Below are 57671 nucleotides of genomic sequence, written 5' to 3'. Positions count from 1 at the left end.
ACATGCTTCCAATATACTGTCATAATGAAGACGCTGCTCATTTTCAACAAATGACTTTAGAAAACGTTAGTGAGGGGATACCCTATAATGAAGAACCTAAGTTGACGATTGGACCGTTTGATATCGAACATCTGAAGACTCTTCACCCTGTTCCTTGTTACGCTTTCAGAATTACGGAAAGATCCACCGGTAAAGTACTCGTGTTTACTGCGGATTCAGGATTTATTGAAGACTTTATACCATTCTGTGAATCGGCCGATTATCTTTTAGCAGATAGTAACTTCTATAAAGGTATGGAGAATCACACGGTCCACATGACTGCAAAAGAATGCGGACAGATCGCATCAAAAGCTGGTGTATCGAACCTGATACTTACTCATCTGCCACAAACTGGAAATTGGAGCGATCTGGTTCAGCAGGCGCAAGAAGAGTCTCCGGATACTATAGTCCAGCTCGCTGAAAAAGATAGACACTATAATATTTAAGCATTATAGTGGTAAGTAAAGAATAAAGTTTAAAAGATTTCAGTAATATTCGGTAAATAAGCGGTACTCAACTAAATCGCCACATACCCGAAAATACGTTCGGATTTTTTGTCGAATAGTCGTCCTAAATAAATTATTTTTCTATGGATATTTTTAAATTATCAAAGAAATTATCAAAGATCAAAAGTGGACAAGAGGGTCGACAATTTCGAATTTTTTTCCTCCATGGGGGAGAAGCCTCTAACACACGAAGAAAACAACCAAGGAAGATAAGTAAAATTCTTATCTTCAAACTTATTATGCGAGGAGAACTGTATATGTATTATGTAAAGAACCAGAGAAATGGAAAAGAAATTCACGATCCAAGAATCAACCTGGCAATTGAATATTACCTATTGAATGAAGTAGAGCTTGATGAGCCGATTCTGCTATTCTATATTAATGATAATTCGATTATTGTCGGGAGAAACCAGAACACATATGAAGAAGTAAACACGACATATGTAGACGAAAACAATGTGACAGTCGTTCGTCGCTTCTCTGGCGGAGGAGCTGTCTATCATGATATGGGTGTACTGAACTTTTGTTTTCTGACTAAAGATGATGGGAACTCCTTCAGAGACTTCAAGAAATTTACTTCTCCAGTCATTGATGCGCTTCATCAGATGGGGGTAGAAGGGGCAGAACTTCGTGGGAGAAATGATCTGGTCATTGATGGTAAAAAATTCTCAGGCAATGCCATGTATGCTAAAAACAACCGCTTAACTGCTCACGGCACATTAATGTTTGATTCTGAAATCGAAGCAGTCGTCAAGGCTCTTAAACCTAAAAAACATAAACTGGAATCTAAAGGGATTAAATCCATCAGAAGCAGAGTAACGAACATCAAACCTTATCTGGATGATTCTTATCAGTTTATGAATGCAAAAGACTTCAGAGACAAGCTGCTGCTTTATATTTTTGATACTGATAAGTCTGAAGACATTAAAGAGTATGTTCTGACAGATGAGGATTGGGTCAAGATAGAAGCGTTCGCTGAACAGTATACAGCAAATTGGGAATGGAATTACGGAAAATCTCCAGCCTTTGATATGGAAAGAAGTGAACGTCTGTCTGTAGGAACAGTAGAAGTTAAAATGAATGTAAGAAAAGGAAAAATAGAGGATATTCGTATTTTCGGTGATTTCTTTGGTATGGGCGAAATAGAAGATGTTGAAAAAGACTTGCGAGGTGTTCCTTATACCCGAGAAGCCATTACTCATGCATTAAAGGATATCGACACTCAAAGCTATTTTGGAAATGTAGATATTGAAGAACTTGTTGATCTTTTATACTAAGACCAGTTCTCTAGGTAAAGCTCCAGCTCAGTTTTAATACTGGGTTGGAGCTTTTTGTGTCTTAACGACACTGTAAATTATAAACATTATAATCTGAGTTCGCAGATATTCATATATCAAATTCTTTTAAACCTCTATATATCAACTTTTTTAAGAACTTTGTATAATAAAACGAAGAAATAAGTCAAAAAATTGACAAATAGGGTTTACAACTGTTCACAATTACTCTATAGTATTAAGTGTAGAAGATGACAATCATCTAAAAGAAACATTAGACATGAAGGGAGAAATACATAATGGTCACATTATTTACAACACCAAGTTGCACATCATGCAGAAAAGCAAAGGCATGGCTTGAGGAGTACGACATCCCTTACTACGAGAAGAATATGGCTCACGAACCTTTAAAAATTGAAGAGATAAAAGCAATTATGAGACTGACAGAAGATGGAACGGAAGATATTATTTCCACTCGTTCCAAAGCATTTAAAGAACTGGATATTGATCTTGATGAATTATCTTTAAAAGAACTGTTCGAAGTCATTCAGGAGAATCCGACATTGATTAGAAGACCGATCATCATTGATGACCGAAGACTTCAGATTGGGTACAATGAAGATGAAATCCGTCAATTTGTTCCTCGAGAAGTAAGAGCAATGGAACTTGAAAAGGCTCAGAAACTTGTAGCTCTATCTCAAGTATAAGAACAGCATATTAACGACTAAAAAAGAATCGACAGTGGGTCGGTTCTTTTTGACCTTATGAGAACAAAAAAGTACAATGTAATCGTCATAGCTTGTATTTGCAGGCCAGCTTTTGTATAATAATCTAAGTGCAGTCGATCTGGACTGTTTTTGTATACAAAAGAATGATTTATCATCCCAGATGGAGGACCTGTTCTCCACAGAATTGCGAGGTGCGGGATAATGGAAATTGAACATATCAATGAAGATACTATACGAGTGGTTATCGAAAATACAGATTTAGAAGAACGTGGGATTACATTCCTGGACCTGTTAGGAAATCAGAAGCAAATCGAAAAATTCTTCTACAGTATATTGGAAGAAGTTGATATTGATGAGGAATTCCAGGAATCAGAAGCAGTTACATTCCAAGTCATGCCGAACAACAATGGTCTTGAACTATTCATCAGTAAGGGAGCTAATTTCAAGGAAGAGATGAACCAGCTCACTGGACTGGGTGATGCAGCGTTTGACAGTCATCCCGACGAGAGTGATCATGAACTTACAGACGAAGTGGAAGAGTACAGTCTGGATGATAATGAGACTAAAGAGGCAATTGTTGTGTTGAACAATTTCGAACAGATGATACAGTTAGCCCAATCTTTTCATATGGAAAGCGGTGCATCAAACTTGTTCACGTACAAAGGACAGTATTATCTCCACTTAATTTTCTTTATTGAAGAAATGAATGAAAAAACGAGTGAAGAGGAGCTGGCCGTAGCTCTGGAGTATGGAGAGAAGAGTACGATATCCTCAGATGTACTCAATGAATATGCTGATCAGATAATGAAGACAAACGCCCTGGAAATGACCAGATACTATTTTAATTAAGATGAAAGACCACAGAGATTATTTACTTTGTGGTCTTTTTTGATGAGTATTTGAATAAAAGGACAATAGTATATATAAGAATTAAGAATTAAATTCCAGGAGGTAAATATATGCTTATAGCCAGAAATTCATCTGCACAGCTGCTTATGGCTTCTAAAGCTGATAAAAGAGGATATTATATTTGTCCAGGTTGTGAGAGTCCAGTCATTCTAAAAAAAGGAACAAGGATGACTGCTCACTTTGCCCATGTAAATAAAAATAGCTGTTCATCTTTTTCAGAAGGAGAGACTGAGGAACATCTGAAAGGGAAAACTTCGCTGTACGAAGCTTTTAAACAAGAGAACGTCAAAGTAGAAATAGAAGCTCAGCTTCCTGATATAAATCAGAGACCAGATGTGCTGGTATGTTATAAGGGAGAGGAATATGCAATCGAGTTTCAGTGTAGCCCAATAACAGTATCAGACATAGTCAGGAGGACTCGGGGGTATCATAACTCAGGAAGAAAAGTCATATGGATTGCAGGAAATAAACTGACGAATACTCACAGGCTGACCTCTCTGCAGCGTGCCATGATCTTTGACATTAAGCCTGGAGTGTTTGGTTTTTTCAATTATGATGTAAGTGACGGGCAGGTTCGCTGCTACAGAAAGTTAGACCCGCCTGTCTATGAAACAGTACCTTCTGTACTGTCAGTTTTAACGAAATATGAATCGACTACCTGGTGTTCAAAAATTTCACCTGGAAACGTTAATAATATAAAAGACAAAGCTCTGGCTTACCTTAACTGGAAAAGACAAATCAGAGATAAAAGACATCGGGCATTCTTTCAGCTTATATATGAAAGTCAGACCAGTCTAGAATTATTACCTTTAGTTATATTCACTCGACTCGAAACAGACTGGCTGATCAGTACTCCTGCAGTGGAATGGAAGTTGAGGATCTACCAGCTGGTGAGGAGCAAGTCCAGTTTTACTGTCATTACAGAACGTCACTTGAGAGAGACAGTTGAAAGATGGATCGAAACGCGTCTAATCGTCTATTTCTCAGTCCCTAACATCCTTTCAGATACAGTCATGTTACCAATTTTATCTTTTCTCGATCAGATGACAGAAAGTGGATTGCTCGTTAAGATTCAAAAAAACAAATGGCGACAACGGAGCTGATGAATTAAAGGAATTTAAGATCGGAAGTTATGACAAACTTGCATAAATTGATTATTCTAATCAAATATAAATTATGTTATCATTAAATTATTCTTAAATTATCAGGAGGGAAATGCATGTCAGAGGTCAAATCACTACCTTTAAGAGAAGAAGTACCTAAGGAATTAACATGGGATCTGTCAGTAATATTTGAAAATGATGAGAAATGGGAAGAGGATTTTAAGTCAACTCAGGAAAAGATAGGTGAGATAAAAGAACTGCAGGGGACTCTCGAAGATGGAGCTGTACCATTTCTTGATGCTCTCCAGTCCATGCTTGACTTATCAAGAAAAGTCAGTTCTATCTATGTATATGCTCATTTGAAAAACGATCAGGATACTGCCAACAGCAAGTATCAGGCTATGAATGACAAGGCCAGGTACCTGATTGCGCAGACTCAAGAAGCATCATCCTGGTTCGAACCTGAAGTCATTGAACTGTCTGAAGAGACGCTTGACGGCTATTTCGAAGAAGAAGTGAAACTGAAAGTGTATAAGCATTATGTTGATCAGATGACTGCTAACAAAGCGCACGTTCTATCTTCTGAAATGGAAGCGTTACTTGCAGGTGCAAGTGAGGTGCTGAACTCATCTACACAGACATTCAGTGTGCTGAACAATGCAGATCTTCAGTTTCCAAAGGTTACAAACGATCAGGGAGAAGATGTTCAGCTGTCTCATGGTATGTTTGGAGAATTGATGGAAAGTACCGATCGACATGTCAGAAAAGAAGCATTTGAGAAAATGTACAGTGTCTATTCAAGCTTCAAGAATACTTTCGCCAGCACTTTGGCATCTACAGTCAAGCATCATAACTATCAGGCGAAGGTTCACAATTATTCTTCCGCAAGAGAGAACGCTCTGTCGAACAACCATATTCCTGAAGCTGTTCATGATACACTGATCGATGTAGTAAATGACCATCTTCCACTGCTTCACAGATATATGGCGCTTCGCAAGAAGGTGCTTAAACTGGATGACCTTCACATGTATGATCTCTATACGCCTATAACTGGTGAAGCAAGCCTGAAATATAACTACGATGAAGCGAAAGACAAAACATATGAAGGGCTGGAAGTTCTGGGCGCAGAGTATAAAGGTGTCCTTGACAAAGCCTTTAATGACAGCTGGATAGATGTAGTCGAGAATAAAGGGAAACGAAGCGGTGCGTATTCATCTGGAGCTTATGATACGAATCCGTACATCCTTTTAAACTGGCATGATTCTCTGAACCATTTATATACACTGGTTCATGAGTTGGGTCACAGTGCGCACAGTTACTTTACGCGGAATAATCAGCCTCATGTATATGGGAACTACTCAATTTTTCTTGCGGAGATTGCATCTACCACAAATGAGAACTTGCTGACGGATCATCTGTTGAAAACGACAGAAGACCCTAAAGCTCGAGCTTATGTACTCAGCCATTACCTTGACGGGTTTAAAGGGACGGTCTTCCGTCAGACTCAGTTTGCAGAATTTGAACATTTCATGCATGAAGAAGCTTCTAAAGGAGTTCCTCTGACAGCAGATTTTCTTAGCGAGAACTACCGTGCAATCAACAGCAAATATTATGGCGAAGCTGTTGAAAAAGATGACGAAATACAGTATGAATGGGCACGTATCCCACATTTCTACTACAATTATTACGTATACCAGTATTCAACTGGTTTCTGTGCGGCAACTGCATTAGCGGACAAACTGCTCAACAATGAAGAGGGCGCTCTCGATAAATATCTGACTTATCTTAAAGCCGGCAGTTCAGACTTCCCGATAGAGGTAATGAAAAAAGCTGGAGTAGATATGACTGATAGTGACTATCTGTTAAGAGCCATGAAAGTATTCGAAGACAGACTAAATGAACTGGAAAAAGCTCTTGAAGCAATAGAAGGATAAAGCAGGAGCATAAGAATATAGACTAATGATTTGAACAGACTGAGCTTAAAAGCACAAGACTGCAGGAAACGACCTGAAATCTCTTCAATCAGTAAAAAGGACCTCCTTTACGAAAAGGGGGTCCTTTGTGTATGTGCTCCCGGCATGGGCGACAACTTGGTGGTGAAAGTCCACTACAGACTTGGCAGTAGGAACTGTTAGCGAAAGTCAAGGGTGTCCGCCGTGAGGCGGAATCTGAAGGAAGATGGACGCAAATGCTTGCACTGACGAACAGAAACTTCATACTAAGGCTTGATAGAACGGATAAGCTTGCATAACAAAGTGAAGTCCGATACTGTCCGAATTCTATTGAGTAAATGAAGCAGTGACATGAGCAGAAGGTTGTCGTTCTTACCCGGGGAGGTCTCGTCAGCGCTTAGTAGTAACAACGAATGGCGAGAAGTCAGCCGAGGTCGTAGTAGGGAAAATGTACCGAAGGACCGAACGATATTAATACTTAAACAGATAGGAGGTTAGGCGTTATGACGAATGCAGAAAACAACCGAACGGTTGGCAGACTACAAAAAGATAAGCTGGAAGCGAAAGGATATGTAGGTGCGCAAAGTAATCGCCTAGGTGAACATAAAGACAAGTATGGTGAGTCTCTTATGAGTCTCGTTGTAAGCAAGAAAAATTTACTGGTGGCAGCCAAGAAAGTAAGACAAAATAAAGGTGCCCCAGGTGTAGACGGAATGACTGTACAAGAAGTAGAAGCTCACATTGAAAAATTTTACCCTCATATTAGAAGGAAACTACTTGATGGGAGCTACAAACCCCAATCCGTTAAACGGGTAGACATACCTAAAGCTAATGGAGGAAAAAGAGAGTTGGGCATCCCGGTCGCACGTGACCGAGTGGTACAACAAGCGATTAAGCAGATTATTGAACCGATAATTGACCCAAATTTCTCCCCCCACAGCCATGGTTTCCGAAAAGGAAAAAGCAATCATTCTGCTCTAAAACAAAGCGTCAAATATTATGAAGAAGGGTATCCTGTTGTGGTAGATTGTGATTTGAAACGGTGTTTTGACACCCTCAATCATGACAAGCTCATGTACTACTTAGAGCAATATATACAGGACAAACTTATTCTGAGAATTATCCGCAAGTTCTTACGGAGTGGTGTAACAGACCTGTCTGGCGAATTCGTAGAAAGTGAAACAGGCGCACCTCAAGGTGGCGTTATCTCGCCCCTTCTCTGTAATGTTTACTTGCATGAACTGGATAAAGAAATGGAGAAACGCGGGCACCGCTTTGTTCGTTTTGCGGATGACTTTGTCATCTTTGTTAAATCGAAACGAGCGGGTGAACGGGTCTTAAACAGTATCACCCGCTTCATAGAAAAAGACTTAAAACTAACGGTCAACCAAGACAAAAGCGAAGTGGGGTCACCCTTTCGTTTAAAGTTCTTGGGTTGTCTGATGATGAAAGTGAATGGGGTCTGTCGATTCAGACCTACCAAAGCCGCCAAGAAGAAATTCATAGGCAAATTAAGACGCTTAACCAAACGAAACCGTCCAGGAACTTTCAAAGAGATTTCTAAGGACATCAATGAAGTCACTCGAGGGTGGATTAATTACTTTGGTTTAGGGTTTATTAAGACGTTCGTCCGCGAGGTCGAACAATGGCTACATCACAGAATCAGACAACTTGTTCTTAAGCGATGGAAAAAGATACGAACCAAGATTAACAGATTAGAACGTTTAGGTCTAGATATAGATAGTGCTAAACGTATTGGTTTTTCACGCAAGAAATATTGGCGATTATCCAAAACGCCCGAGGTTCATCGGGCACTTACAACGAAAAGACTCTACCAGTGGGGTTTAGTTTCACTAAACCAACTGGCAGAGTCTGCTTACTTAAGATATTGAACCGCCGTATACGGAACCGTACGTACGGTGGTGTGAGAGGACGGTAAATAAATTAATTATTTACCTCCTACTCGATTTATCAACTTTCAGAAATTAAACGGTCTGATAAAGAGAAAGATGAGTCACTGCCTGGTCGTTTTTTTCTGCCTGGTCATTGCACAAGCCGTGAAGTAGCTGTTTCGTTATAGAAGAATCGATACGGTAACCAGAAGTAGTATCTTTAGGCGAATACACTACACAAGAAGGAGATTCAGTCACTCCCATTTCAAGCGCGAGTTTCTGGTCTTTATTGAATGCTGTTCTTGAAAGCTCCGATTCCAGATCTTCTTCAAACATCTCGATATCCAAATTCAATGCTTCAGCAATTTGTAGCATCAGCTCTCTTGTTACGGCACTACCATCTTTGATGACAGACTGCTGTAGTTTCATAAAGAATTTTCTACCTTTTTTTCTGCCCTGCATTGAAGCGGCCTGAAATGCCAGGCTGGCATTGTAGGAATCAGTATAGAGCTGATTTCGATTGGAAAGAGAAGAGTCATAATTTCCCTTTACCAGATTACCGATAGAGCGGATATTTAGAATGGGAACAAAACGTACTTTAACTTTTTCGTCTCGTTCAGCAGAGAAAGCTTCAACAAGTTTTTCGGATTCATAGCACGTCCTTCCTAATGGATTAACGAACAAGAATACTTCAATAATATTGTTTAAAAACATAATTAACACTCACCTAGTTTATAGTTTAGTTTATCAGTTGAAATTCTTCGATTAATTATCTTGAGCTAAAATTTAATAGCTCATTACAATATATAGACTAACAAACAAACTAGTTTATTAATAATAATCTGCATGAATTTTGACTGAAAATCTAAATGAATGTAACAAATCCGTCACAAATGATTTAATACCGTTTTTTTCGGGCGTTAAAGGCACGTGATATTTTATTTTCCGTTTTCCTTTTAGGAATGTCATAATGCTCAAGTATAGACTTGAACATCTTCATCCCGGCTTCTTCTGAATCGGCTTCCACTTCAAGTTCATAGTCTACTTGTCCACTGTATGTACTTTTATCCAGTACAACAAGTGTATCATCCCTCATTGTCTCAAGCCGTGCTGTGTGCAGCTCTGCCAGTTTTATGACGAAACGATTAAGAATAGGTTCTTCAACTTCGAGTATTTCGATGACTGGTTCTGGTATCTGAAAAGCTCCTTGAATCGTCATCAGATGAGCATCGTCGAGTGACAGAGGAAGGTTAAGTTCTTTGTGATGCCCCTCGAAGGGGGTCTTGAGTGTCAGTTCGGCGTCGTCTTCCTTAAGCCTTATTCTAAGTGCACAGCCTCTGTTCTTCAGATCCAATGACGGCGTGTCGAAATAAACATTACGTTGAGAGAACTCTGTAAACTTATCCTGCCTGAAATCAGTGTAAAGCTGTTCGTATTCCTGTCTGGTTAATATGTTTTTAAATTCTATTTCCAGTTCCTGTTCCATTGTGTATTTCCTTTCCGATAAAGATCAGTCAATTATTTTATTCAAAAAGATTATGGTACAATAGTAACAAGAAACTACACTAAAAAAAAGCAAAGAAGGTAGAGGATATGGATAGAGATTGGGAACTTTTCCTGCTTCCTTACAATCAAACAGTAGATGAACTGAAAGTAAAGCTTCGCGGACTGAGAAACATGTACCTGCTGAAAAAAGAACATGGGCCTATCGAATTCGTTACGGGCAGGGTGAAACCGATCAACAGTATCCTGATAAAATCAAGGACGCGTAAAATATCTCTGGACAAACTTGAAACAGATATGGAAGATCTGGCTGGGATAAGGATTATGTGTCCATTTGTAGAAGATATTTATGATGTAGTTGAGATGCTAAAAAGTAGAAATGATTTAAATGTGGTATACGAAAAAGACTATGTAACCCACAAGAAAGAAAGTGGGTACCGTTCTTATCACCTTATCTGCGAGTACCCTGTTCAACTGATCGACGAGGTGAAAGTGGTACTGGTTGAGATACAGATCAGAACGCTGGCAATGAATTTCTGGGCATCTATCGAGCATTCTCTGAATTATAAATACGCTGGTGAGTACCCTACAGAAATAAACGATCGCCTGCAGAAGGCTGCAGAGTCCGCTTTTCAGCTGGACGAGGAGATGTCCACGATACGAGACGAAATTAAGGACATACAGGCAAGTTATCGATTTAAAAAAGACTGAGTAAAAGGGATGGTTGAACAGTGAGGATAGCGGTGGTCCACAATTATACGGAAGAATCATTAAAAGTGAGTACCAGACTAAAAAAATTATTGACAGATTCTTCTTTTACTATAGGGAAACAGAATCCGCAAATTGTTATTTCGGTAGGGGGTGATGGTACCTTGTTGTCAGCCTTCCACAGATATGCCCATATGCTGGATCAGGTCAGATTCATAGGTGTACATACTGGCCATCTGGGCTTTTATACGGATTGGCGGGAGTATAACATTGAAGCACTTGTGGAGAGTCTGGAAAACGATACAGGTGAATTCATTCAGTATCCCTTGCTGGATGTTGAAGTTGTCTACAAGAATAAAAACGAAACTAAACATTTCCTGGCCTTAAATGAATCGACGATTAAAAGAGTGGATGGGACATTGGTCTGCGATGTATACATCAAGGAAGAACATTTTGAACGGTTCAGAGGAGATGGCCTATGTATTTCCACCCCGACCGGTTCGACTGGGTACAATAAGTCTGTGGGGGGAGCGGTGCTGCATCCCAGACTTGAAGCACTGCAGTTAACAGAAATGGCATCACTGAATAATCGTGTATTCCGTACACTTAGTTCTCCATTGATCATAGCACCTGACGAGTGGATCAAAATCAGGCCGATCGATACAGATAATTTCACTTTAACTATAGATCAGCTGGTTTCCAATGAAGGAAATGTCGATTATCTGAGGTTCCGTATAGCCAGTGAACGCATACGCTTTGCCCAGTATCAGCATACCCATTTCTGGGACAGAGTAGAAGACGCTTTTTTAGGAGCAAAGAAAAATAATGGAAATTAAGTGGAGAGTTGAAGAAAATGAAGAGGAAAATGTGCTGCTGAAGACGTTTTTGAAAAAGCGGCAGATATCCAAACGAGTCTTGACGAAAGTGAAGTACCGGGGGGGAAGTCTCAAAGTAAACGGACACCATGTAAGAGTCCGTGAAGAGTTAAGTCATGGAGATGTTGTATCCATGACGATTCCCCAGGAAATGGGGAGTGTAAACCTGTCTTCTTCCAGTACATCTGTAGATGTGCTGTATGAAGATGACCATTATCTCTTTATCAACAAACCCAGTGGGGTCGCTTCAGTGCCTTCATCCGTTCATCCTGTAAATACAATTGCCAACCGTGTCAAAGGTTACATCGAGCAGAACGATTATTACCATCAGACGGTGCATATTGTCAGCCGGCTCGACCGGGACACATCGGGTGTCATGATCTTTGCCAAACATACTCTAGCTCACTCGTTCATGGATCGTCTCTTGAAGGAGAAAGAAATCTATAAAGAATATGTCGCATATGTAAAAGGAAACCTGCAGAAAGACCATGGCTTTATCGATCAGCCGATCGGTAGAGAAGAAGGGTCTATCATCAAAAGATGCGTGGATAAGGCCGGAAAACCTTCCGTGACAGAATATTGGACAACTGACAGGTTCCTGGAAGCAACCAGAGTGAAAGTTCAGCTGCACACGGGTCGGACACACCAGATCAGAGTCCATTTTGCGCATTTGAATCACGCGTTACTGGGAGATACCCTCTACGGAGATGAAGAGACCCGTATAATTGACAGACAAGCTCTCCATTGCTCTTGTATCAGGTTTACTCATCCCTTTACTCACCAAAAAGTCATCGTTCAGGCTGAACTTCCAGAAGATATGACCAACCTTGAACATAAATTAAAAGATAGACTGGATGTTTAAATCTGGTCTATCCTCTTTTGCATGAAGTGATGAGGGATACCAGCATCCAGAAAGCCATCTCCTTCAACTGTATAATCAGCTTTTTCATAGAACGGGGTGGCATGATCCTGTGAATCCAGAATAAGCCTTGATCCGTTAAGTTCCTTTACAGCAAACCGCTCAATCTCCTGGAGGAGTTTCAGTCCTAGTCCTGTACCTCGATAGTCTTTTAGAACAGCTACCCGCTGGATTTTAATATCCCCGTTGTCTTTCTTAAGTAGTCTTGCCGTGCAGGCAGGCTTATCTTGAACATATCCCACCAAGTGAAGGGTCTGATCTTCCAGGTCGTCGATTTCGAGTGATTCATCGACATTCTGTTCTTCAACGAATACTGTTTTCCTTATTGCAAGAGCATCTGCATATGTCGTGCTTAAAAGATCGGTTGTTTTCCTGAATTCCATCCGTGATCATCTCCTTTAAAATTACTATCAACTATATCAATTCTTAATAATTTCGTCAATCTAACTTAAAAACTCCCCTTTCAATATAAAGTTGGGTAACATATAATAAAAGAGAAAGTTTAAATGAAAGAGGAGAAGACTGTGATAGATTGGAAAAAGTCCAAGTTAATGTTCTGGACGATATGGTTACTGGCTGTATCAGTACTCATTTTCGTTCTTCAGCAGATCGATTTTATTTTGAATCCTCTGGTCGGCATCTTGACGGCATTATTCATGCCTTTATTGATTGCAGGATTTTTATATTACCTGCTCAACCCGCTCGTCAAGCTCCTGGAACGGATCAAGGTTAAACGTGTCTTCGGCATTACGATTGTCATGATTCTTCTGTTAGGCTTAATGGTCCTTACAGTTCTGCTCGGTATACCGATGCTGATTGATCAGGCGACGAACCTAGTGTCAGGCATACTTGTCTTTATCAGTGAACTCGAGACCTATTCACTGAGACTTGCTGAGGAACCGTGGATGCAGCAGGTGGACATTCAGGCGGCCTTAAATAACCTGGAATTATGGCTGAGAGATATCAGCTCCCAGTTTCTGTCCGGTTTTGTGGCCAGTGTCGGTGGAGCAATTCAGATGTTTACAGAAATTGCATTTATATCCATTACTGTTCCAGTGATTTTGTTCTATATGCTTTATGATGGGGAAAAATTTCTACCATTTGCTGTAAATCTGACTCCAGTAAAATTCAAGGAAAATGTGAAAGAGATGATTATCCAGACAGATGCTACGATATCTAGTTATATCTCTGGGAAGGGAATGGCATCATTTCTTGTAGGGCTGCTGCTGTTCATACTTTACTCTATCGTTCGCATGCCTTCAGCTTTTCTGCTGTCAGTATTCGCTGCGATCACTAATTTCATCCCATTCGTCGGGCCCTTCATTGGTGCAGGTCCTGCGGTGATTGTTGGACTGATTGAATCACCCGGCAGGGCTGTTCTTGCTGCAGTTTTCGTTCTTATAGTCCAGCAGCTGGACAGCAACCTGTTTACCCCATTGCTGGTCGGAAACTCCTTGTCCATTCACCCCCTTACTGTCATCTTGGTCCTGCTGGCATCAGCTAATATTGCTGGTCTGCTAGGTATGCTTATCGGGGTTCCGTTATTTGCAATCATCAAAACTATTGCGATATACACAATAAGAATGGTCAAGCAGCACAAACTGGCTAAGATGCCAATAGAAAAATAATACTAATAGATTGAGGAAGTTTAAGCGTGATAAATGAAAAAGAATTAAAAAAAGAAGTAAGTAGAAGACGGACATTTGCCATTATTTCTCACCCGGATGCGGGGAAAACAACTATAACTGAACAGCTGCTCATGTTTGGGGGAGCGATCCGTCAAGCCGGAACCGTAAAAGCCAAGAAAAGTGGGAAGTTCGCAAAATCTGACTGGATGGAAATCGAGAAGCAGAGAGGGATCTCTGTAACAAGTTCTGTCATGCAGTTTGAATATCAGAATAAACGCATCAATATCCTCGACACTCCTGGACACGAAGACTTCTCGGAAGACACATACCGCACTTTGATGGCTGTGGATGCTGCTGTCATGGTCGTTGACAGTGCAAAAGGAATTGAGGAACAGACTAAGAAACTGTTTAAGGTCTGTCGTATGCGAGGGATTCCAATTTTTACATTTATGAATAAACTTGATAGAGATGGAAGGGAACCTCTTGAGCTCATAGAAGAACTTGAGGAAGTACTTGAAATCGATGCCTATCCAATGAACTGGCCGATCGGCTCAGGTAAGACTCTTCTGGGTTTATACGATCTTTATCATAACCGGATCGAAGCCTTCAGACCAGAAGAACTGAACAACGGTGAACGGCTCATCTCTTTGAATGAAGAAGGTGAAATCGAAGGTGAGCATGCACTGAAAAATGAAAGCTTGTATCATCAAGTACTTGAAGAGGCTCTTCTCCTGAAAGAAGCTGGAAATGATTTTTCAAGAGAAGCAATCAGCCAAGGAGAACTGACTCCAGTTTTCTTCGGCTCAGCTTTGACGAACTTTGGCGTACAGACTTTTCTTGAAACATTTCTGGATTTTGCTCCGGAACCTGGTGAACAGGAAACAGAAGAAGATGAGATCGTAGAACCGGAGGATACTGAATTTTCAGGATTCGTATTTAAAATACAGGCTAATATGGATCCTAAACACCGTGACCGTATCGCATTTTTACGTATCTGTTCAGGTAAGTTTGAACGGGGTATAGATGTTACACTATCCAGAGAAGATAAGAAAATTCGTCTATCAAACTCAACTCAGTTCATGGCTGAAAGCAGAGAAACAGTCTCTGAAGCCGTGGCAGGGGATATTATCGGACTTTATGACACGGGTAATTTTCAAATTGGAGATACAATCTATTCTGGTAAAAACAAAGTGACCTTTAAAGAGCTGCCACAGTTTACCCCTGAATTATTCATGAAAGTCGAACCGAAAAATGTAATGAAACAAAAATCCTTCCACAAAGGTATCAACCAGCTGGTTCAGGAAGGGGCAATTCAGCTGTACAAATCATTCCATACTGAGACTTATATTATTGGAGCAGTGGGACAGCTGCAATTTGAGGTTTTCCTGCATCGTATGAGAAATGAATATAACTCAGAAGTGATTATGACTTCAATCGGAAATCGCATAGCGAGATGGATAGACCGTGAACAGCTCGACGAGAATATGGGATCCAGCAGAAACATGCTGGTAAGAGACAGATTTGATAACCCGCTCTTCCTTTTCGAAAACGAATTTGCCATGAGATGGTTCAGTGACAAGTATCCAGATGTAACGCTGACTTCCTTACTATAAGAAAAAAAAAGCCACCCAGTTCGGGTGGCTTTTTTCAATTTACTCAGTGTTGTCTGATTCTTCAGAATCATTTTCGGAAGGGGATGGTTGTGTGCTGTTTTCTCTACGGATCTGAATATTACCTTCGTCATCTACCGTTGCGATGATGTGACCAGGTTCTGGATGGTTCAGATAAAATTCTGCAATTTTATCCTCGATTTGCTCTTCGATCACACGACGTAACGGTCGTGCACCCATTTTAGGGTCATATCCAAGATCGACTAGTTTCTCTTTTGCAGACTGGTCTATAGTGAGTGTGATGTCATGCTGGCGAATAGCCTCATTGACATCTTCCAGCATCAACTCGATAATATCCAGAAGATTTTCTTTGGATAGTGGATGGAACTCGACGATGCCGTCGAATCGGTTAAGAAATTCAGGTTTAAAGTAGTCTCCCAGGTGGTTCAGGATCGAATGCTGATCGCCGTTCATCTGGGCCCCGAACCCAACGCTTGATTCGACATTTGTCGTACCAGCATTACTGGTCATGATGATAATTGTTTCTTTAAAGTTAACTGTACGTCCTTGAGCATCAGTCAGTCGCCCATCGTCAAGAATCTGCAGGAACATGTTAAGCACATCTGGGTGTGCTTTTTCGACTTCATCCACGAGGATAAGGCTGTAAGGGTTTCTTCTGACTTTTTCCGTCAGCTGACCCGCTTCTTCATAACCGACATAACCAGGAGGAGAGCCGATCAATTTGGATGTGCTGTGTTTTTCCATATACTCACTCATGTCTAAACGGATATAGGAATCTTTACTTCCAAACAGTTCAAGAGCCAGTGATTTGGCCAGTTCAGTCTTACCGACACCTGTAGGACCAACAAACATAAAGGAGCCGATCGGACGGTTTTTCTTTCTCAAGCCGATGCGATTTCTTCTGATAGCTTTTGCTACTTTTGTAACAGCTTCATCCTGTCCAACAACATGTTTTTTAAGAGATTGTTCTAGATCTTTCAGCTGTTTCTGTTCTTTCTCTTTCAGCTCACCAACTGGAATGCCAGTTTTGATTTCAATGATGTTGATGATGTCCTGTTCTGTTACCTCAGGCAGATCAGATTCTGGCATCTGCTGATTGATCATATCTTTGTATTTAGCGGACTGATCCCGATAATAAGCTGCCTTCTCGTAATCTTCCTGCTCAAGAGCTTCCTGCTTGAGCTTCTCAGCTTCCTTGATCTTTTCTTCCAGTGAAGCAGGATCAACTGTTTGTATCGTCAAATTTTTCTTGGATCCTGATTCATCGAGTAAGTCAATAGCTTTGTCCGGAAGGAATCGATCTTGTATATAGCGATGTGATAGCTCGACCGCGGCTTTGATCGCTTTGTCTGTATATCTTACGTGATGGTAATCTTCATATTGCTTCTGAATACCTTTCAGAATAGTCAGAGTTTCATCTAAAGACGGCTCATTGACTCGAACTGGCTGGAGACGACGCTCAAGGGCCGGATCCTTCTCGATTTTGCGGTATTCATTCATTGTCGTTGCACCAATCATCTGAAGTTCGCCTCTGGCTAGTGCAGGTTTCAGTATATTTCCAGCATCCATACTGCTTCCGTCAGCTGAACCAGCACCGACAATCTCATGTACCTCATCAATGAAGAGAATGATATTATCATTTTCCTTCAGTTCGTTCATCAATTGCTGCATACGCTCTTCAAATTGACCTCTGATCCCCGTTCCTTGAACGAGAGAGACGACATCTAAACGGATAACCTCTTTATCTTGAAGTTTCTGAGGGATATCGCCTTCAGTGATCTTCAGAGCTAGTCCTTCGACGATAGCTGTTTTACCTACTCCAGCTTCTCCAGTCAGTACCGGGTTGTTTTTTGTACGTCTATTTAAAATTTCGATGACGCGTTCGATTTCCCTGTCGCGACCGATGACTGGATCGATTTTCCCTTCTCTTGCCATCTGTGTTAAATTGACGCCATACTCACTGAGAAGACCGCCTCGGCCCCCATTGCTAGGAGGCTGGTTATTTCCTCTGAAATGCTGTGGTTCAGAAGGAGGAGTCTGACCTTGATTCTGAGGGCCCATTCCTCTTGAAAGAGCTTTGAAAAAATCATCAAATTGATTGAAACCAAACGGATCACCCTGATTACCCTGGTTCATGCGCCCTTGCTGCTCCTGCTGTTTGATTTCCCTATAACATTTCTGACAAATATCGATTTCTCGTTTCTGACCATTGATACTTGTAGTTAAGTGTATTGTTGCGTTACGTTCCATACAACGTTGACATATCATATTCAAGACCTTCCTTTCCTAGATGATAATCTCATTATACTAATATTATAGTGGATAAAAGTCAGTTGATATGCTTACTAGAAGCACTATCTTCTTGACCATTACTGACCTTTCTATAATTAATTATACTCTGACCATTACTGACTTTCAAGTGATAAATGAGATTTAGTAAAAAATAGTTGTAGGTATAGGAAAAAAATGGTAATCTGTAATGGAAGAAAGGGTAGTATGATAAGCTTGGAACATGTTGGTGCAGCGACCGAATGTTCATGAAGCGCTCTCATAATGCTCATTTCTACCATACTATCTACTATTAAAGGAGAATTCATAATGGAAAAAAGAGAATACAACGTAACTGCAGAAACAGGGATTCACGCTAGACCAGCAACTTTACTGGTTCAGGCAGCGAGCAAATACAACTCAGATATCACTTTAGAATATAAAGGAAAATCTGTTAATCTGAAATCAATCATGGGCGTTATGTCTCTAGGTGTTGGTAAAGGTGCTGACGTTTCTATTACTGCTGAAGGTGCAGACGAAAAAGAAGCGATCGAAGGAATCGATCAGACAATCAAGAATGAGGGAATGGCTGAATAATGACCTCACAAGTATCTGGAATTGCAGCGAGCGATGGAATTGCTCAAGCTAAAGCCTACTTACTTATCGAGCCTGATTTAACTGTTGAAAAAACAAGTGTTACTGACACGGGTGCCGAAAAAGACCGTCTGACTAAAGCAATCGATGAGTCTAAAGAGCAGCTGGGCAAGATCCGCAGCATAGCCGCTGAAGCTTTAGGTGAAGAAGAAGCACAAGTCTTTGATGCTCACGTCATGGTATTGTCTGATCCTGATCTGATTGATCAGACACATGCTGTAATCGATAACGACAAAGTCAATGCAGATTTTGCTTTCAAACAAGTGACGGATACATTCATCGCTATGTTTGAAGGCATGGAAGACAATGCTTATATGCAGGAACGTGCAGCAGATATCAAAGATGTTAGAAAACGAGTACTAGCTCGTTTGCTGAACGTGACTCTGCCTTCTCCAGCTACTATAGATGAAGAAGTCATAATCATTGCTGAAGATCTTACACCTAGTGATACTGCCCAGTTAAATAAGAAGTATGTAAAAGCCTTTGTAACTGATATCGGAGGTAGAACTTCTCACTCAGCAATCATGGCCCGTTCTCTTGAGATTCCTGCCATTGTGGGAACAAAGAACATTACAGAACTCGTTAAAGAAGATGATTATTTAATTGTTGACGGAATGGAAGGAGAAGTAATAATCAATCCTTCCGAGGAAGATATTTCTTCTTTCGACAAAAAAGCTGAAGAGTTTGCTCAGCTGAAAGCAGATTGGGATCGTCTTAAAGATGAGCCTAGTCTGACCAAAGATGGAAAGCACGTAGAATTGGCTGCCAATATCGGGACACCCAAAGATCTTGAAGGGGTGAACAATAATGGTGGGGAAGCGATCGGACTTTATCGTACCGAATTCCTTTATATGGATTCTGCTGAACTACCATCTGAAGATGAGCAATACGATGCTTACAAAAAAGTTCTGGAAGGTATGGGCGATAAGCCCGTCGTTGTCAGAACAATGGATATCGGCGGAGATAAAGAATTGCCGTATCTTGAATTGCCTGTAGAAATGAACCCGTTCCTAGGTTACCGTGCAATTCGTGTGAGTCTGGACCAGGATAGTGTATTCCGTACGCAATTGAGAGCCTTGTTAAGAGCTTCAGTTCACGGCACACTTCGCATCATGTTCCCTATGATTGCGACTTTACCTGAGTTTAGAGCTGCGAAAGCCATTTTGGAAGAAGAAAAAGCTAAATTGATTGAAGAAGGTACTGAGGTATCTGATTCGATTGAAGTGGGAATCATGATCGAAATTCCGGCAGCAGCAGTGCTGGCTGATCAGTTTGCTAAAGAAGTAGACTTTTTCAGTATCGGAACGAACGACCTGATCCAATACACTATGGCAGCAGACCGTATGAATGAACGCGTCTCTTATTTATACCAGCCATATAATCCATCGATCCTTCGCCTAATTAAAGGTGTAATCGATGCTGCGCACAGTGAAGGCAAATGGGCCGGAATGTGTGGAGAAATGGCAGGAGATCAGATCGCTGTACCACTACTTGTGGGACTCGGACTGGATGAGTTTTCAATGAGTGCGACGAGTATTCTGAAAATTAGAAGCCTATTGAGAAAGCTTGATACAGCTGAAATGAAAGAACTAGCTGATAAAGCTCTGACAGAATGCACCACTTCTGAAGAAGTGATGGCATTGGTCGATCAATACGTATCATAATCGATAAACAGACTGGGCCTTAACCTGACCCAGTCTGTTTTGGTATACATAAAAGAGGAGGCTACTTGATGAAAAAGATAGGGTTTATCGGTACAGGAGTCATGGGACAGTCGATCGTGAAACATTTACTTAATGCAGGGTATGATGTCGCCGTCTACAATCGTACAAAATCAAAAGCTGAGAATCTGATCAGACTTGGAGCAAGCTGGAAGGATACACCAGCCGAGGTGGCGCGTGAGTCAGAGCTGATTTTTACTATGGTAGGGTACCCTCGTGATGTAGAAGAGGTCTATTATGGGAATGATGGAATCTTTCAGACGGATTTCAGCAACAGAATGGCAGTCGATTTGACAACCAGTACGCCTTCTTTAGCAGAAAAAATATACAGCTCTGCTGTGAAGGCTGGTGGGCAGGCGCTGGATGCTCCGGTGTCCGGCGGAGACCTGGGCGCAAGGAATGGCACGCTGACCATCATGATTGGTGGGGAGTCAGAAGTGTTTGAGTCTTGCAGGCCAGTTCTTGAACTCTTTTCGAAATCACTTGAACATCATGGACCGGCGGGTAGCGGTCAGCATACCAAAATGGCTAATCAGATTATGGTAGCAGGCACGATGACTGGGATGACTGAAATGCTGGCCTATGCAGAAAAAGCCGAACTTGATTTGGATAAGGTAGTTAAAACTCTTAGTGGGGGCGCGGCAGCCAACTGGTCACTTGAGAACTATGCGCCAAGAATTATTAAGGAAGACTATACCCCAGGCTTTTTCGTCAAGCATTTTATCAAAGACCTCAATATTGCACTTCAGGAAGCTGATAAAATGAAGCTTAAGTTACCAGCCACAGCTAAAGCAAAAGCGTTATACGATCAGCTTGCAGAGAATGGATATGAAGATGAGGGTACCCAGGCCCTGATCAGGCTCTGGTGGGGATAGGACAGATTATATGCTTAGTCTGATAAGTACAAAAAGAGGAGTCATCCTGAAGATAACCTCAGTATGACTCCTCTTTTTATGTGTTAAGTGAATCTACCGTGTGATTAGCTATTACTGTTTTAAAAGCCTGAAGGTTATCTGAAACGGGATGTGTTCCAGTAGTGCTGCTTACTTATTTTCCATGTACCTGGCAATACGGTCCATAGCTGTCTGGATATTGTCAAGACTGGCTGCATAACTTAGTCTGACATATCCTTCTCCTGCATCCCCGAATGCACTTCCTGGAATAATCGCTACTTTAGTTTCCTTCGCCAGATCGTAGCAGAAGTCATAACTGTTCTGTCTAAGTCTTTCCGGCACTTTAGCAAATACATAAAAGGCTCCAGTAGGTTCAGCAATTTCAAAACCGAGAGCAGACAGGCTTTCTATCACAACATCCCGGCGTTTAAGGTACTGGTCTCGCATAGGCAGGGCATCATCTTTTCCTACAGTAAGGGCTTCTATGCCAGCAAACTGTGTGATGCTAGATGCACTGGTTACGAGGGACTGATGAGTTTTTACTATCTGTTCAGCCAGGTACTCAGGTGCAAAAATGAGTCCAAGTCTCCACCCAGTCATAGCATGGGATTTTGACAGGCCGTTAATGACGATCGTCTGTTCACGTAAGTGCTCTCCCAGAGAAACAAAGGGTGCGTCATAGACTATTTCGCTGTAAATTTCATCACTGATGGCAATGACTTCCGGGAAACGACCGAACAGGTCAGCGATTTTCAATACCGTCTCTTTGTCCCAAGTGGTCCCGGTAGGGTTATTGGGGTAGTTGAAAATAACGGCTTTCAGTGAATCTCTATGTTCTTCCATGGTTTTTTCTAATATATCAGGATCGATAATAAATCCGGTATCAGATGTGTCGATGAATATAGGTTCCGCTTTAGCGTATCTGACCAGAGATTCATAAAGAGTGAAAAACGGAGATGGAATAATTACCTTGTCTCCTGGGTTAAGGAGAGTCAGAAGGCTGGCAGCGAGTGCCTCTGTTGCACCAACTGTTGCGATAATCTCTGAGTCTGGGTTATAATCCAGACGGTACTTTTCATTAACAAAAGCCGCAGCAGCTTCTCGTAGGAGATGGTATCCAGCAGTTTGCGTGTAAAAAGAGAAATCTTCATCGATTGCCCGCTTCGCTGCTTCCTTTACATGTGAAGGGGTAGGGAAGTCAGGTTGCCCCAGGGTCAGTCGAATCAGTTCGCCGAATTCAGAGACTTGTTCATCGAACTGTCTGATCTGTGATATTTCAGCTTTTAATACTTCCTGATTGAAAAGTGAATTGGTCATAATTATCATCCTTTTTTTTACTTATTAGTTTATCATACAGTTTTAATAAACAGAATTGAAGAGAGATTTTTAAATAGTTGAGGGAGGACTTCGGGGAATTTAGTAAAACCTGAGACAATTACTGTAATTTACAACAAATTCTGGTAAAATAGATGAGTGAAGAAGAATAGAAGTAGGAAGGGGAAAGTCTATGAAACCATCCCAACTGATACCAATTATCCGTCGCTTGGATGCGATGCGTGAAGATCAGTCTGACGAGGTGCAGGTAAGACGTTTCGAAAGAGACGGCAAGGAGCAGTGTATCGTTAGATATGACAGCAAATCCAATATGTTCGAGCTTGAAGACCGTACAAGCCAGCAGACCTATGAGTTTGATAATATTGATTATGTTGCTGTCGAAATACTCGAACTTGTTCAACCTACAACGTCTACAGAAGACTAAGAAGTGCACAAAAGGAAGTGCTTTGTGTGCTTCCTTTTTTTTAGATTGAACCCCTTTGTAAAAAAAGATAGTACAGAATAGGAGGAAGTTGATGCTTAATAGTTTTAAGCCAACTTGGATGGTCGAAACGATCTATCAGATCACCCCTGAACAGTTAAAAAATGCGGGGATAAAAGCCGTTCTAACCGATCTGGACAATACGCTCATTGCCTGGAACAATCCTGAGGCAACGGAAGAAACGATTGGATGGATTAAACTGATGAAGGAAAATGATATTGAGGTCATCATCCTGTCTAATAATACACGAAAAAGAGTGGGAAAAGTGGCTGGTATCCTTGATCTTGAATTTGTTCCAAATGCCCTCAAACCTTTCCAGCGGGGGTTTAAAAAAGCCCTTAAGGAATTTAAACTGGATAAAAGTGAAGTAATGATGGTGGGAGATCAGATCATTACCGATATAAAAGGAGCCAATCATGCAGGTATCAGAAGTGTTCTCGTGAAACCTATTCTTGACTCCGATGCCTGGAATACCCGACTGAACCGGTTCGTGGAATTGAAAATCATGAATTATCTGATTGAGAAAGACCCGGATATGAAATGGAGAGGAAGTTTACATGACAGAAATAGAACAAAATGACTCGCTTCATTGTATAGGCTGTGGAGCAGAACTCCAGGATAAAGATGAATCAAAATCCGGTTTCGCACCAACTAAGACTCTAGAAAAAGCAGCACAAGATGAAGCTGTCTATTGTAAGCGATGTTTTCGACTGAGACATTACAACGAGGTTCAGGATGTAGAGTTGACAGACGATGATTTTCTTAATATGCTTCATGAATTAAGCCAAAAAGATGCGCTTATCGTTAACTTGGTGGACATTTTTGACTTTAATGGAAGTATTATATCGGGCATACAAAGATTTGCTGGACAAAATCCATTGATGATTGTAGGAAATAAAGTCGATCTCCTGCCAAAGTCCTTGAAGCACTCTAAAATGAGACAGTGGATAACTGAACAGGCCCACCTGGTCGGAATCAGACCGGATAGCGTCCATCTGATCAGTGCACTCAGTAAAGAGCATGTTATGGACCTGATGGGACATATCGAAAAAGCAAGAAAAGGAAAAGATGTCTACATCGTAGGAACCACTAATGTCGGAAAATCCACGCTAGTAAATCAGATCATCAATCTGGCAACAGATGAATCAGATGTCGTGACGACTTCATATTTTCCAGGTACTACACTTGGTAAAATTGAAATCCCTCTCGATGACGAACGGATGCTGGTCGATACCCCTGGAGTGATCCAGCCTGGTCAGCTGTCGTATTATCTATCAGCGAAAGACATCAAGGAAATCACACCAAGAAAAGAAATTAAGCCGAAAAGTTATCAACTGAATGAAAATCAGACGCTCTTCATTGCCGGTCTGGCACGCTTTGATTATATTTCCGGTAATAAGAAGCAGCCATTTGTCAGTTACTTTGCTAACGACTTGTATATACACAGAACGAAAACTGAAAAAGCTGATGAGCTATACTCCAGCCAGAAAGGGGAACTGCTAACTCCCCCTTCAAAGGATAGTAGGATAACCGGTATGAAGCGATACGAGTTCGTCACCTCTGCGCCTTCTGATATTGTATTCTCTGGCTTAGGCTGGATTTCCATCGATCAAGCAGATACAAAGATTGCGGCATGGGCCCCTGAGGGTGTTGACGTACTGATCAGAAAGCAATTAATTTAGAAAGAAGGACAATGATGAAATTAACAGGCAAGCAGAAACGCTTCTTGAGAGCAGAAGCACATGATATGTCACCCCTGTTTCAGATTGGAAAAAACGGGCTGACTGTTGAAATGATAAGAGAATTTGAAGATTCTCTAGAAAATAAAGAACTGATGAAAGTCCAGCTGCTGCAGAATACTGACTGGACCACCAAAGAGGCAAAAGAGCTAATCGAAGAAGAATCAGATATTACTGTCGTTCAGACGATAGGGAGAGTTTTAGTGCTGTACAAGCGGGCAGAAGAAGAAAAATATCAGCACTTCTCTTCCAGACTACCAAGATCAAATTAAAGGCAGGTGTAAACAAGTGAGTCATAACGTTTCCAAAATCATTGAACCCGAAGTGCTCACTGAACTATTACAGTCAATTCCTGATAAAAAAATCGGCATACTTGGAGGGACTTTTAATCCTCCTCATCTAGGGCATCTGATCATAGCAGAACATGTGAGGGATCAGCTTGACCTGGATACTATCCTGTTCATGCCATCATATGAACCTCCTCATAAGCAGTCGAAACAGACAATCGATCATGTACACAGAGTAAACATGCTTGAACGTTCACTGTCAGACAATGACCAGTTTGACATCGATTTAAGTGAAATAGAAAGAAAAGGCAAGAGTTACACTTATGATACGATGAGACTACTTAAAGAGAAGCATCCGGATACAGAATTCTACTTTATCATAGGAGCAGATATGGTCGAAGATCTGCCAAACTGGCATAAAATAGATGAACTTATTCAGCTCGTTCAGTTTGTTGCCGTGAACCGCCCCAACTATCAGACCGAGTCCGCGTACCCTGTGATCATGGTGGACGTGCCTGATGTGGATATCAGCTCGAGTATGATCCGCCAGAAGGTGAGAGACGGGTGTTCGATCAAGTATCTAGTCACGGCTGAAACCGAGAAGTATATCGAAAGCGAAGGACTATATAAAGATGAAAACTAACAAACCGATTTATTCTCAGAACTACCTTGATCTTTCAAGAGCCGAACTTATCGAACTGATGGAAAAAACGCTCAGTAAAAGACGGTTCAAGCACGTCTTGAGAGTTGAAAAAACAGCATTGAAACTAGCCGATATTTATAATGCTGACAAGGAGAAAGTCAGTATAGCGGCGCTGGCTCATGACTATGCTAAAGAAAAACCGGATGAAGAAATGCGTGATCTGATAATTAGTGAAAATCTGGATCTGGAAATGCTTCAGTTTGGAAGTAATATCTGGCACGGGCCGGTTGGAGCTGTTCTGATGAAAAATGAGTATCATTTAGATGATGAAGAGATACTGGATGCAATAAAATACCATACGATCGGTTCACCACGAATGGATATCGTGGCGCAGATCATCTATATCGCAGATTTCATCGAACCTAACCGGTCTTTCAATGGTGTGGAAGAAGCGCGTCAGCTTTCAAAGACCGACCTTGAGTCGACGATAGCTTACATTTCCAGGTACACATTGAAAAATCTGATTAAACGCAAGGCAAAAATATATCCGAAGGCAATCGAAACCTACAATGCCTGGGGCGTAAAAAATAAGGAGGAGCAAGATGACCCGTTCGTCTATTGAACTATTAGAGTATGTAGTAAAATCAGCTGATGATAAATTGGCTCAGGAAATACTGGCATTGGATATGAAAGAAGTATCACTTCTAGCAGACTATTTTGTAATCATGCACGCCAACAACAATCGTCAGCTTGATGCAATTGCCCAAAGTATACTGGAGGCGGCTGAAAAGAATCAGCAGCCTGTTAAACGAGTGGAAGGTAAGGACCAGGGGAAATGGATCCTGATTGACTTAGGAGATGTAATCATACATCTATTTAATGAAGAAGAGCGAGAGTTTTACAAACTGGAGAGACTTTGGTCTGATGCTGAGCGGGTCGACGTCAGCGGCTGGCTGAGCTAATGAGCTACAACTGGTTTGCTAAAGTATACGATCAGCTCATGGACGATAGTCTGTATGGCAAGTGGCTGGAGTATACTAAAAAACATGTATCAGAGAATCGGACAATGCTTGAGCTGGGCTGTGGAACAGGAATCCTGGGTATTATGCTCAAAGAGTCGGGTTATGACCTGACAGGTCTTGATCTGTCTGAAGAGATGCTAAGCCTGGCTTACGACAGGCAGACTGAAAGCAAAGTCTTTTTCCCTCTTCTTCAAGGGGACATGAAAGAACTCTCAGAGCTCCCTCAGTATGATAGTGTCATCTGCTACAGTGATGCACTGTGTTATATGGAAGATGAAGCATCTCTCGCTAAGGTTTTTAAAGAAGTCTACTCGGTTCTTTCTGATGAAGGGGTCTTTTTATTCGATGTACATTCTCTTCATAAAATGGAGCTCTTTCAGGAATTTTCCTTCCATGCAGAAGTTGATGATATCGTCTTTTTATGGGACAGTTACGAAGGGGAGCATGAAGGGTCAGTCGATCATCATTTGACATTTTTTGTAGAAACAGATGAAGGCCGATATGAGCGATTTGAAGAAGTCCATTCAGAACGTACCTATCCTGTTGAAGTATATATACAGCTGCTGAAGAAAGCAGGATTTAGAACAGTCGACCTAACAGCTGATTTTACTGATACGGTCGAATCAGATAGTGAACGATGGTTTTTCGAAGTCAGAAAGTAAGGTGACAGGATGAGAGTGTGTGGGATCGTTGCTGAATATAATCCGTTTCATAACGGACACCAGTATCATCTTGAAGAGACTAGAAAAAAATTAAAAGCTGATATTATTATTGTTGTAATGAGTGGTAATTTCCTTCAGAGAGGGGAACCGGCAATCGTTGACAAATGGTCAAGAGCCCGAGCTGCACTGATGAATGGAGCAGATATCGTTGTGGAACTGCCGACTGACTTTAGTGTTCAGCCGGCTGATTTTTTTGCTGAAGGGGCTGTATCGGTCCTTAACTGTCTGGGTTGTGATCTGATCAGTTTTGGAAGTGAGAGTGGGAATAGTCAGGCTTTTGGAGAAGCTGCGGACCTGTATCTAGAAAATGAGGCTGAACTGGACGACTTGTTCAGACAGGCGCATCAGCAGAAACAGACGTATGCCCAGAATTTCAGTGATGTGATCAACACTTATTTCAGTCAGTTTCCACTTGATCTCACTCAACCAAACAACATGCTTGGTTTTGCGTATGCTAAAGAAATAAGAAGGAATGGATACGACATGTCCATCCAAACTGTTCCCAGAAAAAACAGCCACTATCATGATGATGAACTTGACAGTTCATTCAGTATAGCCAGTGCAACAGCTATTAGAAGAACGCTGCTTGAGAAGCGAGAAGCCTTTACGGCTGTCGAAACATTTGTACCGGCCGAAATGTATGATGTGCTGAAAAATCACCCACTTATATCATGGGAAAATCTGTTTCGTCTGCTTGACTACAGATTATCAGCGATAAGCACTGAAGACCTTAGTCAGATCTATCTGATGGAGAAGGGACTGGAGTACCGCTTGAAAGAGAAAATCAGCGATGCAGTATCAATGAAGGAGTTTATCGAATCTGTTAAGACTAGGCAGTTGACCTGGGTGTCCCTGCAGCGTATCTGCTGTCATATATTATTGAACAATACTAAACAGGCTATAAACATGGCAGAAAAGAGAATTGAAGCTGTGCGTCTTCTTGGATTTACAGAAGCAGGTCGAGGTTATATTGGCAAGCACAAAAATGAATGGTCGATCAAATTGGTTTCCAATCTTAATAAAAGAACAGCACCCAATTTTGAGCAGGACATCAAGGCTGGACATATTTATCGTCTAGCTGATAAAGAGCAGATAAATCATCAAGATTTTTATACGAAACCAATTAATTTTATTGACAATAATGGACTAAAATAGTATAATTATTTTTGTTGTCCAAGTACAAGGTCTACCCTCTAGGTTCTCAGCAGTGACTGCTTTTTATCCTAGCAGAACTAACCGACAAACACTGAGGTGAAGTCATTGAAAACTAAATGGGCATTAAACGAATTAAAAAGATATCAGTACCAGCCATTAAAACTGGATGGGACAGTCGATTTCTCAGAATCACTGAAAAATAGAGATAATGAAATCCTTTATGCTGAGCCAATACAGATTAGAGGGACACTGGAAAATGAAAAAAATGAAGTTTATTATGTGGATCTCGTACTCGATACGGTTCTCACAATGCCTTCGTCACGTTCACTGGAACCCGTCAAGGTTCAGTTGACTATCCCATTTTCTGAAATTTATCTGCCGGCACTATCATCTGTATCACTGGAATCATTTACAGAGGATGAACTGGTCGAGGAATTATCTGAAGACATTCTTGATTTGCAGAAACCGATCGAAGATACTATTTTAACTAATAAACCTACTCAGGTTTTTACCGAGGACGAGCGTCAATCTGGCATGATGCCCAGTGGAAAAGACTGGCATGTTATTGATGAGGAAGACCATAACGATCATCCAGGATTGGCTGATGATGGTGAGGGTGATCCCCGATTTGCCGCATTGAAAGATCTGTTCAAAGAGGACAATGAGTAGTATTTGAATCAGGAATCGAATCCTTTTAAGGAGGTGTGTTGGAAAATGGCAGTACCTAAAAGAAGAACATCTACTAGCAGAAAAGCAAAAAGACGTACTCATATCAAATTGGACCTTCCAAACATGAGTGATTGTCCAAACTGTGGTGAAGTGAAGCGTAACCACCATGTATGCCCATCTTGCGGATTTTACGCAGGTAAAGAGGTAGTAAGCAAAGAAAGTTAATCGTAGCATACACGATCGACTCAATATAGAGTTTAGAAAAAAGCGTTTATGGGTTAACTCATGAACGCTTTTTCTGATAGTTAATCGTATGAATGGATAGGAAGTGGACATCATTGATGGTTCAGTCGATTTGATTATAATTATATTTTATATTTTGCCAATCATTATCCTGCTGTTTTCAAAAAAGATAAACCGCCAGTTCAGGTTGGTAAATATTCCCGTCAAAGTAGTGGATCTGCTAATCCCTTACATGCTGATTTTATTATTTTTTTTAGGGAAGCTTTACTTTGAAATCAATTTCATTCCGTACATTATTATTGTCCTGTCTCTAACGGGGATTATCATCGCCACATTCAGAACGTTCGTTAAAGAAGAACTGAACATTTACTTTTTCTTCAGGATCTGGTGGAGATATGTGTTCCTAATTCTTCTTACTGGGTATATTGCAATAGGCATCTTCATTACTTATCTGGCCATTATTTAAGTATCAACTTAGAGAATAGCTCAAAGCATCCGAGAGTATGACGGCAGTCATATTTTCCGGATGCTTTTTTTTTTTGCCAGTTTTATTTTACAATTGTGTTTTATTTGTATAATGATGTGGTAGAAAGTGGGGGATTGTGGTAGACTTAGCCTTATAAGTGGGGAGAGGGGGCAGTGAAATGTTATTAGGCGAATATAAGCATAATATTGATGCAAAAGGTCGGCTGATCATCCCATCCAAGTTCCGTGAGGATCTGGGAGAGCGTTTCATTGTGACCCGTGGCCTGGATGGCTGCCTTTTTGGCTATCCCATGCAGGAATGGACCTTGCTGGAAAATAAATTAAAGCAACTTCCCCTGGCAAAGAAAGAATCAAGAACCTTCACACGGTTTCTTTATTCAGCTGCAACTGAATGTTCACTGGATAAGCAAGGACGTATCAACCTTCCGAGTCCGCTGATCAATCATGCAGTACTGGAAAAGACCTGCTATATCATTGGTGTATCAGAAAGGATTGAAATCTGGAGTGAAGAGAAGTGGGAAGCATTTTCTCAAGATGCTGACCAGTCTTTTGAAGAAATAGCGGAAGAAATGATCGACTTTGGCTTTTAGTAACGGAGGATATACATGACACTATTTGAACATGAAACAGTTTTACTTAATGAAACCGTTGAGGGTCTGAATATACGTCCAGACGGTGTCTACGTTGACTGTACACTAGGCGGAGCCGGACACTCGTCGCTTATACTTCAGAAACTTGATGAGAGAGGACATTTATACTCTTTTGATCAGGATATTACGGCAATTAATAATGCAGCAGAATTGTTAAAAGAAGAGGTGGATAAGGGGAAAATCACGTTTGTCCACACTAACTTCAGAAATATTGCATCAGCATTGAATGGACTTGGGGTCCAGAAAGTTGACGGTATCATGTATGACCTGGGTGTTTCGTCACCTCAACTGGACATCACTGAACGGGGATTCAGTTATCACAAAGATGCACGCCTTGATATGCGAATGGATCAGTCACAGGACTTAAATGCTCATGATATTGTCAATAATTGGGAGTACAACGACTTAGTCAGAATATTTTTTAGATACGGGGAAGAAAAATTCTCTAAACAGATCGCAAGACTGATTGAATCTACAAGAAAAGACAGACCCATCAATACAACCCAGGAGCTGGTTGAGCTGATTAAAGAAGCGATTCCGGCGCCGGCAAGAAGAAAAGGCGGGCATCCTGCCAAACGAATCTTTCAGGCCCTCAGGATAGCTGTCAATGATGAACTGGGCGCACTTGAAGACTCGCTCGAAGCAGCAATCGATCTATTAAATATTAACGGACGGATCAGCGTCATCACATTCCATTCGCTGGAAGATCGCATTGTCAAGCAGATGTTCAAGAGTTACTCCAAGCTACCGGACCTACCTAGAGGACTTCCGGTCATTCCTGATCACGAGCAGCCGGTACTTAAGCTGATCAACAGGAAGCCGATTATTCCTGGAGATGAGGAACTGGCTGAGAATAACCGGTCTCGAAGTGCAAAACTAAGAATCGCAGAAAAACAGAGAAACAGCTGAACAGATAAAACGGTATATTGAAGAAAGGAGTATTGATCACATGATGAATGATAACTTAGCAAGACAGTATGAAATGAACCAACAGCCCCTGCATCAGCCTGGCATCAATCAGGAACCGGAGAAGGTAAGAGAACCCAGTCCGAAGACGAAAGGACTGACGCGGCTTGAATCTGCAGTCATCAGCTTTTTTGGTGTCATACTATTCGGTTTGGCAGTTGTACATATTGCATTATCTATGCAGGTATCTATGATCAATCGTTCGATTCAGGATATCGAGTCTCAGGCAGTCGTTACTCAGATTGAAAACGAAAACTTTGAACAGAAAGTGCAGGAATTGTCCAGATATGACAGAGTTTATTCCATCGCCATAGAAAATGGACTGGAAATGAACGAAGAACAGATCAGGAATGTATTCAGATGAAACAGTTGAAAAAAAAGGTTAACGAGACCAACCCTTTCCACAATAGAAAAATGATCGCAATATTTATGTATGTGATCTGTTTTGTTCTCTTTGCTTCGCTTTTTCTGAGATTTACCTGGATCATGGTCAGAGGAGAAGTAAACGGGGAAGATCTTCGTCTTAATGTAGAAAAATTATATACCCGAAATAATGTGCTTCAGGCCCGCCGCGGGACAATATTCGACAGAAACGGTAATCCGATCGCAACAGATGCAACGACCTACAAGATGGTAGCTATTCTTACTGATGAATGGTCATCACCTAGCAGACCCCAGCATATTGAAGAACCTCGAGCTGTTGCAGAAATTATTGCTACTCATCTGTCACTGAATGAGGATGACATTTATGCCCGACTGACTCAAGACAGTATGCAGGTAGAGTTCGGAAATGCTGGAAGCAATCTGACTTTCGAAACTATGAGTGCGATTAGAGACGATCTGTCGGAAAATGAACTGACCGGTATAACATTTGATGAAAGCAGAAGCCGGTTTTATCCCAATGGCACATTTGCTTCACATACAATCGGACTGGCTCAAGTGACAGATGAAAGTGATGATCAGCTTCATGGAGTCATGGGCCTGGAAAAACAGTATGATGACCATTTAAGTGGTGAAAATGGATGGATAAAATTTCAGCGTGATTTCTTTGGTTATGTAATTCCAGATCAGGAAATCGAAGAAGTGGATCCGATAAACGGCAAAGATCTTACACTTACAATAGACCGGCGTATGCAGATTTTTCTTGAAAGTATTGTTGAAGAAGTAGATCAGGAACACAAACCGGAATACATCACGGCTAATCTGATGAATGCTAAAACTGGAGAAATACTGGCTACAACTCAACGTCCAACTTTTAATGCCACTACAAAAGAAGGAATCGATCAATCCTGGCAGAATCTTCTGGTTGAATATACATTTGAGCCCGGATCAACTTTAAAAGCAATGACTCTGGCTGCTTCTATTCAGGAAGGTACCTTCAGACCATATGAATACTTCCGCTCGGGACAGATTCAGGCCGGCGGAGGAACGATTCGTGATGTCAGACGCGAAGGATGGGGAACAATTACCCACCTGGAAGGACTGGCTCGTTCCAGCAACGTATCATTCGTTCATCAGGTTGAAGAGATGGGGCATGATATATGGAAGAGCTATCTGGATGCCTTCGGCTTCGGTACTAGAACAGGTATAAACTTGCCTAATGAGTCGAACGGAAGTAATCCATACGAGTCACCATTACAGAAAATCAATACTGCTTTCGGTCAGGGGATTGCAGTGACTCCTGTTCAGATGCTGAGAGCCTTTTCTGCTCTTACTAACGGTGGGACAATGGTAGAACCTCACATTGTATCAGAACAGACAGAGGGCTCAGAAAAACAGCCGGTCATTTCTCCTGAAACAGCTGCTCAGACATTGGAGTACCTTAAAGAAACAGTTTACAGCGAGTATGGAACTGCTAGAGGGTACCAGATCGATGGTTTTGAAATAGCAGCTAAGACTGGAACTGCTCAGATTGCAGATCCGGAAACTGGCGGATATCTGAGCGGGCCAAATAATAAGGTATTTTCAGTAGTCGGAATGGCGCCAGCTGATGATCCGGAATTGATTCTGTATGTGACTGTGCAGCAGCCTGAACTGAATACGATCTCTCACGGCAGTCAAGCTGTCCAGAAAATATTCAACCCGGTGATGAAGAGGGCACTTAAATACTATTCTGCCGGTGACGATATGCAAAGTGAAAATAGTTATGCAAATGACATGCCTGACTTTGTTGAAAAACCAGCTCAGGATGCCATAGCGTATCTGGAGGAAAATGGTGATGCGTACAGCCTGATCGGCTCTGGAGAACGAGTTGTTCAGCAGTTTCCAAGACAGGATATGCAGGTAGATGAAACTCAACGAGTTTTGCTTCTGACAAATGGTGCAATGACCTTACCGGACCTTACCGGCTGGTCAAGAAATGATTTGTACAGACTGGCAGAACTCACCGGGATAGCACTCACGGTAGAAGGTGAAGGTTTTGTGACGTCACAGAACATGTCTGCCGGGTCATTTATTGAAACTGGAACTGAAATAGTGGTACAATTAGCTTCGAATCAAGAATGACATAGGAGTGGACAAGAAAAGTGGATAGTGTGTATTTGGTAATGACGTTGGTAGTCAGTGGATTGATAGCTGCTTCCCTGATGCCGACTGTAATTAGTTATTTCAAAAAAAAGCAGCTGGGGCAGACAACCAGAGAAGAAGGCCCTTCCTGGCATGAATCAAAGTCGGGCACACCGACAATGGGAGGTCTCTCGATTCTTATCTCTGTGGTTCTTTCCTCGTTAATTTTTTCATTCTTGGTGGGTGGGCAGTTCTGGCTAACAGCCTTACTTGTATTCATCTTTATCGTATTTGCATTGATCGGCTTTATAGATGATTATATTAAAGTCGTCATGAAAAGAAATCTTGGACTTACCAGTCTCCAGAAGCTTATCGCTCAAATTTCAGGTGCAGTTCTTTTCTATTTCGGGGTCAGCAGTCTGATTTCTATCCAGACGATCAGTTTACCTTTTAATGTAAGTCTATCGATTGGATGGCTGTATATTTTCTTCGTCTTGTTCTGGCTGGTCGGGTTTTCGAATGCGACTAATCTGACAGATGGAATTGATGGTCTGCTTGCAACGACAGGAATGATTGCTTACGGAGCATATACTGTAATTGCTGTCTGGCAGGGACAGTGGGAAGTAGCCGTCTTTACTGCAGCGGTTGTGGGTGCGCTTATAGGATTCTTTATTTTTAATAAAAAACCGGCAAAAGTGTTTATGGGAGACGTCGGCTCACTCGCATTAGGTGCAGGACTTGCAGGTGCATCCATCATTCTTGATCAGGAATGGACGCTGCTGCTCATAGGGCTTGTATTTGTCATTGAAACAGCAAGTGTAATGCTGCAAGTTGGATCGTTTAAGCTAAGAGGAAAACGAATCTTTAAAATGAGTCCGATTCATCATCACTTTGAGATGAGCGGATGGGGCGAATGGAAAATAGTTATCGTTTCTTCTATTATCACACTGATCACTAGTATACTGGCATTGATCAGTATATAAACAACCGGAACTGGTAGTAGTTATTTACTTCCAGTTTTTTTCATAGCTGATTAAAAAAAAGATCGAAGACTGAATTTTAGTTTAAGGAGAATAGCCATGAGCAATCAAACGGAGTACAAAAATAGGAAGGTGCTGATTTTAGGGTTGGCTGTCAGCGGGTACAGTGCGGCAAAAGTTCTTAAAGAACTTGGAGCGGAAGTTACTGTCAATGATTACAAAGATATCGACAGCAGTGATGAAGCCAAGGAACTCAGATCATTAGGAATAACGGTGGTATCAGGAGGGCATCCGTTGTCTTTACTTGATCAACCGATAGATCTGCTCGTAAAAAATCCGGGGATTCCTTATTCCAATAATCTACTGAAAGAAGCTGAGAAAAGAGACATTCCGATTATTACTGATGTGGAAGTAGCTTATACTATATCACCATCTTCCTTAGTAGCGATTACAGGAACAAACGGAAAAACTACAACCACCAAGATGATCGAGTCCTTACTGGTAGCTGAACCAGGTGAAGGTCATATCTATTCTGTTGGAAATATCGGAACCCCTTCAACTACTGTCGCCTTGCATTCCAATCCTGAGGACACGCTTGTTATGGAAGTATCAAGTTTTCAGCTCATGGGAACAAAGACATTCCGTCCGAATATCGCTGTTATTACCAACCTTCATTCTGCTCATCTGGATTATCATGGGTCCAGGGAAGAATATGTAGAAGCAAAGATGGCTATAACCAAAAATCAGAAAGCTGAAGATTATCTTATCTATAATCATGACCAGCTTGAACTGACAAATCTTGTGTTATCAGCTAGTGAAGCCCAGCTGATTCCTTTTTCCCGCAAGTCTCTATTAGATAAAGGGGTCTATCTTGATGGTGGGGTCATTTACTTCAATAATGAGAAAATCATGGATAGTTCCAGCATCGTCCTACCTGGTAAGCATAATCTGGAAAATGCACTGGCAGCTATAGCTGTTGCCAAATTGCACAATGTCACTAATCAGACAATAGAGAAAGTATTCAGTCATTTCCATGGTGTGCCACATCGTATGCAATTTGTAGATGATATTCGTGAAAGACGGTTTTATAATGATTCTAAAGCGACGAATTCTCTAGCAACGATCAATGCTCTGGAAGGCTTCCAGCAAAAAGTCATCCTGCTTGCCGGCGGGATGGACCGTGAAGATGATCTGGAAAATCTTATTCCTTCTTTTAGAAATCATGTCAAAGCACTGTTTACTTTTGGAGAAACAAAAAATAAATTGCTGGAAGTAGGAAAAAAAGCTGGTATAAGCGAACAGGCTGCTTTCGAGACATTGTCCGAGGCAGTATACAAAGCATTTGAAATCAGTGAAAAATACGATGTCATCTTACTGTCCCCATCATGTGCAAGCTGGGATGCTTATGCTAACTTTGAAGCAAGGGGCCAGGATTATATTGATACGATCAGAAACATAAAATCAATGATGAAAAAGGAGAGTAAGCACCCAAGTGAGTGCATAATTTATGAAAATATTAGTAACTGGTGGAGGTACCGGAGGCCATATCTATCCGGCTCTTGCGCTGATCAAACGGATGAAAGCGATGAATGACGACATCGAATTTTTGTATGTCGGCACAGAGAGAGGATTGGAAAGTACAATTGTCCCGAATTATTCCATCCCGTTCAAGGCATTAAAGGTAGAAGGATTCAAGAGGAAGCTTAATTTTGAAGGTATAAAATATAATCTGAAAACTATCGGATATTTTATACAGTCCATAAGAAAATCTAAAAAAATAATTGATGAATTTTCCCCTGATGCAGTCATCGGAACCGGAGGGTATGTCAGTGCTCCCGTTTGCTATGCAGCAGCTAAAAAGGGAATCCCGACAGTGATCCATGAGCAGAACAGCGTTGCCGGAATCACAAATAAGTTTCTGGCCCGTTATGTATCGGCTATAGCAATCTGCTTCAAGGATGCAGAAAATCAGTTTAAGGGACAAGAAAACAAGATTGTATTTACAGGAAATCCAAGAGCTCAGGAAGTCGCAGATATTCAAGCGAACGATAGCTTGAAGACATTTGGACTGAATCCCAAACAACCAACTGTCCTTATTTTTGGTGGAAGCAGAGGAGCAGCAGCGATTAATAAAACAGTGATCGATCATTGTCATGCGTTCGTCGAAGCTGATTATCAGGTTCTGTTTGTGACAGGTAGAGAGCACTATGAAGACTTGTCTGAAGAATGGAAAAGTAGCTGTGGACTTGAAGATGAACAGTCCAAAGTCAGCATAGTCCCTTACATTGAAGACTTGCCCAGCGTCTTCGCATCGGTTTCACTAGTTGTCTCTAGAAGCGGAGCAACTACCCTGGCAGAACTGACAGCTCTTGGAGTACCAAGTGTACTGATCCCAAGTCCTAATGTGACAGAAGATCATCAGACGAAGAATGCCAGAAGTCTGTCGGAAGCAGGAGCAGCAGAGCTTATTCTTGAAGATGAACTGAACAGCAGTAAATTTATAGAAACAGTGAATCGCCTTATGTCGGATGAAGGTATGAGAAATGATATGGCAGCTAAAGCTAAACAGCTCGGAGTGCCTGATGCATCTGACAAGATTATTCATCTGTTGATGACACTAATGAATGGTTAAGAGTTTTAGGAGAAGTGACTATGTCAAAAAAAGAGGGACTAGAGGAAACTGCCGGTAATAGTCAGGTTGGAACAGCTTCTTCAAGTCATACAGAAAGCAGAAGAAGACTCTACTGGAAATGGTCTGGCTTGATGCTGGTCTTTACACTGGCCATATTTGTTTCACTTTATACAATCAGTTCATACAGCAATGTGAAAGATGTATCAGTGGAAGGGACCAGTGAGGTATATGATCAGGAAGTATTCAATAACAGTTCGATCACTATAGGGGATTCTGTTCTAGGTACGTATTTTGGAAGAGAAGATATCGAAACAAGGATAACAGAAGCAATTCCTCAGGTTTCCGATGCTGAACTTAAGTTGACTGGACTGCAGTCTGTAACGATAACGATCAGCGAATACGAAACAGTTGCGTTTCTTCAGACGGATGATGATTACCAGAAAATACTTGAGAATGGTGTCATTCTGGATGAAACATTACCTAGAATCACATCCAGCCAGCCCATACTGCTGAATTTTTCACAAGGAGAAGCGCTCGAGCGCATGCTTTCAATTTATGAAGAAGTGGATGACCAGGTTCAGTCATTGATATCTGAAATAGAACACGTGGAAGCTGATCACAACCCGATGCTTGTACGGGCATTTATGAACGATGGAAATGAGGTGCTTGCCTCGATCCCGACCTTTGCAGAACGGATGAACTATTATCTCCAGATGAGAGAAACAGTAGATGGAAATGGTGTTTTCGATCTGGAAGCCGGTGCTTATTTCATCCCTTATGACTCAGAGGAATACGAGTCCTATGAAAATGATGATGAAAATGAAGAGGATATGGATCAGGGCGGTGAGTAGTCTGCTCTTATAAATATCTAAGAAGTCTCATCCTGGAGGTGAGGCTTTTTTAATTACTAATTTTGAAAATCGAAGCATCTGTACTGTTACAGAAAAGTAATTCAAATATACTGATAAATCAATAAATAGGCTTCAATATACAGGTAAGTTTATGGTAGAATAATATGTATCAATAGTTAAAATCAAAACAGCGTGTTTGAATTTAATTATTGAAGAATGGGAGGTTTCAATAAAGTGAAGGATGGAATTTATTCAAGTTTAGATATTGGAACCACTTCAATAAAAGTCATTGTTTCTGAAGTGTTGAATGGCAAAATGAATGTTATTGGAGTTGGCAGTGAAAAATCTAATGGAATCAACAAAGGATTAATAATTGATATTGACGAAACAGCACTGTCTATTACAAAAGCAGTCAAACAGGCAGAAGAAAAATCTGGTATACAGATCGGCTCACTCATTGTAGGGGTACCTGCCACTAATATTGAAATCAATCCTTTTCACGTGACCGTTTCAAATGAAAATGCTTCACAGGAGATTAACGATTCATTACTCAAAAAAATTATAGAGCAAGTCAGAACTAAGAAAACACCGTCCGATAAGACACTTCTCTCGATTATGGTAGAAGAGTTTTTAGTCGATGGGTTCGACGGGATAAAAGATCCTAGAAAAATGGTTGGAGATCAAGTTGAACTTTACGGCACACTTCTGGCGACATCAAAAACAGTTCTGCATAACATTAAAAAAAGCGTCAATAATGCAGGATACAGGATCAGCGATCTGATTTTTCAGCCTGAAGCGATGGCTGGACTGATCATGTCAGAAGATGAGCGACGTTTCGGCACCATTCAGATTGATCTTGGGGGAGGGCAGACTTCCGCTTCTGCTGTTCATGACGAACAGGTGAAATATGCCACAATCGTTCAGGAGGGTGGAGAAAACATCACAAAAGATATCTCAGTTGTTCTGAATACGTCATTGAAGAATGCTGAGAAGCTTAAAAGAGAAGTTGGCTATGCGTATAGTGAACTGACTGATGAAAGAGACCAAACCCTTTCAATAGATGTTGTTGGACAAGAAGGGACAGTAGATGTAAAGGAATCATACATCGCTGAAATAATTGAGGCCAGACTGGCTCAGATTTTTGAAAAAATTAAATTTGAACTGGATGATATAGGTGCATTTGATCTTCCGGGTGGAATCATTCTAACAGGTGGTACAGCTGCCATACCTGGAGTGAAAGAACTGGCGGAAGACATTTTTGAAGTGAATATCAAAACGTACATACCCGATTTCATGGGCGTTCGTTACCCTTCTTTCTCAAATGCCATTGCACTTGTTTACACTAAAGCACATATGGATGAGCTGACCAAGCTTCTCAATACCATTGTCTTGAACAATGAGTATATACAGACGGAAGATCAGCCAGCTGAAAAACTGCCATCTGTCTCCAGCAAGCAGTCTAAAGTCAGCAGTGACCACAATAATGCTTCTAGCGATTCATTTATTGATAAAATAAAATCAATCTTTTCGAGTTTTTTTGATTAAATTGGATAAGGTTATACAGGAGGAAAAAGAATGGAATTAGGATTTGATTCAGCAATCTCAAACGGAGCAGTCATTAAAGTAATCGGTGTGGGTGGAGCTGGAGGAAACGCTGTTAACCGTATGATCGAAGACGATGTACAAGGCGTGGAATTTATTGTTGCAAATACTGACCTGCAGGCACTGGATATGATGAGTGCAGAAACTAAAATTCAATTAGGACCTAAGCTGACTAGAGGACTTGGAGCAGGAGCCAACCCCGAAGTAGGAAGAAAATCTGCTGAGGAAAGTGAAGAAGCTATTGCCGATGCTCTACAGGGAGCTGATATGGTTTTCGTCACTGCAGGAATGGGTGGCGGAACTGGAACTGGTGCTGCGGGAATCGTGGCACGTATTGCTAAAGAACAAGGCGCACTGACAGTCGGTGTCATTACTCGACCATTCACTTTTGAAGGACCGAAGAAAGGCCGATTCGCAGCCGAGGGTATTGCATCAATGCGTGAACATGTGGATACACTAGTAACGATCTCAAATAACCGTTTGCTTGAAATCGTAGATAAGAAGACCCCGATGATGGAAGCTTTCAGAGAGGCTGACAACGTTTTGAGACAAGGGGTACAGGGTATTTCAGATCTGATCACGAATCCTGGTTATGTCAACTTGGACTTTGCAGATGTTAAAACTGTCATGGAAAATCAGGGATCAGCATTGATGGGTATCGGTACAGCAACAGGAGAAAACCGAACAGCTGAAGCAACTAAAAAAGCAATCTCATCACCACTACTTGAAGTGTCTCTGGATGGTGCTGAAAATGTACTTCTAAATATTACGGGCGGATCTGACCTGACGCTATTTGAAGCACAGGATGCTTCAGATATCGTGTCTGCAGCAGCTACAAACGACGTTAATATTATCTTCGGTACATCAATCAATGAAGATCTGGGCGATGAGGTTATCGTAACGGTTATTGCAACAGGTATAGATGCTGAGAAAAACCAGAAGCAGAAGCCAGCTCCATCTAAGAAGCAGTCAAAACCTTCCACACCTGCATCAAATGAAAAGGATCCTTTCGGCAACTGGGATATCCGTAAAGAACCTAACCTCAGGGATAGACACAATGCAGACCTGGACGAAAAAGCTGAAAATCGTAAAGAGTCGGCTTCCGGAAATCTATTTTCCAGAGATGATGAAACCGACAGCACAAGTGAAGAAATGGACACTCCGCCGTTCTTCAGACGTCGACGTAAATAACAGTCACTGGAAAGGAAGAGTAAAATGAGCATCAAAGATAAACTGAATGATTACTTTTCTTTAAACGATACTGACAATGACCTGGAAGAAGACCTGTCAGAGCAGACACCGAAAAAAGAGAAGAAAAAAGCCACTGAGGCAGCTGCACCGACTTATAGAGGGGTCGACGAGCAAAAAAAATCTGCCTCTCAGAATGTTGTCGCTATCAACCACCAGCAGGCTCTGAAAAAGCCTCGCATTAAAGTGATAGAACCAAGGCTCTATTCTGATGTTCAGTCCATTGCTGACCTGCTTCTTGGCAATCAGTCAGTCATCCTGAACTTCAGAAGAATGGAAAAGAATCAGGCCAAGAAAATGATCGATTTTCTTATGGGGACCACCTATGCGATCAAGGGAGATATTCAGAGACTCGGCGAAGAAATTTTCATCTGTACCCCTCATTCTTTCGAAATCGATGGGGCAGAACTGCAGGCATTAAAAAACAGTGAATACTAATGAGAACGGAGCTTTACTTTATAAATGGGCCTTCAAATATTAAGTGTGTTATATAATCTAATCATGCAGGGGCTGCAGGTCTATAGAATAGCACTTGTTGTATACTTTTTGCTATCATGGCTTCCAGGTGGATATCAGTCTAGCCTGGGGCAGTTTCTGATCAAAATCTGTGAACCGTATGTCGGATTCTTCAGACGCTTCGTTCCGCCGATTGGAATGATCAGTTTGGCAGGACTAGCCGCACTATTTTCTCTGACATTTGTGGGTTACGGAATCGATGCAGTTTTCAGCATACTATTTAATCTAGTTAGACAGTTTGGATGAGTTGACAATGGAATCAGTGTATCAGCATTTTAGAGAAGAAGAAAAACAGTTTATCGATCAAGTCAGTGATTGGCTGCGTCAGGTGGAAATGCAGTATACGCCATACCTCAGTCCATTTCTGGATCCTAGACAGCAGTTTATTGTTGAGTCGATAGCTGGGCAATATGACGATATAAAGATAAGTACGTATGGGGGATATGAGGCAGCCGAACGCAGGCGCCTCTTTCTGTCACCGTCTTACTTTGATCCTGCTCAGAATGATTTCAACATTAGAATCGCTGAAATAAGATACCCTAGGAAGTTTGCGGACTTGAGTCACGGAAAAATACTCGGTACGCTTATGGGGTCAGGAATCGACAGGAGTACAATTGGAGATATCATTTCAGATGGTGACCGCTGGCAGTTCTTTGCAGACGGATCGATCATGGATTTCTTGATGTCTTCTGTAGACAAGATAGGAAAAATCACTATCCAGCTTGAAGAAATATCCTATACGGATCTGATTCTTCCAAAAGACAGCTGGGAAGATAGAGATGAAATTGTTTCTTCATTAAGACTGGATGTCGTTCTTGCTGGTGCTTTTAATATTTCCAGACAGAAATCCAAAGAGCTTATTGCTTCTGGAAAAGTAAAGATAAACTGGAATGAAACAGATCGGCCGGATACTGTACTCGGTATTTATGATGTCGTATCTATTAGGGGATACGGTCGGTTAAGACTGCAGTCGATTGAAGGGAAAACAAAAAAAGAAAAAATCCGACTATCGCTGGGCGTTCTGGACAGAAACAGTTAATTGTTTCTTGAGATAATGATTCAGTTTCATTATACTAAAGGCATTGGAGCCTAATAAAATGTGGAGGTGTTTTTCCATGGCATTAACACCATTGGATATACATAATAAGGAATTTCCTGTTAAAATGCGAGGGTATGATCAGGACGAAGTAAATGATTACCTTGATCAGATTATAAAAGACTATGAAATGCTGTTGAAGCAGAAGAAAGAAACTGAAAAGAAACTGAGTTTTGCTGAAGAAAAACTAGCGAACTATGATCAGATGCATGATTCACTCAATAAATCGATTTTAGTCGCTCAGGATGCAGCTGACCGCTTGAAGCAGAATGCAGAAAAAGAAGCGGAAATGATTACAAAAGAAGCAGAAACACAAGCTTCCAATGTTAAGCACGACGCAGAGAATCATGCAGATGAGCTTCTGAAAGATGCAGTGAACAAAGCTAGACGCATCGAGCAGGAAACAGAAGAATTGAGAAAACAGAGCCGTATTTTCAGGCAGAGACTTCAGCTGATGATCGAATCTCAGCTGGAACTGGTTAAAAAGGAAGAATGGGATGATCTTCTTCAGCCGCCAACCTCTGAACAGCCGGATATCGAAACAATTAAAGAAGTTAAGAAAGAACTGGAAGACAGACAGAACGAAGATCAGGTCGATGAAGTTGAAGAGACTGAAGAACTGGACGGATACGAAGAAGGCATGACGCCCGCGGTCGAACTTCCTGAAGTAAAATAATTTAAGATACTTAAAACACAACAGATAGTAGACGCTTAACAGAGAGTCAATAACTGGTGAGAATTGACAAGCGGAAGCTATGTGTTATCATTTAAGTCAACAAGTACTGAAATTAAGTAAGTACTTGCGTCATTCTGCGTTAAGGAAGCAAAGGAAAGGAGAAGGCTTATTCTTCACTTTTCAAATTAAGGTGGTACCACGATGATTTCGTCCTTTCGGATGAGGTCTTTTTTTTATCAAAAATTATAGAAAAAGGTGAAATGATGGAAATCAAAGATACATTGAATTTACTGAAAACAGATTTTCCCATGCGAGCGGGCTTGCCGAACAAAGAACCAGAGAGACAGAAGGAATGGGAAGAAGCAGACGTCTATAACAAAAGACAGGAGTTGAACAAAGACAAGCCGCCTTTTGTTCTTCATGATGGTCCTCCATATGCGAATGGAAATATCCATATCGGACATGCTTTGAACAAAATTTCAAAGGATATTATCGTCAGATATAAATCCATGTCTGGTTTCAGATCTCCATATGTACCAGGATGGGATACCCATGGATTGCCTATCGAACAGGCCTTGACTAACACAGGAGTAGACAGAAAGTCCATGTCAGTCGTGGAATTCAGAAAGCTTTGTGAAGAATATGCCTGGGAACAGATTGAAAAGCAGAGAACAGACTTCAAACGTCTAGGAGTAGCAGGCGAATGGGATAATCCATACGTGACCTTGACGAAAGACTATGAAGCGGAACAGATCCGCGTTTTCGGCAAGATGGCTGAAAAAGATTATATCTATCGAGGACTTAAACCGATTTACTGGTCTCCTTCAAGTGAATCAGCTCTTGCTGAAGCAGAAATCGAGTACCATGATGTGCGTTCGGCTAATATTTATGTGGCATTTACAGTAAAAGACGGTAACGATCTTCTGGATAAGGATACATCATTCATCATCTGGACAACGACACCATGGACACTGCCTGCGAACTTAGCTATTGCAGTTAAGCCTGATACGAATTATGCTGTACTGGAAGCAGACGGCCGTAAATTTGTTGTAGCATCCAAACTAGCTGAAGAAGTTGCAGAGACTCTTGAGTGGACTGATGTGACATTGATTAAAGAAGTAGCCGGCAAAGATCTCGAAGGGATCACTGCACAGCATCCATTTTACGATCGTGAGTCTTTACTGATTTTAGGGGATCACGTTACCCTTGAAGATGGTACTGGACTTGTCCATACTGCTCCTGGACACGGGGAAGATGACTTTATCGTCTGCCAGAAGTATCAGCTGCCTGTTCTGTCTCCAGTAGACGAAAAAGGCTGCTTCACTGACGAAGCTCCAGGACTGGAAGGCCAGTTCTATGACAAAGCAAATAAACAGATCACTGAATGGCTGGAAGAGAATGATGCGCTGCTTAAACTTGATTTCTTTACTCACAGCTATCCACATGACTGGCGAACAAAGAAACCGGTAATATTCAGAGCGACTCCGCAGTGGTTTGCTTCTATAAACAATTTCAGAGATGATATTCTTGATGCTGTACAGAAAGTGGACTGGCTGCAGCCTTGGGGAATGCAGCGTATTTATAACATGGTCAGAGATCGAGGGGACTGGGTCATTTCCAGACAGCGTGCCTGGGGTGTACCATTACCGATATTCTACGGTGAAAACGGTGATGCGATCATTACTCCGGAAACAACGGAACATGTTGCCCAGCTATTCGAGGAACATGGCTCGAACATCTGGTTTGAAAAAGAACCTGCAGATCTGTTACCTGAAGGATTCACACATCCATCCAGTCCTAATGGAGTATTTACGAAAGAAACAGATATTATGGACGTATGGTTCGATTCTGGTTCTTCTCACCATGCTGTTCTGCGTAAAAGAGAGAACCTGACTTTCCCGGCAGACTTATACCTTGAAGGATCCGATCAGTATAGAGGCTGGTTCAACTCCAGTATCACGACGTCTGTCGCAATAAATGGAGAATCTCCTTATAAAGCTGTCCTTTCTCAAGGAATGGTTCTTGATGGCAAAGGGAAGAAAATGAGTAAATCGATTGGTAATGTAATCGATCCTAATAAAGTCATCAAGCAGATGGGGGCCGATCTGATCCGTCTATGGGTATCCAGTGTCGATACACAGGCAGATGTAAAGGTCAGTATGGAAATTCTCAAACAAGTATCAGAAATCTACAGAAAGATCAGAAACACAATACGTTTCCTGATCCAGAATACTGAAGACTTCGACTTTAAAGCAGACGGTATCGCTTACGAAGACTTGCGTCCAGTGGATCAATACCTTATGAACCGCCTGAACCAGACAGTTAAGAATGTCGTGGATGGTTATGAACGTTATGATTTTTCAGATATCTTTAAAGAAATCAATCAGTTCTGTACAGTGGATGTCAGCAATTTCTATGCGAACTTCTCCAAAGATGTTCTGTATATAGATGCACCTGATGCCTACAGCAGACGAGCAATGCAGACAGTTTTCTATCATATCATCAGAGATCTGACTAAACTGCTTACACCGATCCTGCCTCACTCAGCTGAAGAAATGTGGACATACCTGCAGGAAGAAGAGGACTTCGCTCAGCTGTCAGAATTCCCTGAAGTACAGTCCTTCAGCAATGAGGAAGAAGTACTTGAAAACTGGAGTGCATTCATGACATTCCGGGACAAAGTACTGAAAGCTAACGAAGTGGCTAGAGAGAATAAAGTAATCGGTAAAGATTTTGAAGCGAAAACAACGGTCTATGCGTCAGATGATGTCAGAAGTCTGCTTGATACACTTGACAGTGATATCCGCCAGATCCTTATCGCTTCTGAATTCAGTGTAAAAGGTTTAGATGAAAAACCTCAAGACGATGAGTCTGTTCTTGATTTCGATGGAGTAGCGATCAAGGTCGAACGTATGCCGGGGGAGGTATGCACACGCTGCCGTATAACGTCTGAAGAGACAGTAGCTCTGAATGAAGATGAGCAGTTGTGCCCGCGCTGCCATTCTATTTGTAAAGAGCACTACCCTGAAGTTCTGAACAGTTAAAGTGATTAAAAAATTGAGTTCCTGTGTTTTCGATTGAAAACTAGAGGAACTCATTTTTTTTATGCTAATTTCAATATAGAGTTATTGATTTAAAGCGTTTGCTTTTGTATAATTTTATATGTAATGGAGGTTTAACTGCTCTTAATCCTAACTTTCATAGTAGTATGTCAGTCTTAGATTTCTGTTGCAAGAAAACAAGTAGGAGGAAAGTACTTATGGCTCAAGGTAAGGTCAAGTGGTTCAACGCTGAAAAAGGCTTCGGATTTATAGAAGTTGAAGGACATGAAGATGTATTTGTCCACTACAGTGCAATCAATAGTGAAGGGTATAAGTCACTTGATGATGGTCAGGAAGTAGAGTTCGACATCATCGAAGGTGACAGAGGACCTCAAGCATCCAACGTTGAAAAACTGTGATAATAACAAACTTCCTCAAGTACAGACTTGAGGAAGTTTGTTATATTGAAATTTGTTATTATAATCTGCTTGCAATCAAGTCATAGATGAAAACTATCAATATTGCCCCTACAATTGCAGGAATAATATAGAAGCCACCTAATTCAGGTCCCATCTGGAATAACGCGTGACCTGCCCAGGCACCAACGAACCCTATAATAATGTTACCTATAATACCACCTGGAACATCAGTACCAACAATAGCCTGACCGATTGCACCAATCACTCCACCCACTATAAGTGACCAAATAAATCCTAACATAATACATCTCTCCTCTTTCGTTTTGAATAACTTACATACTTAGTATAGTAAACTGTCACATTTTATTCAAATATTTATACTTGAGAAAGATAAGGTTGTACTAATTAATTAGAATCAGTTGTTTTTGGTTCAGTCAGTTGTAGTAATTGATCTTTCAAACGGCTTTCAAGCTGCTGAAGCTGAACTTCTGCTTCTTTACGCTTGGATCGTCCTTCCCGTTGTATAGATAAGGTTTCTTCCAATGTCTCAACAAGATCGGCCTGAGTTTTTTCAAGCGTTTCAATGTCGATGACACCGCGCTCGTTTTCTTTAGCTGTTTCAATTGAGGACTGTTTTAACATTTCTGAATTCTTAGTCAGTAGTTCGTTAGTTGTCTCGGATACCTGTCTCTGAGCCGTAACAGCTTCCTTCTGACGAAGGAGAGTCAGTGCAACAACGATCTGGTTTTTCCATAAAGGAATAGCAGTATTAATGGATGTCTGTATCTTTTCACTTAAGGCCTGATTGGTATTCTGGATGAGACGGATCTGAGGGGCCTGCTGAATTGTCATCTGACGAGCAGTCTTCAAATCATAAACTCGCTTATCCAGACGATTCAGGAACTGATTCAAGTCATTTACCTTCTGGACTTCCATCTGGTTGCCGCTTTCCTCCGCATGCTTGACGGCCTGTGGAATGACTTCATTGCTGAGCTCATCGATTTTTACTTCTCCGGCTGCGATATAGACATTCAAAGCTTCGAAGTACTCATAGTTCTTTTCGTATAATTCTTCAAGCATGACATTGTCTTTAAGAAGCAGTTCACGCTCTTTGTCCAGCTTGACGGCTATTTTGTCAACTTGCGCACCGATCTTCTGATATTTGGCTGTCGTTTCATAGATCGAACGGTTGATTTTTCGGAACATTTTTTTGAAGATGTTTCGGTCATCTGCCTTGAGTTCATTAGGATTAGCCTCATTCAGACGAAACATCAGATCATTGAGGGTTTCGCCGATATGACTGGTCTCCTGATTCTGAACATGATTCAGTACGGAATGTGAAAACTCTCCAAGTTTCTGCTGGGCTTGAGCACCGTAGTTCAGAAGTGAATCAGTGTCAGAAGTATCGATCATTTTTGCCAGTTCGTAAGCTTGTTTTTTTCTCGTTTCATTTAAAGTATCGATCACTTTTTTTACTTCATTCTGCTTTTTTATTTCTTTTTTTTCTACAGAGCTTACTGTATCAGAAGAAGCACCAAAAGGATTTGCCAATAAGTCGTCGATTTCACTTTGTTCTTTTTTTTCGAACAAATCATTCTCTTCGTTTGCCATTGTAACAGCTCCTTGTGTGTGGGTTAGTATTAAAGTTCATCATTCAATGTACGTTTAGCCAGCTCGATTTCGACATCAAGATCCTGGATATCGTCTTCTTTAAACATGACATAATCTTCTACGATCTGCCCGCACATCTTGTCGATTGTCTGAGATGATTTCTCAAGAATATCATAGGTTGCTTTGCTTTTAGCCTTGTGGTTTTCGATTTCAACGTATTTTTTAACCAGGTCTGCCAGTGATGGCAGGTGGACGTATAGAAACTGGTCGACTTCATGGAGACGATCAGGTTCATCGGTAATTTCCTTGAACAATGCTTTTGATAGGGCTACCGTGTTATTGCGGTTTTCAATTGCTCTAAGCTTCCCTGACTGGGTCATATTCTTTTCTATTATTATAACCTGTTCTTTCGCTTTGTGCATGGTTTTTCTGAAGTATTGAATGTCTTCTTTAGACAGGCCTTTTGATGTATAAAAGGCTTCTTTCCCCTGGGTCATCTTCGGTAATTTATGGCTTGTATGCTTTGCAGAAGCTGTTTTTCTGCCAAATTTTTTCAACATAAGCACCCCAGTTCCTATACTCAGCCCCAAAGCGAGCAGTCCGTTCAATTCTAGCCCTATCATGATGATAAATATAAATAAAGAAGTGAGTAAAGTCAGTGTATAGATTAAAGATGTATATAGTATTGACTGTTTCATTGCTGATCCTCCATTCTGGTGAAACGATTGCTTATTCTAACTATATAGTATCACAAAATCTGGTAGAATTGACATAAGACCTAAGATGGATTTAACAGGATATGAACGGTAATTATAAGATGAAAATTGCTGGTGATTCCTGTATGATTAACGGTATGTGAGGAGTGGACCTATGGATTTTAAAGAAGAAACGATCAAGGAAACATCAGTATATAAAGGAAATATTACGGAATATACGGTACAGGAAGTCAGACTGCCTAATGGGAAAACGGCTCAGAGAGAAATCGTCAGACATGATGGAGCAGCTGCGGTGATTCCTTTTATCAATGACAATGAAATCATACTTGTCAAGCAGTATCGTAAGGCGATCGAACAGATCAGTATTGAGATTCCTGCAGGATTGAAAGACGAGTCGGATACCAGCGGTTCTGTAACTGCTGCACGTGAACTTGAAGAAGAAACTGGCTACAGATCGGATCGACTTAATTTTGTTACTTCTTTTTATAGTACACCAGGTTTTACAGATGAGTTTCTTGAAATCTATGAAGCAACCGATTTGTACTTAGCAGAGAATCCGCTCTCCCAGGATGAGGACGAGAATGTTGAAGTAATGATCGTCACATTTGATGAAGCCTGGGATTTATATGACCAAGGCTTACTTAGGGATTCCAAGACAGTTTTCGCCTTGTTCTACTGGAAAATGAAAAAAAATATGAAGAAAGACTGAGGATGATAAGAATGTCTTCAAGAAGCGAGCTGAAAAAGCAGAAACAACTGGATGAAAAAAAAGAAAAGAAAGAAAGGAGAATAAGAAAATCTGAGAATCGCAAGATCGAAAGGAAACTATCCAAAAAAGGGCGCACATCAAAGAAAAGACTGAATGAGATGGAGAAGTACCGAAGAGTGGAAAAACAGCTTACTCTGGCCATTATTATAGTCGCGCTACTGCTTGTAATCGTTCTGTCATTCGTTTTCTTTATCTGATCTTGTCACTATATTGAAAGGGTGTTTAAATGAAATTAGGAATTATAGCTGCGATGGAGCAGGAGATACGATTGCTCACCGACCGGTTGACTGACATGAGTCAATCTGAGATTGCGAATCAGACTTTTTTTGAAGGTAAGATAGGACAAACCAATGTCGTTCTAGTACAGTCTGGTATTGGAAAAGTCAATGCAGCGATAGCCACGACTCTGCTGATCAACAGATTTAAAGCTGATACTGTAATAAATACAGGATCAGCCGGAGGCATAGGAGAAGGATTAAGAGTAGGTGATCTTGTCATTTCAACAAGATTGAGCTATAACGATGCCGATGCTAGAGCGTTTGGGTATGCATTCGGTCAGATACCCCAGATGCCTGAATACTATGAAGCAGATGCTGGAACAGTAAAGGTTCTAAAAACAGCGGCTTTAAAAACTGAGTGGACAGTTAAAGACGGGCTGATAGTGAGTGGGGATTCCTTTATCAGCAATGTATCTGCAATCCAGCAAATCAAAGCTTATTTTAGTGATGCACTGGTAACAGAAATGGAAGGGACGGCTGTCGCTCAAACGTGTTATCAGTTCGATATTCCATTTGCTGTTGTAAGGGCAGTATCTGATGTCGCAGATGAAGAAGCATCTGTGTCATTCAATGAATTTATCGAATCTGCTGGGAAAAAATCTGCAGAAATGGTTCTTCGGTATATTGAGTTAGCAGCAGAAAATGATTCGGTCGACTCGTCATCTATATGAGCAGATAAACCGGTTCAGCTGATCTCTATTAATATTGTGAAACCCGTTATATCACAAGGTGAGGCATTATCATCTCCTTGTGATATAACGGGCTTTTTTTGTTAGCAGGTAGATAGCCAGTATTTAGTTTCCAGTCATTTTTTTGGGATGAACTTATCCTGCAACCTTTCTCCTTTTTTGATACACTAGTAAGGCAATGATAAATCAGGAGGTTGTTATGGAAAACTATTTCGAACCAGAACATTTCAGTATTTTTTCAGTCGATGGACTGGATGAGAGGATGGCACTGATCAGAGAACAGATCCAGCCTGTTTTTCAGTCGTTCGGTGATGAATTCAAAGCGTATGTGAATACGCAGACGGCATTTGACGGAGGCTTTCACATTGCCCAGCATAGACGGAGAACTGCTAATGCACCGGAAAGTACGTGGAGTGCTCTTGGAGGAAATGCTAGAGGCTACAAGAAGTATCCGCATATCCAGCTGGGAATCAACAGCGACCATATTTTTCTCTTCCTGTCACTGATCGATAACCCTGTACATGAAAAGGCCATGGGTCAGCATCTTCTCGAAAACCTGGTGTTGTTCGATCATCTATCAGAGGAGTATGTTATTTCACCTGATCATACTAAACCTGATCTTGAAAAGGCGGATGATGAAACAATCGAAAAGACTTTAAAGCGACTGCTTAAAGTGAAAAAAGGAGAGTTTATGATAGGTAAGATCATGCGTGAAGATAGTATAGAGTTGTCAGATAAAGACGCACAGTTTGACTTCTATAAAAAGACACTCGACGATCTTATGCCTATCTATTCCGGCCTGATTGATGTGCATCAGAAGAACGAAGACTTAATTTAAGGGATAAAGGAGTTTGTCATATGCAGTCAGAGAAAGATAAGATGAAAGCAGGAGAGATGTATGATCCATCTGATCCTGAACTTGTAAAAGGAAGACGAAAAGGCCACGATAGAGCTCAGGACTTTAATAGAGCTGATACGGATGAAGAGAGAAAGCGAATCATCAAGGATCTGTTCGGAACAACTGGGGAAACTATTAAAGTAGAACCGACTGTACGTGTAGATTATGGCTACAATATACATGTTGGGGAAAATTTTTATGCCAATTTCAACTGTGTCTTTCTGGATGTCTGCCCTATTCGCATTGGAAAGAATGCGATGCTCGGGCCGGGAGTCAGTATTGTTACACCTGAACATCCTCTACTACCAGCAGAACGGAATTCAGGGTATGAATTCGGGAGACCAGTGACTGTGGGGGATAACTGTTGGATCGGAGCAGATGCGACGATCGTAGGCGGCTCTGAACTGGGAAATAATGTAGTTGTTGCTGCTGGAGCTGTAGTCAATGGCGTCTTTCCTGACAATGTTGTGATCGGTGGAGTGCCGGCACGTATCATCAAGAACATACCGGTTAATGAACAAGTCCAGTCTTCATAGGCCTTTTTTATTTGTAAGTATACTCAGCATATTCTTAGACATTTATTAGTGTATTAGCTATGATGTACATATAGCACTCTTTATTGAGATGCTTCTCAGTGAAGAGAATAATGAATGGAAGGTGACGCATATGCAAGAACTTTTAACATTCCCGACAGACGAACTGCTTAAAGAGTACGAGGTAGTCGTTTCGATCTCACTGAACAACGAATCGAATGCAGTAGAAATCGAAGCGAACCAGATTCAGTTCCAGAATTTACTGAAAGAGGCAAAAACTAAACTCTGTGAGTTGTATGATGAGAAATACTGCAATACGTTACTCGAAAAAGTGAAGCCTCTTGTGGATCATTCAGATTTCTGGAGACAGATGACTCAAAGTGTCGTTTTTTATGTCACCCCGGACGAAGTCTACTACTACCGCTTAAGTGTGCCGATTCACACTGGTACAGTAGTAGCTGAACAACCATATGTCTTACCATTGATCGCCAATTTCCAGTACGTGAGCTACTATCACCTGCTGGCCCTTAATCATGATAAATTCAGTTTATACAACGGCAGACGAAATAAACTGCAGGAAATAGATCTGCCTGAAGAGGCCCCTGACACACTGACTAAAGCTTTAGGGGACGAACTGACTGGTGGAGAGCTCAATGTTGGATCTTATAATGGAAGTGAAGGAAACAGTGGTGGAGTCTTTCACGGACATAACGAGAAGAGCAATGAAGTTGAGATCGACCAGGAGAATTATTTCCGTAAAGTTGATAAGTATGTATATGAACATTATTCTAAGCCGACAGAACTGCCTTTAGTCCTGTTCGCTCTGCCGAAAAATATAGCTGATTTTGAACGTTTGTCAAAAAATGAATACCTTGACGAAACGCGTATTGAAGCATCTCCATCGCAGTTATCGTTTAATGAGATTCAATCTCATACTTCTGAAGTGGTGGATGAGATCATTAACCGCAGATACAAGAAACTCGTTGAGAAATTCAATGAAACGACACCTGAATATAGACTTGAAGCCCAGTATAACGACTTGGGAATGGCAAGTATTCAAGGGAAAATCGACGTTCTTCTGATCGAAGACGATTACCAGGTCCATGGTGAACTTGATGAGAACGGACAGTACCAGGAAAGCACAGAAACTAAAAAGTATGTCAACCAGCTTGTTCATAACGTACTCAAGACTAAAGGAGACGTCTATGTTCTGGAAAAAGCCAGTATGCCTTCAGATACAGGTATTGCTGCAACTTTAAGATTCTGATTAATAAAGAATAAGAGTAAAAGCTGGGGCCAATAACTCCAGTTTTTATTTTATCTAAATGTCCCAATTACCTTGACTTCCCGATTTATTATCGGTATACTGACCTTTGTGTAAAATATCGCAGCGGGAAGTGGTAACCGCGTCAACAGTTTCTTGCCATGTGAATCATATGAGCGCAATTGTGTAACCAGCGGCTGCAATTGGTGAAGATTGAAAAGAAACTGCACGTATTATTGAGCTTCCATTCGTTATTTTACTCCATTGCAGTTTTTGAATAAAACTGACAACAATTTAAATGGAGGAAACCCAAAATGGCAAGATATACAGGACCATCATGGAAAAAATCAAGACGTTTAGGCATCTCTTTGACCGGTAGCGGAAAAGAACTGGCAAGACGTCCATATGCACCAGGTCAGCACGGACCTACTGCGCGTATCAAACTATCTGAATACGGCCTGCAGTTAAAAGAAAAACAGAAACTTCGTTACATGTACGGGTTGAACGAACGTCAATTCTTCAACTTGTTCACTAAAGCAGGTAAAATTCGTGAAGGTAAGCACGGTGTCAACTTCATGGTGCTGCTTGAACAGCGTCTAGATAACGTTGTTTACAGACTTGGACTTGCGACTACTCGTCGTCAGGCTCGTCAGCTTGTAAACCACGGCCACATCACTGTAAACGGCAAACGTGTCGATATTCCATCATTCCACGTATCAGTTGGAGATGTAGTCGGTGTTCGTGAAAAATCTAAAAACCTTAAAATTATCAAAGAATCAGTTGAATCTATTTTTGGTCGTCCGGACTTTATTACGTTCGACGATGAAAAACTTGAAGGATCTCTTACACGTCTACCACTGCGTGAAGAAATGCCTGCTGAAATCGATGAAGCGTTTATCGTTGAGTACTACAACAGATAATCCGATATTAACAGTATAAAAAAGCCTTCTGTCATTAAATCGACAGAAGGCTTTTTTAGATTGACTGGACACGTCAGAATTAAAGAGCTTCGAGGAGAACATTACAGAATTCTTCCAGCATTTTTTTGTCATCTTGCGAGAAACGATTCTTGATTGGCGCATCAATATCAAGGACACCGATTTTTCTACCGTCTTTGATAAGCGGAACTACAATTTCTGACTCACTGGCTGCATCACAGGCAATATGACCTGGAAACTGATGAACATCAGGAACGACAATCGTTTCTTCGTTCTTAAAGGCTGTGCCGCATACTCCGCTGCCGTCCTTTATTCGAACGCAAGCTACTTTACCCTGGAAAGGACCCAGGACGAGTTCCTGATCAGTTGTATCCCACAAGTAGAAGCCAGCCCAGTTTACGTCTGTCAAGTGATCAAAAAGCAGAGCAGAGGCATTGCTGAGATTGGCTATAAGGTTAGGCTCATCTGCCAAAACAGCTTGAAGCTGCTTATTTATCATATAATTCAGTTCTTTCCCCATGATTCTTTCCTTTCGCTACTATGTTTTTTTTTAGAATTTGCTTGCTAGTATAACATAATTGTTCTAAGTTTGATATACTATATAAAAGAGAACAATGGTAGACTCTCGTATCTACTGCTGGAGGGAATAAAATGACAATCGAAATTGTCGTAGCGATCAGCATCGTCATACTTGCAGTGATAGTGTATTTCAGTACATATTACCTCAAGAAAACACATTATACTGATATCGACCGACTGGATCACAAAAAAAAGGACGTATTCAGTTATCTGCCTAATGAGAAAGCAGATAAGCTTGAAAGAATGGCAATTAGCGGCCAATCTAAAGCATCAGCTGAAATGGCTGTCAGAAAGGTGAACTTGATCAATGATGAACGACTCCCAGAAGTAGAGGCGTTTTTATTTGATGCCGAACAAGCCACAGATCGTTACCGGTTCAAGCAGGCTTCAGACCATCAGAACAGAGCAGATGAATCGCTGAAAGCTATTGAAGAAGATGTCAAGCAGATAGTCAGTACGATCGATGAACTGCTGCAGCGTGAAGAAGCGAATCTGAAAAAAGTCGATGCCATTAAGAAAAGGTACCATAAAATCAGAAAAGAACTGCTCGTGAACAGCTTTACTTTTGGCGGCAGCATCAATAATCTCGAAGACAAACTGGGTGACATTGAATCCAAGTTCACCTCATTTTCCGATCTGACAGCATCGGGAGATCACGAAGAAGCTAAGCTAATTGTATCCAAACTGGATAAAGAGATGTCAGCGATGGAAAAGCTAATGAGTCGTATTCCTGAACTTATCGAGACGATCAACACGTCCTATATCAAACAGAAAGAAGAGATAGTCGAAGGGTACAGAACTCTGACTGAACAAGGGTATCTCTTTCCAGAAGCAAATGAAATGGAAAATAAGCTAAACAAGCTCGATAATGATATCATTGAACTGAAATCTCATGTTGAGGAACTGGATATTAAAAAAGCAGATTCTAAAAGTGAAGCTGTCGAAATAGAGATCAATGACTTATACGATCTTATGGAAACTGAAATTGAATCCAAGGCATCGGTAAACACTTTAATAAAGAAACTAAAGAAAATCATATTGTACGTTCAGGAGCAAAATCGTGAAATGGGCTTTGAACTTGACCGGATCAACCAGAGCTATACCCTCTATCAGAATGAGGAGAATCAGTATAAAGACCTGAAAGAGGCCCTAAAAGAACAAGTCAAACTGATCGGTGAGGTAGAAGCAAAGCTTTCAGAAGAACAAATACCGTACTCCACTGCAGAAGGGTTACTTAAAAAGAGCTTCGAGCAGTTGGAGAACGTGTCCCGAACTTATGAGACAATGTCGAAACAGCTCTATTCTTATAGAGAGAAAGAGCTGCAGATCAAAACGGATATTGAAGAAATGGAAATGGCATTAAGGGAAATGAAACGTTACATTGAAAGCAAGCATCTTCCAGGTCTGCCGAAAGCTTTTCTGGATCTCTTTTTCTACACAACAGATCACCTGGAGGCTTTATCCAAGGAACTCGCCAGACCTCGTCTAAATCTGAAAGAGGTGCTATCACTTCATAAAATGTGTGAAGACGATATCGAATCACTGGCAGACCAGACCGACGCGATCGTCGATGAAGCTCTCCTGACAGAACTGACCAGCCAGCGCCTATACAGACATAAAGACGAACATCCAGAAGTAATCGAGACAATCAAATACAGTGAATCGCTCTTCCTGGATGAGTATGATTATAAAACTGCCCTTAAAATGGTCAGAGAAAAACTGGAAACAATTGAGCCTGGTGCATATCAGACCCTATCCGAAGAGTATAAAAAAGATAAATCGTATGATTAAAACTTAATTTACGGGAAAAGTCAGTCTAGTACTGGCTTTTTTCACGGTCAGCATACTGCGGGTAATACACCAGTCCAATTTGAATTTGCCCTTTTTACGTCAGGGCAGCCTCTAAATCGAGCATGTAGGAGGAAGGCAATGGAACACTGGTATGAATTTCTTTGAAACACTGTAAGAAGACACACAAATAGAACGCCCTTTTCAGCGCGTTAAAAAAACAGTTAAGTTCGCCATTTACCACAAAGACAGTTGACTTGATCGCTGTTCAATCCGATGGAAGTATTTGATACCTGCGGTATCATAGGAAAGAATCTTGCTGACCCCTCGGATGAATCGATAAAGATAGAACTTTATTTTTGCCAACGCATTGGAGGGGCGGGCACGTGCAAGGACGACCTGTGTGTGGCAGGTGTTTTTTTCGATGGAAAGGGAATAATG

61 protein-coding genes (1 of these 61 running past the window's edge) are annotated in these 57671 nt (G+C 41.2%); 51 read left to right on the top strand and 10 right to left on the bottom strand.

The genetic code is table 11. From position 1 onward, the window contains the following. The 7 genes from BLR76_RS01650 to ltrA all read left to right on the top strand — a co-directional run. Positions 1–485, top strand: partial view of an MBL fold metallo-hydrolase gene (locus tag BLR76_RS01650; protein ID WP_091264662.1) — the 3' portion only. It extends 259 nt beyond the left edge of the window; 485 of the gene's 744 nt are visible here — the last part of the coding sequence; its start codon lies off the left edge, out of view; the stop codon is at positions 483–485. A gap of 317 nt (positions 486–802) precedes the next feature. Beyond that, positions 803–1822, top strand: a complete 1020-nt coding sequence (lplA, locus tag BLR76_RS01645; RefSeq protein ID WP_091264660.1) for a lipoate--protein ligase — start codon at positions 803–805, stop codon at positions 1820–1822. Positions 1823–2118: 296 nt separating this feature from the next. After that, positions 2119–2526, top strand: coding sequence for a transcriptional regulator SpxA (spxA, locus tag BLR76_RS01640; RefSeq protein WP_091264658.1), 408 nt, complete (start codon positions 2119–2121; stop codon positions 2524–2526). 222 nt (positions 2527–2748) lie between these two features. Beyond that, positions 2749–3396, top strand: coding sequence for an adaptor protein MecA (locus tag BLR76_RS01635; RefSeq protein WP_091264656.1), 648 nt, complete (start codon positions 2749–2751; stop codon positions 3394–3396). 110 nt (positions 3397–3506) lie between these two features. Continuing rightward, the gene (locus tag BLR76_RS01630) at positions 3507–4559 is read left to right on the top strand and encodes a competence protein CoiA (protein WP_091264653.1); all 1053 of its coding nucleotides are present in this window, start codon (positions 3507–3509) and stop codon (positions 4557–4559) included. Positions 4560–4675: 116 nt separating this feature from the next. Then, on the top strand, positions 4676–6493 hold the full coding sequence (pepF, locus tag BLR76_RS01625; RefSeq protein WP_091264650.1) for an oligoendopeptidase F: 1818 nt from the start codon (positions 4676–4678) through the stop codon (positions 6491–6493). 521 nt (positions 6494–7014) lie between these two features. Further along, positions 7015–8403 (top strand): group II intron reverse transcriptase/maturase, encoded by a 1389-nt coding sequence (ltrA, locus tag BLR76_RS01620; protein ID WP_091264648.1) that lies wholly within the window; start codon positions 7015–7017, stop codon positions 8401–8403. Between the two features lie 93 nt (positions 8404–8496). Here the strand turns inward: ltrA and BLR76_RS01615 are convergent, their stop codons facing one another. Further along, positions 8497–9117: a DsbA family protein gene (locus BLR76_RS01615; RefSeq protein ID WP_091264646.1), complete on the bottom strand. Its 621-nt coding sequence runs from the start codon at positions 9115–9117 to the stop codon at positions 8497–8499. Between the two features lie 184 nt (positions 9118–9301). Continuing rightward, complete coding sequence (locus BLR76_RS01610) at positions 9302–9889, bottom strand: CYTH domain-containing protein (protein WP_091264643.1); 588 nt, start codon at positions 9887–9889, stop codon at positions 9302–9304. Positions 9890–9996: 107 nt separating this feature from the next. Between BLR76_RS01610 and yjbM the strand changes: the two genes are divergently transcribed. The 3 genes from yjbM to BLR76_RS01595 are packed head-to-tail and all read left to right on the top strand — an operon-like array spanning position 9997 to position 12351. Continuing rightward, entirely contained in the window at positions 9997–10617 is a 621-nt protein-coding gene (gene yjbM / locus BLR76_RS01605; RefSeq protein ID WP_091264641.1) for a GTP diphosphokinase, read from the top strand. 20 nt (positions 10618–10637) lie between these two features. Further along, on the top strand, positions 10638–11450 hold the full coding sequence (locus BLR76_RS01600; RefSeq protein WP_091264639.1) for an NAD kinase: 813 nt from the start codon (positions 10638–10640) through the stop codon (positions 11448–11450). Beyond that, positions 11440–12351 carry an RluA family pseudouridine synthase gene (locus tag BLR76_RS01595; RefSeq protein ID WP_091264636.1) on the top strand — a complete coding sequence of 304 codons (912 nt, stop codon included), beginning with the start codon at positions 11440–11442 and terminating at the stop codon, positions 12349–12351. The genes BLR76_RS01600 and BLR76_RS01595 overlap by 11 nt, the downstream gene beginning before the upstream one ends. Here BLR76_RS01595 and BLR76_RS01590 read toward each other — a convergent pair. Further along, positions 12348–12791 carry a GNAT family N-acetyltransferase gene (locus tag BLR76_RS01590; protein ID WP_091264633.1) on the bottom strand — a complete coding sequence of 148 codons (444 nt, stop codon included), beginning with the start codon at positions 12789–12791 and terminating at the stop codon, positions 12348–12350. The genes BLR76_RS01595 and BLR76_RS01590 overlap by 4 nt on opposite strands. A 141-nt stretch (positions 12792–12932) precedes the next feature. Between BLR76_RS01590 and BLR76_RS01585 the strand changes: the two genes are divergently transcribed. After that, on the top strand, positions 12933–14036 hold the full coding sequence (locus BLR76_RS01585) for an AI-2E family transporter (RefSeq protein ID WP_176759572.1): 1104 nt from the start codon (positions 12933–12935) through the stop codon (positions 14034–14036). A gap of 29 nt (positions 14037–14065) precedes the next feature. After that, positions 14066–15649: a peptide chain release factor 3 gene (locus tag BLR76_RS01580; protein WP_091264725.1), complete on the top strand. Its 1584-nt coding sequence runs from the start codon at positions 14066–14068 to the stop codon at positions 15647–15649. 39 nt (positions 15650–15688) lie between these two features. Here the strand turns inward: BLR76_RS01580 and BLR76_RS01575 are convergent, their stop codons facing one another. Then, a complete protein-coding gene (locus tag BLR76_RS01575; protein WP_091264627.1) occupies positions 15689–17935 on the bottom strand; it encodes an ATP-dependent Clp protease ATP-binding subunit in 2247 nt (748 codons plus the stop codon). Positions 17936–18265: 330 nt separating this feature from the next. On the opposite strand from BLR76_RS01575, the gene BLR76_RS01570 reads away from it, so the two are divergent. From BLR76_RS01570 to BLR76_RS01560, 3 genes are all read left to right on the top strand, one after another. Continuing rightward, the gene (locus tag BLR76_RS01570; protein WP_091264625.1) at positions 18266–18532 is read left to right on the top strand and encodes a phosphocarrier protein HPr; all 267 of its coding nucleotides are present in this window, start codon (positions 18266–18268) and stop codon (positions 18530–18532) included. Next, on the top strand, positions 18532–20253 hold the full coding sequence (gene ptsP, locus BLR76_RS01565) for a phosphoenolpyruvate--protein phosphotransferase (RefSeq protein WP_091264623.1): 1722 nt from the start codon (positions 18532–18534) through the stop codon (positions 20251–20253). The genes BLR76_RS01570 and ptsP overlap by 1 nt, the downstream gene beginning before the upstream one ends. Before the next feature lie 68 nt (positions 20254–20321). After that, on the top strand, positions 20322–21185 hold the full coding sequence (locus BLR76_RS01560; protein WP_091264620.1) for an NAD(P)-dependent oxidoreductase: 864 nt from the start codon (positions 20322–20324) through the stop codon (positions 21183–21185). Positions 21186–21353: 168 nt separating this feature from the next. Here BLR76_RS01560 and BLR76_RS01555 read toward each other — a convergent pair whose 3' ends face one another. Continuing rightward, positions 21354–22529: an aminotransferase class I/II-fold pyridoxal phosphate-dependent enzyme gene (locus BLR76_RS01555; protein ID WP_091264619.1), complete on the bottom strand. Its 1176-nt coding sequence runs from the start codon at positions 22527–22529 to the stop codon at positions 21354–21356. 181 nt (positions 22530–22710) lie between these two features. Between BLR76_RS01555 and BLR76_RS01550 the strand changes: the two genes are divergently transcribed. From BLR76_RS01550 to BLR76_RS01415, 28 genes are all read left to right on the top strand, one after another. After that, on the top strand, positions 22711–22962 hold the full coding sequence (locus BLR76_RS01550) for a YkuJ family protein (RefSeq protein ID WP_091264616.1): 252 nt from the start codon (positions 22711–22713) through the stop codon (positions 22960–22962). A gap of 91 nt (positions 22963–23053) precedes the next feature. Next, the gene (locus BLR76_RS01545) at positions 23054–23599 is read left to right on the top strand and encodes a YqeG family HAD IIIA-type phosphatase (RefSeq protein WP_091264615.1); all 546 of its coding nucleotides are present in this window, start codon (positions 23054–23056) and stop codon (positions 23597–23599) included. Continuing rightward, positions 23577–24701, top strand: coding sequence for a ribosome biogenesis GTPase YqeH (gene yqeH, locus BLR76_RS01540; RefSeq protein ID WP_091264612.1), 1125 nt, complete (start codon positions 23577–23579; stop codon positions 24699–24701). Before BLR76_RS01545 ends, yqeH begins: the two co-directional genes overlap by 23 nt. Before the next feature lie 11 nt (positions 24702–24712). After that, a complete protein-coding gene (gene yhbY, locus BLR76_RS01535; protein WP_425425689.1) occupies positions 24713–25030 on the top strand; it encodes a ribosome assembly RNA-binding protein YhbY in 318 nt (105 codons plus the stop codon). A 16-nt stretch (positions 25031–25046) separates the two neighbouring features. Continuing rightward, positions 25047–25688: a nicotinate-nucleotide adenylyltransferase gene (locus BLR76_RS01530; RefSeq protein ID WP_245682995.1), complete on the top strand. Its 642-nt coding sequence runs from the start codon at positions 25047–25049 to the stop codon at positions 25686–25688. Further along, complete coding sequence (gene yqeK, locus BLR76_RS01525; RefSeq protein WP_091264609.1) at positions 25678–26310, top strand: bis(5'-nucleosyl)-tetraphosphatase (symmetrical) YqeK; 633 nt, start codon at positions 25678–25680, stop codon at positions 26308–26310. Before BLR76_RS01530 ends, yqeK begins: the two co-directional genes overlap by 11 nt. Next, the gene (gene rsfS / locus BLR76_RS01520) at positions 26291–26650 is read left to right on the top strand and encodes a ribosome silencing factor (RefSeq protein WP_091264607.1); all 360 of its coding nucleotides are present in this window, start codon (positions 26291–26293) and stop codon (positions 26648–26650) included. Before yqeK ends, rsfS begins: the two co-directional genes overlap by 20 nt. Continuing rightward, positions 26650–27372 (top strand): class I SAM-dependent DNA methyltransferase, encoded by a 723-nt coding sequence (locus BLR76_RS01515; RefSeq protein WP_091264605.1) that lies wholly within the window; start codon positions 26650–26652, stop codon positions 27370–27372. Before rsfS ends, BLR76_RS01515 begins: the two co-directional genes overlap by 1 nt. A gap of 9 nt (positions 27373–27381) precedes the next feature. Continuing rightward, a complete protein-coding gene (locus BLR76_RS01510; protein WP_091264603.1) occupies positions 27382–28587 on the top strand; it encodes a nucleotidyltransferase in 1206 nt (401 codons plus the stop codon). A 105-nt stretch (positions 28588–28692) separates the two neighbouring features. Continuing rightward, complete coding sequence (locus BLR76_RS01505) at positions 28693–29256, top strand: YceD family protein (RefSeq protein WP_091264600.1); 564 nt, start codon at positions 28693–28695, stop codon at positions 29254–29256. 45 nt (positions 29257–29301) lie between these two features. Then, positions 29302–29481, top strand: a complete 180-nt coding sequence (rpmF, locus tag BLR76_RS01500; RefSeq protein ID WP_091264598.1) for a 50S ribosomal protein L32 — start codon at positions 29302–29304, stop codon at positions 29479–29481. A 103-nt stretch (positions 29482–29584) separates the two neighbouring features. Next, a complete protein-coding gene (locus BLR76_RS01495) occupies positions 29585–29965 on the top strand; it encodes a DUF3397 family protein (RefSeq protein ID WP_091264594.1) in 381 nt (126 codons plus the stop codon). A 178-nt stretch (positions 29966–30143) separates the two neighbouring features. Beyond that, positions 30144–30575, top strand: a complete 432-nt coding sequence (gene mraZ, locus BLR76_RS01490; protein ID WP_091264592.1) for a division/cell wall cluster transcriptional repressor MraZ — start codon at positions 30144–30146, stop codon at positions 30573–30575. Positions 30576–30590: 15 nt separating this feature from the next. After that, the gene (rsmH, locus tag BLR76_RS01485) at positions 30591–31544 is read left to right on the top strand and encodes a 16S rRNA (cytosine(1402)-N(4))-methyltransferase RsmH (RefSeq protein WP_091264589.1); all 954 of its coding nucleotides are present in this window, start codon (positions 30591–30593) and stop codon (positions 31542–31544) included. A gap of 40 nt (positions 31545–31584) precedes the next feature. Next, positions 31585–31965 (top strand): cell division protein FtsL, encoded by a 381-nt coding sequence (gene ftsL, locus BLR76_RS01480; protein WP_091264587.1) that lies wholly within the window; start codon positions 31585–31587, stop codon positions 31963–31965. Then, positions 31962–34106: a penicillin-binding protein gene (locus BLR76_RS01475; RefSeq protein ID WP_091264584.1), complete on the top strand. Its 2145-nt coding sequence runs from the start codon at positions 31962–31964 to the stop codon at positions 34104–34106. Before ftsL ends, BLR76_RS01475 begins: the two co-directional genes overlap by 4 nt. 20 nt (positions 34107–34126) lie before the next feature. Continuing rightward, positions 34127–35089 (top strand): phospho-N-acetylmuramoyl-pentapeptide-transferase, encoded by a 963-nt coding sequence (gene mraY, locus BLR76_RS01470; RefSeq protein ID WP_425425688.1) that lies wholly within the window; start codon positions 34127–34129, stop codon positions 35087–35089. Between the two features lie 96 nt (positions 35090–35185). Then, positions 35186–36679: a UDP-N-acetylmuramoyl-L-alanine--D-glutamate ligase gene (gene murD / locus BLR76_RS01465; protein WP_091264579.1), complete on the top strand. Its 1494-nt coding sequence runs from the start codon at positions 35186–35188 to the stop codon at positions 36677–36679. Continuing rightward, on the top strand, positions 36594–37718 hold the full coding sequence (murG, locus tag BLR76_RS01460; protein WP_091264577.1) for an undecaprenyldiphospho-muramoylpentapeptide beta-N-acetylglucosaminyltransferase: 1125 nt from the start codon (positions 36594–36596) through the stop codon (positions 37716–37718). The genes murD and murG overlap by 86 nt, the downstream gene beginning before the upstream one ends. Before the next feature lie 20 nt (positions 37719–37738). Continuing rightward, the gene (locus tag BLR76_RS01455) at positions 37739–38569 is read left to right on the top strand and encodes a cell division protein FtsQ/DivIB (RefSeq protein ID WP_091264574.1); all 831 of its coding nucleotides are present in this window, start codon (positions 37739–37741) and stop codon (positions 38567–38569) included. 234 nt (positions 38570–38803) lie between these two features. After that, positions 38804–40114 carry a cell division protein FtsA gene (gene ftsA, locus BLR76_RS01450; protein ID WP_091264571.1) on the top strand — a complete coding sequence of 437 codons (1311 nt, stop codon included), beginning with the start codon at positions 38804–38806 and terminating at the stop codon, positions 40112–40114. A 30-nt stretch (positions 40115–40144) separates the two neighbouring features. Continuing rightward, positions 40145–41362 carry a cell division protein FtsZ gene (gene ftsZ, locus BLR76_RS01445; RefSeq protein WP_091264569.1) on the top strand — a complete coding sequence of 406 codons (1218 nt, stop codon included), beginning with the start codon at positions 40145–40147 and terminating at the stop codon, positions 41360–41362. Between the two features lie 24 nt (positions 41363–41386). Next, positions 41387–41857 (top strand): cell division protein SepF, encoded by a 471-nt coding sequence (locus tag BLR76_RS01440; protein ID WP_091264566.1) that lies wholly within the window; start codon positions 41387–41389, stop codon positions 41855–41857. Between the two features lie 24 nt (positions 41858–41881). Continuing rightward, positions 41882–42181: a YggT family protein gene (locus BLR76_RS01435; protein WP_091264564.1), complete on the top strand. Its 300-nt coding sequence runs from the start codon at positions 41882–41884 to the stop codon at positions 42179–42181. Positions 42182–42188: 7 nt separating this feature from the next. Continuing rightward, complete coding sequence (locus tag BLR76_RS01430) at positions 42189–42974, top strand: YlmH family RNA-binding protein (protein ID WP_091264562.1); 786 nt, start codon at positions 42189–42191, stop codon at positions 42972–42974. Between the two features lie 76 nt (positions 42975–43050). Continuing rightward, a complete protein-coding gene (locus tag BLR76_RS01425; RefSeq protein ID WP_091264559.1) occupies positions 43051–43707 on the top strand; it encodes a DivIVA domain-containing protein in 657 nt (218 codons plus the stop codon). 263 nt (positions 43708–43970) lie between these two features. Further along, the gene (gene ileS, locus BLR76_RS01420) at positions 43971–46751 is read left to right on the top strand and encodes an isoleucine--tRNA ligase (protein WP_091264557.1); all 2781 of its coding nucleotides are present in this window, start codon (positions 43971–43973) and stop codon (positions 46749–46751) included. Positions 46752–46966: 215 nt separating this feature from the next. After that, positions 46967–47167, top strand: coding sequence for a cold-shock protein (locus BLR76_RS01415; protein WP_091264554.1), 201 nt, complete (start codon positions 46967–46969; stop codon positions 47165–47167). Positions 47168–47225: 58 nt separating this feature from the next. Here the strand turns inward: BLR76_RS01415 and BLR76_RS01410 are convergent, their stop codons facing one another. The 3 genes from BLR76_RS01410 to BLR76_RS01400 form a co-directional block, all read right to left on the bottom strand. Then, positions 47226–47468 carry a GlsB/YeaQ/YmgE family stress response membrane protein gene (locus BLR76_RS01410; RefSeq protein WP_091264552.1) on the bottom strand — a complete coding sequence of 81 codons (243 nt, stop codon included), beginning with the start codon at positions 47466–47468 and terminating at the stop codon, positions 47226–47228. 104 nt (positions 47469–47572) lie between these two features. Further along, positions 47573–48778, bottom strand: a complete 1206-nt coding sequence (locus BLR76_RS01405; RefSeq protein WP_091264547.1) for a toxic anion resistance protein — start codon at positions 48776–48778, stop codon at positions 47573–47575. A 29-nt stretch (positions 48779–48807) separates the two neighbouring features. Next, positions 48808–49476 (bottom strand): 5-bromo-4-chloroindolyl phosphate hydrolysis family protein, encoded by a 669-nt coding sequence (locus BLR76_RS01400; RefSeq protein WP_091264545.1) that lies wholly within the window; start codon positions 49474–49476, stop codon positions 48808–48810. Positions 49477–49648: 172 nt separating this feature from the next. Between BLR76_RS01400 and BLR76_RS01395 the strand changes: the two genes are divergently transcribed. The 7 genes from BLR76_RS01395 (at position 49649) to rpsD (ending at position 54845) form a co-directional block, all read left to right on the top strand. After that, positions 49649–50203: an NUDIX hydrolase gene (locus tag BLR76_RS01395; protein WP_091264542.1), complete on the top strand. Its 555-nt coding sequence runs from the start codon at positions 49649–49651 to the stop codon at positions 50201–50203. Positions 50204–50214: 11 nt separating this feature from the next. Continuing rightward, positions 50215–50460 (top strand): hypothetical protein, encoded by a 246-nt coding sequence (locus BLR76_RS01390; RefSeq protein WP_245682994.1) that lies wholly within the window; start codon positions 50215–50217, stop codon positions 50458–50460. A gap of 29 nt (positions 50461–50489) precedes the next feature. Beyond that, on the top strand, positions 50490–51212 hold the full coding sequence (locus tag BLR76_RS01385; protein ID WP_091264539.1) for a 5'-methylthioadenosine/adenosylhomocysteine nucleosidase: 723 nt from the start codon (positions 50490–50492) through the stop codon (positions 51210–51212). A 217-nt stretch (positions 51213–51429) separates the two neighbouring features. Next, the gene (locus BLR76_RS01380; RefSeq protein WP_091264536.1) at positions 51430–52068 is read left to right on the top strand and encodes a DUF1054 family protein; all 639 of its coding nucleotides are present in this window, start codon (positions 51430–51432) and stop codon (positions 52066–52068) included. A 20-nt stretch (positions 52069–52088) separates the two neighbouring features. Beyond that, complete coding sequence (locus tag BLR76_RS01375) at positions 52089–52664, top strand: sugar O-acetyltransferase (protein WP_091264533.1); 576 nt, start codon at positions 52089–52091, stop codon at positions 52662–52664. A gap of 130 nt (positions 52665–52794) precedes the next feature. Continuing rightward, positions 52795–53928, top strand: a complete 1134-nt coding sequence (locus BLR76_RS01370) for a baeRF6 domain-containing protein (RefSeq protein WP_091264532.1) — start codon at positions 52795–52797, stop codon at positions 53926–53928. A gap of 311 nt (positions 53929–54239) precedes the next feature. Next, positions 54240–54845 (top strand): 30S ribosomal protein S4, encoded by a 606-nt coding sequence (rpsD, locus tag BLR76_RS01365; RefSeq protein WP_091264530.1) that lies wholly within the window; start codon positions 54240–54242, stop codon positions 54843–54845. Positions 54846–54924: 79 nt separating this feature from the next. Here rpsD and BLR76_RS01360 read toward each other — a convergent pair whose 3' ends face one another. Beyond that, positions 54925–55383: a GAF domain-containing protein gene (locus BLR76_RS01360; RefSeq protein ID WP_091264529.1), complete on the bottom strand. Its 459-nt coding sequence runs from the start codon at positions 55381–55383 to the stop codon at positions 54925–54927. 131 nt (positions 55384–55514) lie between these two features. Between BLR76_RS01360 and BLR76_RS01355 the strand changes: the two genes are divergently transcribed. Further along, positions 55515–57233 carry a septation ring formation regulator EzrA gene (locus BLR76_RS01355; protein ID WP_091264527.1) on the top strand — a complete coding sequence of 573 codons (1719 nt, stop codon included), beginning with the start codon at positions 55515–55517 and terminating at the stop codon, positions 57231–57233. A gap of 234 nt (positions 57234–57467) precedes the next feature. On the opposite strand, the gene BLR76_RS11980 is transcribed toward BLR76_RS01355, so the two are convergent. Next, positions 57468–57671: hypothetical protein (locus BLR76_RS11980; protein WP_218121379.1), on the bottom strand; the 204-nt coding region annotated here is incomplete at its 5' end.

Source organism: Alkalibacterium thalassium, from assembly GCF_900101165.1.
In the GTDB taxonomy this organism is placed as follows: domain Bacteria; phylum Bacillota; class Bacilli; order Lactobacillales; family Carnobacteriaceae_A; genus Alkalibacterium; species Alkalibacterium indicireducens.
The sequence above is the reverse complement of the archived record's forward strand: the minus strand, read 5'-3'. Positions and strand labels throughout refer to the sequence as shown.

Coding starts and splice junctions, on each gene's coding strand:
- BLR76_RS01400 (WP_091264545.1), bottom strand. CDS start 49,476: ATGAAACAGTCAATACTATATACATCTTTAATCTATACACTGACTTTA.
- BLR76_RS01635 (WP_091264656.1), top strand. CDS start 2,749: ATGGAAATTGAACATATCAATGAAGATACTATACGAGTGGTTATCGAA.
- pepF (WP_091264650.1), top strand. CDS start 4,676: ATGTCAGAGGTCAAATCACTACCTTTAAGAGAAGAAGTACCTAAGGAA.
- BLR76_RS01380 (WP_091264536.1), top strand. CDS start 51,430: ATGGAAAACTATTTCGAACCAGAACATTTCAGTATTTTTTCAGTCGAT.
- BLR76_RS01630 (WP_091264653.1), top strand. CDS start 3,507: ATGCTTATAGCCAGAAATTCATCTGCACAGCTGCTTATGGCTTCTAAA.
- rsmH (WP_091264589.1), top strand. CDS start 30,591: ATGACACTATTTGAACATGAAACAGTTTTACTTAATGAAACCGTTGAG.
- BLR76_RS01545 (WP_091264615.1), top strand. CDS start 23,054: ATGCTTAATAGTTTTAAGCCAACTTGGATGGTCGAAACGATCTATCAG.
- rpmF (WP_091264598.1), top strand. CDS start 29,302: ATGGCAGTACCTAAAAGAAGAACATCTACTAGCAGAAAAGCAAAAAGA.
- ftsZ (WP_091264569.1), top strand. CDS start 40,145: ATGGAATTAGGATTTGATTCAGCAATCTCAAACGGAGCAGTCATTAAA.
- BLR76_RS01570 (WP_091264625.1), top strand. CDS start 18,266: ATGGAAAAAAGAGAATACAACGTAACTGCAGAAACAGGGATTCACGCT.
- ftsL (WP_091264587.1), top strand. CDS start 31,585: ATGATGAATGATAACTTAGCAAGACAGTATGAAATGAACCAACAGCCC.
- BLR76_RS01575 (WP_091264627.1), bottom strand. CDS start 17,935: ATGATATGTCAACGTTGTATGGAACGTAACGCAACAATACACTTAACT.
- ltrA (WP_091264648.1), top strand. CDS start 7,015: ATGACGAATGCAGAAAACAACCGAACGGTTGGCAGACTACAAAAAGAT.
- BLR76_RS01455 (WP_091264574.1), top strand. CDS start 37,739: ATGTCAAAAAAAGAGGGACTAGAGGAAACTGCCGGTAATAGTCAGGTT.
- rsfS (WP_091264607.1), top strand. CDS start 26,291: ATGACCCGTTCGTCTATTGAACTATTAGAGTATGTAGTAAAATCAGCT.
- BLR76_RS01385 (WP_091264539.1), top strand. CDS start 50,490: ATGAAATTAGGAATTATAGCTGCGATGGAGCAGGAGATACGATTGCTC.
- BLR76_RS01415 (WP_091264554.1), top strand. CDS start 46,967: ATGGCTCAAGGTAAGGTCAAGTGGTTCAACGCTGAAAAAGGCTTCGGA.
- BLR76_RS01510 (WP_091264603.1), top strand. CDS start 27,382: ATGAGAGTGTGTGGGATCGTTGCTGAATATAATCCGTTTCATAACGGA.
- lplA (WP_091264660.1), top strand. CDS start 803: ATGTATTATGTAAAGAACCAGAGAAATGGAAAAGAAATTCACGATCCA.
- ileS (WP_091264557.1), top strand. CDS start 43,971: ATGGAAATCAAAGATACATTGAATTTACTGAAAACAGATTTTCCCATG.
- yqeH (WP_091264612.1), top strand. CDS start 23,577: ATGACAGAAATAGAACAAAATGACTCGCTTCATTGTATAGGCTGTGGA.
- yqeK (WP_091264609.1), top strand. CDS start 25,678: ATGAAAACTAACAAACCGATTTATTCTCAGAACTACCTTGATCTTTCA.
- BLR76_RS01390 (WP_245682994.1), top strand. CDS start 50,215: ATGTCTTCAAGAAGCGAGCTGAAAAAGCAGAAACAACTGGATGAAAAA.
- mraZ (WP_091264592.1), top strand. CDS start 30,144: ATGTTATTAGGCGAATATAAGCATAATATTGATGCAAAAGGTCGGCTG.
- BLR76_RS01610 (WP_091264643.1), bottom strand. CDS start 9,889: ATGGAACAGGAACTGGAAATAGAATTTAAAAACATATTAACCAGACAG.
- spxA (WP_091264658.1), top strand. CDS start 2,119: ATGGTCACATTATTTACAACACCAAGTTGCACATCATGCAGAAAAGCA.
- BLR76_RS01515 (WP_091264605.1), top strand. CDS start 26,650: ATGAGCTACAACTGGTTTGCTAAAGTATACGATCAGCTCATGGACGAT.
- BLR76_RS01440 (WP_091264566.1), top strand. CDS start 41,387: ATGAGCATCAAAGATAAACTGAATGATTACTTTTCTTTAAACGATACT.
- BLR76_RS01405 (WP_091264547.1), bottom strand. CDS start 48,778: ATGGCAAACGAAGAGAATGATTTGTTCGAAAAAAAAGAACAAAGTGAA.
- BLR76_RS01360 (WP_091264529.1), bottom strand. CDS start 55,383: ATGGGGAAAGAACTGAATTATATGATAAATAAGCAGCTTCAAGCTGTT.
- yjbM (WP_091264641.1), top strand. CDS start 9,997: ATGGATAGAGATTGGGAACTTTTCCTGCTTCCTTACAATCAAACAGTA.
- BLR76_RS01425 (WP_091264559.1), top strand. CDS start 43,051: ATGGCATTAACACCATTGGATATACATAATAAGGAATTTCCTGTTAAA.
- BLR76_RS01590 (WP_091264633.1), bottom strand. CDS start 12,791: ATGGAATTCAGGAAAACAACCGATCTTTTAAGCACGACATATGCAGAT.
- BLR76_RS01410 (WP_091264552.1), bottom strand. CDS start 47,468: ATGTTAGGATTTATTTGGTCACTTATAGTGGGTGGAGTGATTGGTGCA.
- BLR76_RS01615 (WP_091264646.1), bottom strand. CDS start 9,117: ATGTTTTTAAACAATATTATTGAAGTATTCTTGTTCGTTAATCCATTA.
- BLR76_RS01375 (WP_091264533.1), top strand. CDS start 52,089: ATGCAGTCAGAGAAAGATAAGATGAAAGCAGGAGAGATGTATGATCCA.
- ptsP (WP_091264623.1), top strand. CDS start 18,532: ATGACCTCACAAGTATCTGGAATTGCAGCGAGCGATGGAATTGCTCAA.
- BLR76_RS01555 (WP_091264619.1), bottom strand. CDS start 22,529: ATGATAATTATGACCAATTCACTTTTCAATCAGGAAGTATTAAAAGCT.
- BLR76_RS01430 (WP_091264562.1), top strand. CDS start 42,189: ATGGAATCAGTGTATCAGCATTTTAGAGAAGAAGAAAAACAGTTTATC.
- BLR76_RS01475 (WP_091264584.1), top strand. CDS start 31,962: ATGAAACAGTTGAAAAAAAAGGTTAACGAGACCAACCCTTTCCACAAT.
- BLR76_RS01395 (WP_091264542.1), top strand. CDS start 49,649: ATGGATTTTAAAGAAGAAACGATCAAGGAAACATCAGTATATAAAGGA.
- BLR76_RS01355 (WP_091264527.1), top strand. CDS start 55,515: ATGACAATCGAAATTGTCGTAGCGATCAGCATCGTCATACTTGCAGTG.
- BLR76_RS01435 (WP_091264564.1), top strand. CDS start 41,882: ATGGGCCTTCAAATATTAAGTGTGTTATATAATCTAATCATGCAGGGG.
- BLR76_RS01560 (WP_091264620.1), top strand. CDS start 20,322: ATGAAAAAGATAGGGTTTATCGGTACAGGAGTCATGGGACAGTCGATC.
- rpsD (WP_091264530.1), top strand. CDS start 54,240: ATGGCAAGATATACAGGACCATCATGGAAAAAATCAAGACGTTTAGGC.
- BLR76_RS01550 (WP_091264616.1), top strand. CDS start 22,711: ATGAAACCATCCCAACTGATACCAATTATCCGTCGCTTGGATGCGATG.
- murD (WP_091264579.1), top strand. CDS start 35,186: ATGAGCAATCAAACGGAGTACAAAAATAGGAAGGTGCTGATTTTAGGG.
- murG (WP_091264577.1), top strand. CDS start 36,594: ATGAAAATATTAGTAACTGGTGGAGGTACCGGAGGCCATATCTATCCG.
- BLR76_RS01370 (WP_091264532.1), top strand. CDS start 52,795: ATGCAAGAACTTTTAACATTCCCGACAGACGAACTGCTTAAAGAGTAC.
- BLR76_RS01595 (WP_091264636.1), top strand. CDS start 11,440: ATGGAAATTAAGTGGAGAGTTGAAGAAAATGAAGAGGAAAATGTGCTG.
- yhbY (WP_425425689.1), top strand. CDS start 24,713: ATGATGAAATTAACAGGCAAGCAGAAACGCTTCTTGAGAGCAGAAGCA.